This is a genomic window from Dielma fastidiosa, assembly GCF_003475485.1.
In the GTDB taxonomy this organism is placed as follows: domain Bacteria; phylum Bacillota_I; class Bacilli_A; order Erysipelotrichales; family Erysipelotrichaceae; genus Dielma; species Dielma fastidiosa.
On record NZ_QRQL01000014.1, the window covers coordinates 1 to 47657 of the forward strand.

Genomic DNA, 47657 nt, shown 5'->3' on the forward strand with positions numbered 1-47657 from the left:
TACCAAATCTTCTTCCCTTTTGTCAATCCTTTTTTTACCCTTTTTTTCGTTTTTTTTAATAAATTTTAAAACATCTTGATTTTATCGCTTTTTAAACGGTTTAAAGCTCTTAATTTAAGGGATTTGATATTAAATACATATAAACAATTCCCAAATTTTAAATTTCTATACATCTAATTAATAAATATTCATAATAATCAATTGACTCAGCATTCCTAATTATTGGCTCGCAGCACTCCAATTTATAAAAAAACGAAATTTCACAAATTAAAAGTCACCTTGCGGTGACAATTGCTCTATAAAAGCTTAATCATCTATTTTGCCAAAAAAGGTAAGTGCAATCAAGCCGCTGATACCAACCAGACAGTAAACGATACGTGTGAATAAGGTTCCTTTGCCAAACAGCATAGTGACTAAGTTAAAATCAAAGAGCCCGATCAGACCCCAGTTCAAGGCACCGACAATCACCAGTATCAACGCAATAATCTTTAATGTTTTCATTATGCTTTACCTCCTGATGATTAGTATGACCCATTTATTAAAAAATATTATACCCTAGCTTCAAAATATCGTACCATTATAGATTACCAAATTTTTGATAGAAAAAAACAGCCGTGCAATGCACAAAGCTGTTTCTATTTTTTAATGAATCGGTTTTGAATTAAAAAGCTTCAGCAATTCATTCCAAACTTCATCTACACCCTGTTTTGTCTCACTGGAAAAAGGAATCAGCACTTCTTCTTCACGAAGCAGCAATGTTTCTTTGATTACATTCAGATTCTTTTTAATTTCTGAACGTTTCAGCTTATCCATTTTGGTAGCGACAACAAAACATGGCAAATCATAGTATCTTGCGAAATCAATCATCAGCCGATCATCCTCAGTCGGTTTATGGCGGGCATCAACAATCAGCAGCAAACCGCGTTTCTGCGTGCGTTCAGCAAAATAATCCTCCATCATCTCGCCGAATTTCTTCAGCATCGTCTTAGAGGCATTCGCATAACCATATCCCGGCACATCCACCAGCATATATTGATCATTGAGATTAAAGAAATTCAAAAGCCGCGTTTTGCCGGGTGTATTGCCGACATAAGCCAATTTCTTGCGCTGGGTAATCGTATTGATTAAGCTGGACTTACCGACATTGCTTCGGCCTGCCAATACAACCTCAGGCAAATCAGATTCCGGCCATGAATGACGATCGGGAGCTGATATTACCAGCTCCGCTTTATGGATCGTAATCATCGTACTAATGCCAGATCAATGACCTGGGATACATTTTCAACCGGTATGATCTTCACACTGTCTTTTACAGTCTGCGGGAGATCATCAATGTCCTTCACGTTTCCTTTCGGAATAATAACCGTACTGATTCCACAGCGATGGGCAGCCATTGTTTTTTCCTTCAAACCGCCGATTGGCAGAACATTGCCGCGCAGCGTAACTTCACCAGTCATCGCCAAGTCTGCTTTAACCGGAACTTTCGCCAATGAAGAAACTAAGGCCGTCGTCAAAGTAACCCCAGCGCTTGGTCCATCCTTCGGCACCGCTCCCTCCGGTACATGAATATGAATATCTTCACTTTCAAATAATTTACTGTCGATCTTATACTTCTTCGCGTTAGCACGAACATAGTCATAAGCAATGCTGGCCGATTCTTTCATCACATCACCCAGCTGACCGGTAATCACAAATTTACCCTTGCCCTCAAAATGAGTCACCTCAATCTGTAAGACATCGCCGCCAAACGACGTATAAGCTAAACCAGTAACGGTTCCAACCTGATCACTTTTTTCACGTTTACCGTAATCAAAAATCTCATGACCAAGCCATTCGTTAATCAGCTTCTTAGTAATCTTAATCGATTTTTTGCCGTCCTTCAAAATTGCAAGCACAGCCTTTCTCGATAAAGTGCCGAGCAGACGTTCTAACTGACGAACACCGCTTTCTCTTGTATAGAATTTAATCAGATACAAAATCATCTCATCGTCAATTTTGAGCTGTGAAGGCTTTAAGCCATTCATCTTCAGCTGTTTAGGCAGCAGATGACGTCTGGCAATGGCCGCTTTTTCCAGTTCTGTATACGATGAAATATTAATAATTTCCAAACGGTCACGCAAAGCCGCCGGAATATCTTCAAGATAATTTGCCGTTGCGATAAACAGCACATTACTTAAATCATACGTTTCTTCTAAATAGTGATCTGAAAACAGACTATTCTGTTCTGGATCAAGCACCTCAAGCATAGCACTTGCCGGATCGCCCTTATAATCCGATGCCATCTTATCGATTTCATCAATTAAGAAAACTGGATTAATCGTACCGGCTTTTTTCATACCCTGAATGATACGGCCTGGCATAGAACCCAGATACGTACGGCGATGACCTCTGATTTCAGCTTCATCCTTAACACCGCCCACCGACATTTTCACAAATTGACGGTCCAATGCCCGTGCTACCGATTTAGACAGTGACGTTTTACCAACACCCGGCGGCCCAACCAGACATAAGATAGGCGCTTTTAAAGAATTGGTCATCTGCTTAACCGCTAAATACTCCAAAATTCTCTCTTTCACCTTTTCCAAGCCAAAATGATCCTCTTCCAGCCGTTGTTCTGCCAGCTTCAGATCCTGATTATCTTCAGACATCTGCCACCAAGGCAGTTTTATCAGCCAATCGATATAGCTCTTGATCACCCCTGCCTCACCGCTTGATGAAGGCATCATCTCATAGCGGGCAAGTTCTTCCATCACTTTATCCTTGATAGCCTGCGGATAAGGATTATTTTTGATTGTTTCACGGATAGAATCCGCATCCTCACTCTGTTCCGGCACATCGCCTAACTCTTCCTTAATCGCCCGCAGACGTTCACGCAGATAGTATTCTTTCTGACTTTCCTCAACGCGGGTGCGCACTTTCTGATTAATATCATTTTCGATCGCTGCATACTGCTTTTCTTCCTCAATGGATTTAATAATCGTCATCAAACGTGTATTTACCTCAAGGGTTTCAAGCAGATACTGACGCTTATCAACCGTAAATGGGAAAATCTGAGCAATATGATCAGCCAAACGCGGTGCTGATACGCCATTCGCAAATTCCGCAATCACTTCCGGACGAATCAGATTTGCAAGCGCATCAAAGGTTTCCAGTTCTTTGCTGACCTTCCGCACCAACACTGTTTCTTCTTCCTGATTACCCAGCACATCATTCAGCACTTCCACATCAGCCATGATTGTCTGAGCCAGTGTCGTCATGCTCTTGATGCGGGCTCTGGCAATCCCTTTAAATACAATACGGGAAAAACCATCCTTTTTATGATTAGATACAACCTTACAAATCGTACCTACCGTATACAGATCCTCTTCACTTGGATCATCAATCATCGCATTTTTCTGACTTACCAGAAAAATTTCATTATTGAAGCTTTCCGCACAACGACGTACAGCATTTAAACTAATTGGGCGTCCTACCTCAATAGATACTTCTTCGTATGGAAATACAACCACATCGCGAGTACAAACGACAGGAAATTGATAAATTTTATTTTCTTCCAAATCAACCGCTCCTCTCTATAATAGGTTAAAAAAGACGCTCAGCGTCTTTCTTACTTACTTGTTGAATCTTGAATAAGTTTAACAGCATTACGCAAACGCAAATCGTATGAAATGTTGTCATTGTCAATCAATTCTTTAACTTTAGCAATATCCATCTGATACATGTCAGCAATACGCTGGTATTCTGCTTCAATTTCCTCTTCAGTTGGATTTAATGCTTCTTTAACAGCAATTGCATCAAGCACTAAACGCACTTTAACCTTAGACTCAGCATCCACAGCCATCTGTTCACGGATTGCTTCATCACTTTGACCAGTCATCTGCTTGAACTGATCAAGACTGAATCCCTGCTGAGCTAGACGCTGAGCAAAATCATTTACCAAATTGTCAGTTTCTGATTCGATCATCACAGCCGGAACTTCAACCTGTGCATTTTCAACAACCTTTGTTAATAATTCATTGGTGAACTTTTCATCCGCTTGCTTTTCTTTATAATCAAGCATATCTTTCTTGATAAATTCTTTAAAGGCTTCAACTGTCTCTACACCTTCAATGTTAGCTAATTTAATTAATTCATCATTAACCTCAGGCAGTGCCTTTGTCTTAATTTCATGAACCGTAACCTTAAACACACAAGGCTGTCCTGCTAAGCTTTCTTCCTGATAGCTTTCAGGGAAAGTAACATTGATTTCCTTTGATTCTTCACTCTTCATACCAATCAGCTGTTCTTCAAAGCCAGGAATGAATGCATTGCTGCCGATTTCCAACGGATAGTTTTCACCTTTACCGCCGTCAAATGCAATGCCATCCTTAAAGCCTTCAAAATCAATAACAGCTGTATCACCGTTTTCAACTGTACCGTCTTCTTTGATTTCAAGTTCAGCATAACGATCCTGAAGTGCCTTGATCTGATCTTCAATATCCGCTTCAGTTACTTCACATTCATCTTTTTTAACATCTAAGCCTTTATAATCACCTAAAGTTACTTCAGGTTTAACTGTAATCGTAAAAGTCAGTGTTACTTCATCCTCAGTAATTGCTTCAACCCCTAATTCAGGACGCGCAATCATCCATAATGAATGCTCTTCAACACCCTGCTGTAAAGCCTCACCAGCAACTTCATCAATTGCTTCCATTAAAATATTCTGCTGAGAAATATGCTTCTTAGCCATTGCTGCCGGTACTTTTCCTTCTCTGAAGCCAGGCAGTGCTAATTTCTTAGCTAATTTATTGAATGCTTTTTCCTGCGCACCTTTCCAAGCATCGCCTGAAACGGTCGTCTTTAACTCACCTTGTGATTTTTCTTTTAATTCCCATGTTGAACTCATTGTTCATACCTCCTGATTCATCATATTGAGCATTTTTTTCAAATGTCATGCTTATTTAATAATAATTCATAACTATATGTTTGTGCAAGTTCTTTTTCAGCAATAAAGCATTTAAATTCATCTTCAGCGCCGTTTGCCTGATAAACATAATGTACAACAGCCAGACATAGATCCAAACTATCCTCTTCATCCACCGCCATCGGCAGCATCAGATAACATTCCTTTGCCAGAATATCCAAACACAGATTTAAAAATGAAGGATTATCATTTTCATACCATTCACGCAGCAATTCAACCGCTTTAATAACCCCTTCGCTTTCCAAAGGATATTCCAAAGCAGCCGGTACAAATTCAATGTCTAAGCCATCTCTTGTTAAGTGAAAGCTTTCATTGATCTGCTGTTCAATCATCATACTGATCAAAAGACTTTCCATCGTCAGATCATGATGTGTGTCGAAGACCTGCTGAATCAGCTCTGTATAATTGCGAAGATTCGCTTTTTGAAGCTGGTTAAGAGCGGCAACCTGACGCTGCGGGTTATTTCCCAGCAGCCATGCTTCCACCTGTTCATCGCTGAGCTGAACTTTTCCGGATTCCGGTATGCCGACTTCATCCAGCAGCTCATTAAGCTTCGCTTCTACATCCTGTGGAATATAAGGCATGTTTAATTCTTCAAGGATTCGGCTGCGGGCCTGCTTGTCTTCTCCGGAGGTAATCAATGACTGGATTTCATTAACAATATCTTGATAAATACCCTTCATTTTACGCCTCCCTGCTCAATCCATTGGATAATATAACATAATCTGTAACTAATTTCAATTATTCAGCTTGATTATCAGGGCGAACACATAACTTCACACATTTAATATTATTCAAATCCTTAATGCTCTTTTCTGGCCTTTGATTAAGGATTTGAATGCTTCAAACAGTAATATCACTAAGTATTATTGAATGTTGTGAAAGCGTTATCATTGTTCTTGATTTCCCATATCAAAAGCGCAATAATGATACTATAAGGAGGTGTTCATGAATGCCTAAGTATATGATTGGATCTGATGAACAGCAGGCTTATCTAAATGATTATAACTGGAACGTCAAGGGTTATAGCTTTTTCGAACCTGGGGTTGTCTCAACAGATCATAAATTTTATTCCGCTTTTAATGTCGCAAAATCATTTTATCAAATTTATCCGGAAGTTTTTAATCTTCCTTATATTGCAGCCGCTGTCGGTTTGAAGCAGGAGGATGTAAAGGCACGGCTGAAAAAGATGTATGATAATCGGCAGATTATGCTGGTAAAGAATTCATGTGTCGGCGTTTTAGGTTTTGGGCTTTATTATTGGATTGTGAAGCTGAAGGAAGGTCTCGGTGAAGAACAAAGACAGGAATTTGTAGATTGGATGCAAAACAATGATCAGATATGTACCGGCTATGCCATGGATGCCGGCGGTGATTTTGATTTCTTTAATGGCAATCATATGCGCAATCTTGATAATTTACTTGGCGGTGTGTTAGACAAATTCCGTTTCCGTGATGAAGTGGCTTATGTACACATCTGCCCGGTACGCCGATTAGTTCGTGAATCACATGTCAATCAGTTTGATGCCAAGGAAAATTTCAGAAAATATTTCTGGAGTGCTGAGCAAAAACAAAAGCTGCTTGCCTTACAGACGGCAATGGACAGTTATGATCTGGCGATAATTGAAGCAATCAACAATAGTGAAAGTGTTGCGGATATGTTTGACTATGATGTTTTAGCTAAGCTATCTGGTTTAGATGCCGATGAGATGAAAAAGGATTTTGTGTATCTTGTTGAACAAACAAAATCGGTAATTCCAATGGTTTACTTTAATTATCGCGCATTGGGACTGAAGATGCATTTTTATTTGGTTTCAATGTTCCAGAATACACCAACCTGGCGCAGTGAGCAAATTTGTGATGAATTAAGTCTGATGCCGGAATTTGCAAATATATTTGATTTCGCTGATGCTCATCATAATTTGATGTTATCATGCTATGAAGAAATCACGGATTTAGATAAGATTAAAGCCAAGCTGCAAAGTTATGGCGAAATCGGTGAAATTCTGGAAGCTTCTTCTTCACGCCAGCTGAGAAGATGGACATGCCGGCTTGATGATGAAAACGGCTTATGGGAAGAATGTGTGTTTACTGATGATGTTTTACAGGATCGAACAGTCAATACAGGTGTTATCTGCCCTGCTTGTAAGGAGGAAAAATAATATGCGTATCGATAAAGCACGTGATTATGTCGTTGATAATTTACAGTATGCTTTAAATCCTTCTTCAATTGCGGTAGTTGGCGCCAGCCGTTATCCAAGCAAGGTTGGCAATAAGGTTGTTGCAGAACTCCTTGAATGGGGTTATACCGGCAAAATTTATCCGGTTAATCCACGGGCCGACAAAGTGCTTGGATTAAAATCGTATCATACATTAAAAGATATTCATGATCGTGTTGATCTAGTGTTTGTGGCAGTCCCTGCCCACCTGGTCACTGCCATCGTTGAGGATGCGATTGAGATTAAGGCAAAAGTTTTAGTGATTGCGACCAGTGCCTTTAAAGAAATCGGCCGTGAAGATTTGCAGAATAAGATTACGCTGCGCCTGCGTGAAAATAAGATTCCTCTCATTGGCCCAAATTTGGTTGGCATGGGTTCACCTTATAATCATTTCAACTGTGGTTTCATTCCTTATCTGCCGGTTCCTGGACCAATCGCTATGATTTCACAGTCGGGAGCAAACTTGCTGGCGGCGCTTGGTACAAGTCAGGAAGATCATTTTGGCATGTCATTCTTTGTCGGCCTAGGCAATAAAGCCGATGTCGATTTCTCTGAATTTATTGAATACGCGCAAAAAGATGAGCATACGAAGTGTTTAGCTATTTATATTGAAGGTCTTGATTCTCCGGAGGCTTTTGTCGCTGCCTGTAAGAAAGTAACGAAACCGATTGTAGTGATTAAGGTCGGCGGCAGTAAGATCGGTGTAAAAGCTGCCTTTGCTCATACTGCCAGTGAAAATCCAGAGCCAGATCAGTATTATGATGATTTAATCAAAGAGGCAGGCGCAATACGTGCTGTCACTTGGCAGGAGTTTCTTGATATTTCGCTTGCCGTTGGTTATCAGCCGCCGCTTAAGGGCGAAAATATCGTAATGATTACCAATGGCGGCGGCGCTGGGCTTTTAGCCTGTGACCATTTTGAACGCTGTGGACTGCCGCTGCATGAACTGAGTGAAATTTCATCTCTATTGGCAACTAGGATGCGGGCCTATATGCCGATGTTTGGTTCACCGCTGAATCCTGTTGATATTGCCGGTACCGCAAGTGCTATCCAATATAAAGGAGCATTTAAACAGGCGCTGCGCGATCCGGCGGTTGATGGCATTCTAGGGGCTATCTGCCCTACTGCAGTCACCGATGTCAGCGCGATTTGTGATGCGGCGATCGAGGTCTACGAGGCAAATAAGGAGTTGAATAAACCATTCATCATGATTTGTCAGGGCGGCAAAGAATGCCATGATGCAATCTTGAAATTCAGGGATCACGGTATTCCTGCTTACGCGAGTGCTGAACAGGCGGTCAATGCAATGGCTGCTTTGCGAAAGACAGCCGTTAAGTAAACATAAAAGAAAGGACATTGGGTAAAAATGTCCTTTTCTATTGCTTCTTCAAATTCTAAACCAGCTGATTGATATTGCCGTCAGCCGCTGCCAGCTCATCCAAGGCTTGTTCTTTGCTGATGCCTTTAAGCGCCATAAGCAAGGCTGCCTTCACATTATAATCGCACTGAACCAGTAATTCATGAGCTGTCACTAACGTACAGTTCGTTGCCTGATCCAGAATATATTCAAGCCGAGTCCGCATTTTATTGCTGACCGGCGGTACATTAATCATCAGATTTTCATAAACATTACCTAATTGGGCCATAGTGATTGTCGTAATCATATTCAAAATCATCTTCTGACAAGTACCTGCCTTCAGCCGTGTAGAACCGGTAATAACCTCAGCGCCGGCTACCGCTTCCATTACCAGATCACAATGCTCAGCAACAATTGAATGCTTGTTATTAACCAATCCCGCACAGTGGATGCCCTTTTGCTGACACCAGCTTAAGGCGCCAATCACATAAGGGGTACGTCCTGATGAGCTGATACCGATCACAAAATCCTTAGCTGTGACATGACGGTTTTGCAGATCAAGGCCGCCGTTTTCTTCAACGTCCTCAGCACTGCCGTCTGTTTTCATCATATCCGTAAAATTGCCGGCGACAATGGCGGTGAACTCATCTGTTGTACCAAATGTCGCATTGGCCTCATAAGCATCCAGCATCCCTAAATAACCGGAATGTGCCGCACCGGTAAAAATAACCCGGCCGCCGCTGCGTATCGTGTCAACACAGATTTCAATTACCTGATTAATTACTGGCAGAATTGCCTGCACTGCCTTAGTACATGCTTCATCCTCATGATTCATCATCGCGGTTGCTGCCTCGATGCTCATATGAGGAAGGTTCATCGAATTGGGATTGCGTTCCTCAGTTGTCAGTTTAAGCAGATTATCTTTCATTAAAAGATACCTATGATCGCCCCAACTGCGCCGATGATAATCAGCAGCAGCATGACACGGGTCGCCTTTACCTTTTTATTCTTAAGCAGATACAATACACCCAGCGTCAGCATTAACGGCAGCAAGCCGCGGAACAGCTTATCTAAAATATCCGTTTGCACGCTCATTGATGAACCTTGAATATTAATCATCAGCGGTGTTGACACACTGACAAAGCTAGCTGTCAAGGCACCCATAACGATGGCACCTAAAGCACTTGCGCCAGTAATGACCTTCTTAATCAGATTGCTTTCTAAGATTTTCTGCAAGCCTTCTTTTCCAAGCCGATAACCGGTCATCCAAACATAATATGCAATACTCAGCATGATGCCCATCATCAAGACTGAATAAAGCAGCGGCCCTGACATACTGCCGGAAGCAGCCAATGAAATACCGATTGACAATAAAATGGGTGTTAATGTGCCCTGCCACAGCGTATCGCCGATACCGGCAAAAGGTCCCATTAAACCAGTCTTGATACCATTGATGGCTTCATCGGAAATCGGCGCGCCGTTGGCTCTTTCCTCTTCCATCGCAATTACCATGCCGTTAATTACACCACCGAAATGCGGTTCCGTATTATAGAAAACCATATGACGCTGTACCGCTGCCTGATATTCTGCCGGATTATCCTTATACAATTTTTCAATGATCGGCGCCATCGCATGACAGAAACCCGTGCCGCATAAACGTTCATAATTATAATTTGCATGTGAGAAAAAAGTCCAGCGCCAGAATGATTTCACAACATCCTTTTTAGTTAAAGTTTTTCTTGTTGAATTTTGTTCCATCTTCATACCTCCTACACATTTTCTTTCTGTGACTGTGTATAGAACCACGCAATAACAAAGCCCAATACAGAAATAACGATTGTGTCAAGTCCTAGATAAACACTTAAAATAAAGCCGAGAATATAGAATGCCATCGTATTTGGACGGCTGATTGAACGAAGATTCATCGCTACACCCAAAGCCGGCAGGATACCGCCGATAACCTGTAAGATATGCAGTACATTATTGCTTAACTTAGAAACCAGATCAGCCATGAAATCAGCGCCGTAATAAGCACCCAGCATAACCGGTATAACACTGATCAGAAAGACTAGGATCTGGGGCGGCACTACATGCAGGAAGCAGATTCTTTTTAAATCGCCCTTTTCCGCTGCCTGATCCGCCATATGAACAAAAGTTACGTCAATGGTCATATGCAGCACCCAAATCAAGGTTCCTAATAAACCAAATGGCAGCGCAATCGTGATCGCTGTTGCCGGATCAACATTACCGACAATCGCAAAGGCAGTTCCCAACACACCTGCCAATCCCGGATCTGATGGAATCGTACCGCCCGCTGATATAAAGGCAATATATGGCAGCTGAATGGCAGCCCCGATAATTACGCCTTCGGTTGGATGTCCGAGGATAATACCTACCAATGTACCGGCGACTAATGGCTTTTGAAAGAGACTTGCCGAGCCTAGAACGGTTGTCCACGGTGTACCGATAATTCCTAAATAATAGACAATACCTAGTAAAAATGCTTGAAATAATGAAATACTCATTTTCTTTTCACCCCTTTAGATGTATTTACTTACATCGATTGCCGGATCTTCAGCAACCATTTGTATTTCTACCGCAATCTTTTTGGCCAGCAAAGCTTTAAGCTGACTGACTTCCTCTTCACTTGCAGAAATATTTTTGTAAATCGTCTTTCTGCCCGGCTTAATTCCCATACCGCCAATATTGACTTTATCAAGGCAGATGCCGGCTTCCGCCATCATAACATACGGCGCGGGTGTTTTAGCCAACATGATGACCTTATCACGCTCATCAAGCGCCTGTACCATCGCAATACATGCATCCTCCCTGACCACTTCAGTTTTGATATTGGCCGGCACCAGCGTCTTGATAATCATTGTCAAAAAAGAATCATTGGCTGTCACATCATCAATAACCACAATCTTAGTAGCGCCTGTATAATTCAGCCATGATGTCATCACCTGACCATGGATTAAACGATCATCAACGCGTGCTAACACGATACTCATATCTATCTCATACTCCTTTCTACATAAGCTTCATAATTGATTTACCAACATCAAATACGCCTTCTCTGCCGCTTTGAATCGCTGCCTCGGCAAGTTCTTCCACTGAGACCTCGGTTGTATTCAGCAGCGTCATCTGCAGCATCATCGGTAAATTCACACCTACAATCACCTTCAGCTGATGTTCTCTCAACAAGCGGATCGTCTGATTGCAGGGCGTACCGCCATACAAATCAAGCACAACTGCGATTTCATCATAACCCTTCGTCTTCAAGCCATGAACTTTCGATAAAATCAATTCTTGAAAACTCTCTGGGTCCTGGCTGGGCACTAATCCCAAGCTGTCTAAAAACTCATGCTTACCGGCAATCATTTCGATTGTCTCCATAAAGGCCTGCGCCAGGTTATGATGCGTAACAATCAGTATTCCCGTCATATTTTTCTCCTTTCTGTCACGGTGATAATGAACACCAGCTACCCTGTAACTGTATTCTATCATCCATATGGCAAGTAATAATTTAATCATTTACACGGACACTTCGTGCAAGCTTTAAAACTTATCCAGCAAGCTGGCCCGCAGTACCGCCATTAAATTTTCATAGCTGGTATCCGCCAGGACTTGTCCGACTAATTCTTCACTGCAGACTAACGAAGACAGATAAGGCCAGATTTGAAACGCCTTAGGATTGTTCATCTCCGTTGAAACCAGCAGCACGATTTTTACCTGCCGTCCCTCATCCCATTCAATCCCTTCCTCAAGAATAGCAACCGCTATAAAGGTCTGCGGACTAAATGGATATAAAGGATGCGGCATCGCAACATGATTCGCAAAATAAGAACTGCTCAGCGCTTCTCTTTCCATAACCAATGCCTCAAACTTAGGCGGCAGATGATAATAGCCCGCTGCCATATCAATCAGCCGATGAACGATCTGTGAGCGGTCAGCAGCCTTACCCACATAAAATAATTCAGGTGAAAAACAATTTAATATCGCATCGATGCTGTCATACCCATTAATCGCTAAATTCATTTTCGCAAAATCCTTTTCGGTAGGAAATAAGTTAATATTCACAGCCGCGCCCTTAGTAAGCGTATCTCCCTTTTCCGTAGTAAATAATGCGTCATACTCACTGATGTTGATTCTTGATAAATCCGAAGGATTGATAAAATCAAGCTGGAGAATCTGTTTTTCAAACCATTGATATATTTTCTGACGCAGCAGTATCGTTTCACTTTGTTTTAGACTGCTGATAACCAGCAGCTTTTTACCTTCTGAATTCAGCACGATATTTTCCAAGCCATAATTGAAGTACAGCGTAAAATACGCCGCCTCATCCTCGCTGATGTGAATATGATATTTTTCATAAATCAATAAGCCAAAATATTGAGCGATATCAAAAGCAAAAGGAAATGATTGTTTAATTTCTGTCAGCAATAAATTCTTAAGCTGCATATCATGCTGCATCCTAGAAAGCAAGGGTACAAAATGAAGCGCTAAAACGACCTTCAGATCAATACTTCGAGTAAAGTCTACGCCAAATTCAGAATTAATCTGTTCCAAGGAAGCCGCTATAAAAGTGATAATTTCATCAGATACACTTTTATAATCAACATAATCTCTTTTTCCCCGCAGGTTGATTGCCAGATACGCTATTTCATATTTCAGATCGATATCCCGGCGATGAATAAACTTTTCAAATATATCCTGAGCAATCTGATATTCTTTGTCATCACATTTATCACGCTCATAGCTGTCTTCAATCAGATAGCCTTTTTCAATCCGCTGCAATGTCAGCAATAAATGCATGATTAAGCTTTCAAACAAAACCTCACTGATTTTATATTGATTCTTTAAAAAGATTTCAACGAGCATTTCTTTAATATGATTGATTTTCTTCATATCAGCGTTAAATGACGCGCTTGAATCAAGTGATAAAGCATAGACATCTTCATAAGCCAGACAGGCTCGCTTATCTTTTTCTTTACCTAGGATGCAGTAACCGGAACCAGATTTATAAAGCATTTCTAAATGATAGCGGCTGATGATTTGCTTGACTTCTTTCAAATCTAAATAAAGTGTGGAATCTGAAACATTTAGTGCTGATTGAATTTTTTTCTTTTTCACATAGTGGGTACTGTTCAGCAGCATCAAAATAATAAATTTAATGCGGATTGGCTGTTCATTCATTGAATGTTCGGAGTTAAGCTGCTGACGGCTTGCTTCAAGCATAGCCGCAAAACTCTTGATATCAGTAATTTCCAATCGATAGCCCTTTGACGGAATGGCAAGCAGCACCGCTTTTGAGCCTTCCTTTAAACTTTGTTTAATTGCCTCGATTTCACTTTTGACTGTTCTTACGCTGATGCCGCATTCATCGGCAATCTGAGCAGCGGCAGTATAATGATCAGCGGCTGCCTCAAGAATTGACAGAATGGTCAGCTGTCTTTGGGTCAGCATGATAGCTCTGGCTGACGCATCAGCTCAATCAGTTCCTGACTGTTTGCCGCCAAAACAATTTCACTGTCAAAGCAAAAAGGTCTCCCCTTTTCATCGCTGATTACAGCGCCTGCCTCCAAAGCGATGAGGATGCCGGGTAGAATATCCCACGCATGACTGGCAATCAAGAAAGTACCGGAAGTTCTGCCGCTGGCAAGATAGGCAAAATCAACACTTGCCGCGCCGAACATTTTCTCTTTCATAATCTGATAGCGCAGCCGTTTCATGGTCTGGCTTTGCAGCTTAGAGGCAGCCTGCCGCTCTTCATTAAAATCGCCGAAGCTAACAATGCTGTGATTTATTGAATCAGGTTTTACGGTCAGCTTTTTGCCATTGAGTGTACAGCCGCCATTTTGACTGGCTAGATAAAGTTCATTCAGACATGGCAGCATGATGCCGGCAGCTGCAATCGCTGACCCTACAGTCAATGCCAGCTGAATCCCAAACATTGGTATCGCATTGGCATAATTGCATGTACCATCGATTGGGTCCAGTACCCAGGTGCGCTCTTGCAGCAATGTATCCTGGTTCATTTCTTCACTAAGGATATGATCCGATGGAAATTGTGACTGAATCATTGTGATAATGTATTGTTCAATAGCATAATCACTGCTGGTAACTAAGTCTCTGGACGTTTTATCATGAATACTTTGTATTTTCATGTGATTCAGCCGCTGTGCGGCTTCCTTCAGCACGGATTCGATAAAGCTAATTTCTTTCTCATAATTATCGGTTACCATAATTCACCTCCTGATTTCATCTTATCACATTGTACTTTTCTAATGTGAAAATGAGCCGATTCCGTTTTTCAGCATTTGCATGATACTTCGTGCAAAGCAAAAAAAGCCTTTATGACAAAGACTTGCGGTGAGTGTGAGATCACTATCACTATAATTAAATTGTTTTATACATCAAATTACAAAAACATATAAAAAAAACGCCTGAATCAGACGTTTAATTTAAACATGGCGTCCACGGGGGGACTCGAACCCTCGACCGCACGCTTAGAAGGCGTGTGCTCTATCCAGCTGAGCTACGTAGACACTTTTCATGTGCTAAATTATAATAGCAAAATTAACCGCAAAGTGCAACCTTTTTTTGAATTAATTTCACACAGCTTCAACACATAAAAGAAAGGCCCTATACAGGCCTATAAGAAATTGAACTCAACATGAATACGTTCATCGGTTAAAGTCAGTATTGCATAAGATGGATTTCTACCATCTCTTGAATGCCACAAGCTGCCTGGATTCAGCAATGTTATACCGCTCACTTCATCTAATGACGCGACATGGGTATGACCATAACAAACAATATCACACGTATTTTCAAGTGCCTTCTTGGCAAGAAATTGCAGACGGTTGCCATAATATGACTGATTGCCATGAATTAACAGAATCCGATGCTGTTCAGCCTTAATAATCTTAGCTTCCGGATAATCATAATAATAATCATTATTGCCGCGTACAGTTATCAGCTGCGGATAAATATCCTCAGGCGTTTCGATATCACCGCAGTGCAGCATCAGATCAACATGATTTTGGTGCGCCTCAATCACCTTATCCATCACTTTATTTTTGCCATGTGAATCACTCATCACAAGTATTTTCATAAATATCACCGCTGATATCTTACCATTATTTTCAGCAATTTTAAAGCTTAATTCGATTAACTTCGATAGAACTTACCTGAATATGTTCTTCATTGCTGCCGGAAGCATTCACCGGAACGCCATCTACAAGAATTGAAATGTTGTCAAAGCCCAATACCTCATGAATAGAAAGAACCAGTGTATTTAAGGCTTCTTCCTTACCTGTAGCTTCCTCGTTCAATATCGAATTATCCAAATGAATAACTAAAGTATCTACATCAATCTCCACTGGCTCACTCATTGTCACACGTTCTAATGCTAATGGCTGTGCTAACGTCGATGTAACGCTGATATCAGAAAGAATTGTTTCAATGACATCATTAACATCCAGACTGCCGCCGTTGATCCGTCTGGATTTTGGCACATAATATTCAGTACCATTAATCTCCTTAACATAATAAATGTTCAGGTTATGTGAATCATGCAGAGTCGCTGTGGCACTTTCAAAATTATTGAACCCTAACCGACGGTCAAGATTTTCACTCAGCGGCGTTCCCTTTAAAGGCATCTGATTCAACGCATTGCCGTTGACACTGATGGATACCGTATCAATATCATCGAATTGAGTAGCCGCCCAAACCAGTGATTCTACAATCGCTAATTCATCCTTTGCGTCATAGGCCAGAAATCCCTCATTAAAATCAAGATTGACATGACGATCACTGATGACAGCTTCATTTAAAGCGGCGCTGGCGGGCAGTACCGATTCAAACACACTATTATCTACATCGCTGCTCATAAGTTCAATCATTTTCTGCATTTTATCAGGTTCACTCATCGAGCTGTTTAATTCAACATTTAACGGTATCAGAATCCCATCCTGATCTCTTTGAACAATCAGCAGCGAATCAACAGCTGCCGGTGCCATTACACTCTGTGTATCCGGATGCTGCGCAATCGGTATGGTTTTTACTGAAAGGTAGCTTAAGACAGCAAAAGCGCTGAATATATATGCGATTTGGAGCTTTCGGTTCATCATTTCACCTCAATCCATCCTATGCGGGAATAAAGTGAAATAGTATCTAATTTTATCTTAAAGCATGGTTTTCATATCACTCATTGATTATAAGTGCCGGTTTCAATTAATTTGCCGTCTTTATCATAAAGCCAATAAGTTTTATTACTTATCTGCTTCAGTATTTGTTTGCCTCTGAAAACAGCATTCTTATATTCATAGTATTCCATGCCAAAATTCAAGTATGAGGTATCTCTGGCTACCATCACGATCCCATTCTCAATCACAATTTTATCTGAATGATAAGCAAAGGCTCCCTGAATCATACCGCTGATCAAGTTCACCAAAGCTAAGAAGAAACAAAGCAATAAAACTACAGAGCGGGCAAATTTACTCCGTATATGCATACTCATCTGCTGATAGAAATAAAAGATTAAAATCAAGATAGATATAATTAAAAACACAAACAAAAACAAAGACGGAAGATCTCTTAACACTAAACCGGACATTTGTTCAATCATCATGAGTATTAATTTTATGATTAGAAATGCGGTGATTGGAATCAGCCCCCATAAGCGTTTCAGTTTATTCATCGGCAATCCTCTCTTTTCTCTGGCTTTGCATTAATTTTTATTTTATCATGATATCACGTTTAAAAGCTAATGGCAAAAAAAAAGACTTAGTCTTCAAAATCAATCTTTTGAACGGCTAAGTCTTCATTTATAATCGCTTTGATCTGACGCTTCATCAAGGCTGCATCTTTCGTTGTGCAAACCACAACCTGACCTTTTGCTTCCCCCTTAGGCAATGTCAGCATATTGACTGCCGCTTGGTTGGAATCGTAGAGCTTTACATTTAACAGCCGCTTTACTTCATCAGCGATCAAAGGAAAGTGGGTACAGCCTAAAATCACGGCGTCAACCTTTCCCTTATAAGGTGTCACATAATCAGCTGCTGCCGCATATAATGCCGCCTGATCATCGCCGTTTTCAATCAGCGGTACTAAGGCCGGACAGGCAAGCTCATACACCTGACATGTCTCATCAAGCTGATGGATAGCTTTCTCAAAAGCATGAGCCGCGATAGTTTTAGCGGTTGCCATAACTAAGACCGCATGCACATCTTCACCTGCTAATTGATCAACAGTCGGCTGCAGCACACCCTTTAACTGCATCTTAGGAAAGGCCTGACACAAATCATCAAACACATTGGCACATAGCGTATTGCAGGCGATAACCACTTCCTCGATTCCCCGCTTTTGAAATTCATGAATCATTTTAGCCCCATATTTAAACAATTCGGCTTTAGATAAGGCGCCATAAGGTGCATGCAGCTGATCGCCGATAAACATAAAATCAACCTTAGGATTGGCATCCATCAATGCCTTCATTACCTGAATGCCCCCTAATCCCGAATCACAGATACCAATTTTTTTATTCATTATCCTATATCCTCTAGTCTTAGACCCTTCTCTGTCATTTCCTTTGCCTTTTCAACTCCGACATACCGCAGAACAAGATGTCCTTTTTCATTCACATCCTCGGGATAACGGAACACAAAACCATATTCAGCAATATGTTTCTTCAGCCAGGCAATTTGTTCATTTTCCTGCTTTTTATTTTCTGCCTCAGCATCATCGGCGGTCGCCTCTTTCGCCTCCGCTTTCTCAACCTCAACCTTTGCCAGCTGCAGTTCAACGGTATAGCCAAGCTGATTTTCAAAATGTCCAGGCTTAAAGATATGCTGATCAACCTCATCATAGCCATAATGAAGCAGCGCCTGTTCATAGAGCTCAACCTGCTCCTCATACGATACAAAACCGCCGACCAGAATCATATTGCCGCAAGTTTTGCCGTTCAGCTCAGTCGCTGCCGCACACAATGAGGATAGCGCTGATGCAGGCTCCTTACGCACCTGAATGGGTTCATTTTCACTATATGCGTTGACACTTGGGACATTCACAATATCAACTAAATCATCCGGCTGATAACGATAAAGCGTTTTCCCTTCAATGATTTTAGCCGTCAGGGCGCTTGGATCAATCAACAAACCCTCATTCTCGGCATAACGATCCCCATGTTCAAAGAAATCACTCATCAGCTCATAAGAATAATTTCTCACCAAAGGTTCAAGATTATCATGATTAAACGTCACATCAAGATATTTATTGACAAAATCAACGATCGTCTGTGCATCAGCAGGTCTGGCTGCCTTGGCTATATTATAATAAACCGTATAGCGGATATTAAAATCCGAAATCCCAAAATACGGCATAAATTCCTCAGGCAGCAGCTGACGGTCAATCAGATAATTAATATCCTCACTGCTTAAATAACTAATAATCAAATCCCGATTATCATTATCTGCATATTTATATCTCGCAAGCGGATCAAAATGCTTGTTCATTATACTGTAACAGCATATGAAAAGAACAATTAAACTACCTATAAAGATAGCTCTTTTGGTTTTCATAAAATCACCTCCACAGTATTATAGCACAACTAAAAGAAACTAAACAGAAAATCAGTCAGCCTTTGCGTAAATAAGGGCCTTATTGAAAAGGCCCATGTTTAACCGTCGATTTTTAATTGATTTAACCGTATCAATTCAAGCATTGCCTGAGTACGTGAAGACACATTTAACTTTAAGATCACATTGGATATGTGATTTCTTACGGTCTTATCACTGATTCCCATCAACGCGGCAATTTCCTTGGTGCTGTAGTTTTGAATCAGATAATTAAAAACTTCAGCCTCACGTTTCGTACAGACCATTTGCGTAAGTAACCCTCCTAGTTCCGACACTCTATCCTATGCATCAGATTCATTTTGGTCAGTGTTACTTGCATGAAGAACCTCAAAAACATTTTTAGCAACCTGCTGCGGCACTACCTCAGCAAGCTCTTCCACAGTGGCAGCTTTTAAATTCTTTAATGATTTGAAACGCTTCCAGATTTCTTTTTTCCGCACCTCACCGATGCCCTCCACATCATCAAGCACCGATTTTGTCATTGCCTTGCTGCGCAGCTTGCGATGATAGCTGATAGCAAAACGATGGACCTCATCCTGCATCTGAGTCAGCAGAAAGAAAAGCGCACTGTCTTTTTTAATATCGATGATATTGCCGTCACTGTCCATCAAATTGCTTGTGCGGTGACGATCATCCTTAACTAAGCCAGCTAAAGTGATATCAATTTCAAATTCCGAAAGAATTTCCTTAGCCGCCTCAATCTGCTGCCAGCCGCCATCGACAATCAGCAGGTCACTGCACGGACTTTTCTCTTTGAGGATTCGGAAATAGCGGCGGTAAATGACCTCTTTCATTGAATCAAGATCGCTGACATACGGTCCCAAACGATAGAGGCGGTAATCTTTCTTCGAGGGCTCGCCATCCTTAAACACAATAAAGCCGGAAACATTAAAAGCACCAGAGATATGTGAGTTATCGACCATCTCAATAGAAGTGATCCGTTTATGAAAGATAGAAGACAACGCATACATTGCTTCTTCCTTCTTATTTTCTTCACGGCTTGCCAATTCAAATTTCTGATGATGCGAATCACGGGCATTCGCGATAACCATATCCACCAGCTTCAGCTTATCACCTTTAATCGGCTGAACGATTTTGGTATCCAACGCCTGTTCCAGCAAAGTCACATCAAGAGCGGAAGGCAGCAAAATCTCTGCCGGCAATGGATTTTTTCCATAATACTGCATAATAAAGGAAGTAAACATCGCCTGCGGATCATCGACAATTGGATGAATAGCCAGTGCTCTTTCAAGGATTTTCCCTGAACGCAGAAAAAAGCCCTGAATACTGATATAGCCTTTATCCACATAATAACCAAAAACATCACGGTCTTTCTTATCCTTAAACTGTACCTGCTGCTTCGCCGTTACATGTTCAATGGAACGAATCAGCTCCAGCTTTTCCTGTGCCTTCTCAAACTGCAGCGCTTCACTGGCCTCATTCATTTCTTTTTTCAGCTGGGTAAGCAAATCATTGACATCACCGCGCAGAAAACGTTTGATGCCGTTGACCATCTCCTGATAGACATGTTCATCAATCTCATTGATACAAGGACCTAAGCATTGATGAATATGATAATAAAGGCATTCTTTTTTAGGCATTTTCTTACATTTTCGCAAAGGATAAAGCTGATTCAGCAGATTAATCGTATGATATGCCGCGCCTGAATCAGGAAAAGGCCCAAAATATTCCGCTTTTTTATCAGCCGTATTGCGGACTACCTTTAATGTCGGCAGCTTTTCCTTCGATAATTTAATGTAAGGATAACTCTTATCATCCATAAACATGATATTAAAACGCGGCGCGTATTTCTTAATCAAGTTAAATTCAAGCAGCAGTGCTTCCTTTTCAGAACCCGTTACAATGTATTCAAAATCGACAATATTAGAGACCAGTTTCGTTGTCTTATAGTTATGAGCACCTACAAAATAGGATTTTACCCGGTTTTTCAGTTTAATCGCTTTACCTACATAGATGACTTCACCATTGATATCCTTCATTAAATAACAGCCTGGCTCAGCCGGCAGCAGCGCGAGTTTATTTTTAATCAATTCACTGGGCATGATTATTTCCCCTTGGTTTTCAGCGTTACCACGGTAGCGCCTAAACCGCCTTCACCCTGACCGCCCATGCGAAACTCCGCCACTCTTGGATTCTTTTTCAAATAGGCATGAATGGCATTCCGCAAAGCCCCGGTACCAACGCCATGAACAAGACGTACATTGGACACATTCGCTAACACCGCATTATCCAGATATTTATCAATGACTGCCAATGCCTCATCGACATACAGGCCAATCACATTGCATTCAAGTGAAATTGATGAACGCAGTGATTTCGCATAAGAAGACTTCGGCTTTTTCACCTTTTGTTTTTTAGCTGGCAATAATTCCTCCGGCTTCAGCTTCATTTTCAGTCCATTCGCCAATACATGAATGTATTTACCGCTGACCTCCTGAACTTCACCATAATAATTATATTTTTTGATCTGCACATAATCACCAACCGCATAGACATGATTTTCATCCTCTGCGATCGGCTCACTTTCAGGTACTACACTGTCAAGCTTTTTGCGGATCGCTAATAATTCATGAGGTTTAGCCGCTTTGCTGTCCTTCAGCTCCTGAATGATCGCTTCACTTTCCTCACGCGCTTCCTCCACAAGGAAGAAAGCTTTCTCTTTCGCATCTTCGATAATTTTCTCACGCTCAGCTTCAAACTTTTCTTTTGCCTTCTCAAAGGCTTCTTGTTCAGCACGCAGCGTTTTCAGCTCCTCTTCAAGATGACTCTGAATCGACATATTCTGCTGAATCGTATCCTCCAGCCGTTCCACACTGCGCTCCTGTTCAGTTTTGTTTGCTTCCTTGATTTGGGCGGCCTGGGTTAAAATTTTATTGTTTAAGCCAAAACGGCGGGCAATTTCAAAAGCATTTGATTTCCCGCTTAAACCCTCAATATAGCGATAGGTCGGCTGCATCTTTTCCATATCAAACTCAACACTGGATAAAAGCACTTCATCCCAGCGGGCGCCATAAGCCTTTAATTGTGAATAATGGGTCGTAGCAACCACCATGGCGTTTTTAGTCCGCAGATAATCAAGAATGGCGATTGCCAATGCTTCCCCTTCCTTTGGGTCTGTGCCGGAACCCAGCTCATCCAGCAGGATCAGCGAGCGATCCGTCGCATGGTCACAGATGGCAGCCAGCTTCGATAAATGCGCCGAAAAAGTGGATAAAGACTGTTCAATTGACTGTTCATCGCCAATATCCACAAAAATACCATCATATAACGGCATAACCGCTTCCTCACAGGGAATTGGAAAACCGCACATGCTCATCAGCACAAATAAGCCTAATGTCTTTAGGGTTACTGTTTTACCGCCGGTATTAGAACCGGTGATCAACAGGATTCGTTTGGGCAAGGCAATTTCATATGTATTCGCAATGACTTTTTTAGGATCAATCAATGGATGCCGTGCTTTTTTCAAATATAGACGCTGTGCTTTATCATCAATTTCAGCAACACAGGAACCATTCTCCTTCGCCCAGCGGGCTTTCGCAAAAATAGCATCTAATAAACCAAAGGTCTCACAATTGCTGATCAGTGCATCACTTTCCTTTTTCACAAGTGAAGAAAGCTGCTGCAGGATACGTTCAATCTCTTCCTGTTCAGCACTGCGTGCGCTCTGCAGCTTATTGTTTGCGTGAATCAGACTTTCCGGCTCAATATAAGCAGTCTGACCGGAAGCACTCTCACCGTGAATAAAACCCTTGACTGAATTCTTTTCGCTGATCTTCACTAAGACGCAGATACGGTCATTGCGCGTTGTAGTAATCGTATCCATCAATTTAGCACTATTGTTTTGAATAAAACTCTGTACCGCCGTATTGACATCCGCCTCACATGCTTTAATCGTTTTACGAATCGATTTCAGCTGGGCGCTCGCGCTGTCCATAACCTCATAGTTCACCGAAATACATTTTTCAATCGCCTCGGCCATTGATAATGGCAGATTTAAAGCATCACTCAGTTCCAGTAATGCCTCAACATCCTGATCAAAATTCTTCATATAATTTTGTGCCGCCTGCGCGCAGCGCACCTGATCCGCACACTGACGCAGCTGCTGAGCAGATAAGCTCAAGCCTTTTTTAGCGCCGTTCAGTGCCTCTCTTAGATCATGGACACCGCCCAATGGCATCGTACCATATTGAATCGTACAACGAATCGCTTCCCGGCTGCGTCTAAGCTCACGCTTGACATGCAGACTGTCAAAATACGGCTTCGCGTTCATGATTTCATGGACACCTAATGAAAACGCGCAATAACGGGAAATCTCCCGTTTAATATGTTCAAGCTCTAACGCTTCATAACTCTCTTTCATAATTCCTCCTAATTCACTGCTGATAAAATAAATTCAGCAAGATCACTGTCACTGATGCCTTTCGCCGCAAGCCAGACTTTAAATTCCTGGAGCGATTTAGTATCAGCATTCTCCCCCTTTTCAATCATTTGATAATCATTCAGCACATCGCCAGCCAATAAAACAACTTCATCATTGAATGGCTTCGCATAGCGAATCAAAGACGCGGAAATAAATTCCTTGCTGTTGCTGACTAAGGGAGTATTTAAAACAAAATAAACAATCAAAACGACCAGCATTCCCTGCACAAGTCCAAACGCCATGCCCAGCATCGCATTGATTGTTGAAATCACCGGCATCTTCTGAAACAGCTTGCTTAATGGCCGCAAAACCAAGAGCAAAAGCATAAAAGCGGCGGTCAATAAAACAAAAATCAGCGCCCGATTGGCATAGCCATAGAAAAATGCTGCCAGATTGGTTTTGGCAAACGGCGCTAATTCCTTTGGGAAAACCGCAAACACATCAGCGATCGCCGGGGTAATCCGCCAACAGATAAAAAGCACCAAAAAGAAAGAAAGACAGCTCAGTATCTTATAAAAAAAACCTTTTCGATATCCATCTATGATCAGTATTCCCAAAACTGCAATCAGTATCAAATCAAAAAATATTGCATATTGACTATTTATAATCATTCCTTCACCTGCTTACCCTATAATAATAATGCATCTGTCTTTTTAATGCAAACAATGTTAAAATGGAGAGCGAGGTGAATTTATGAATACCGTTTCTTTAACATTAAACCAAAAACAGATTGACACCCTGTTTGAAACATATCGAAGCAAGGCTGTAAAGACGCCGGCCTACGCCCAGTACCAGCTTAAACTCGACGGCTGTACGATTACCGCCTATGATTCAAAGAAGGTTGTATTTCAGGGCCGGGATGCGGAAGAAATGGCTGCCCTTTTTGAGCCTAAAACACTTTCTCAGCCACCTCTTCAACATGCCGCTGAGCTTAATGATTATCCGCAGGCCGGCAGTGATGAGGTCGGCACCGGTGATTATTTTGGCCCGGTCTGTGTCTGCGCCGCCTATGTTGATGCCAGCCACGCTTCGCTCATGCAGTCATTAGGCATTCAAGACAGCAAACAGCTAAGTGATGAACAGATTTTAAAAATCGCGCCCAAGCTGATGACCGAAATCCCCTATTCATTATTGATTCTTGATAATTACAAATACAATCAGGTACATCAGACGCAAAATTTAAACTGCATCAAAGCCAAACTGCATAATCAGGCTTATCTGCATCTGCGAAACAAGCTTGGCCAGCTCCCTGCTTTATCAGTGATTGACCAATTTACACCGGAAGCCAGCTATTACCGTTATTTAAAAAATGAACGTGAAATTGTACGCGGCATCACTTTTGAAACCAAGGCCGAAAATAAATATCCGGCAGTTGCCTGCGGCTCCATCATTGCCCGCTTCGCATTTTTAAAGGCGATGGATACCCTCAGTGAGCATTATTCCTTCAAGCTGCCAAAAGGCGCCGGGCCTGCCACTGAAGAGCCGATTCAGCAGTTTTATGAACTGCATGGCGAGCAAGGCTTGATGAATGCCGCCAAGCTTCACTTTAAGAATACCGATAAAATTAAACGTTAGAAAAGCAGGCCGCAACCTGCTTTTTTTAGTCATGATGAATGATTTCGACATTCAGCCGCACATCGTGATCGAGCTGTTTCAATTCGACACCCGCCGATAAAAACATCCGCTTACTGGCTTTAACCGCATCGGTATCCGCGTATTTATCACACTCGTACACGACCCGTTTGATGCCGCTTTGAATAATTGCTTTCGCACATTCATTGCATGGAAAGAGTGAGACATAGATTGTACAGCCGCGGCACAGCTGATTGCTGTTAAGAATCGCATTCAGCTCTGCGTGAACAACATAAGGATACTTTGTATCACCAAAATCACCCTCGCGCTCCCATGGATAAACATCATCATCACAGCCGCTTGGAAAGCCATTGTAGCCAATGCCAACGACCCGATGCTCTTCAGAAACAATCGCAGCACCTACCTGTGTGGAAGGGTCCTTTGACCGTTTAGCGGAGAGATGAGCCAATCCCATAAAATAGTCATCCCAAGATAAAACATCAGTTCTTTTCATGTTTAGCCTCCTGAAGCTGCTTCAGCGCAGCATTTAAGCTCGGTTCATAAGCTGATTCATTCTGACTTTCAGCCGTTTTGATGAAATTATGTTTCATCAACTCAGCATAACCATTAAGATTCAGTTTCTGGGCCGTAGTAATCAAAATCGCGTCCGTCATCGGATAGAACGGATCAATCCGCTGAACTCTCGGCACTAACAGACAGAGGCCAACTATCAGCAGGATAAAAGCATTTCGCGTATGCATACGCAAGGTTTTCCAGCGCTTAACATCAATCATGATAAAGGCCAGAATACCGCCGACGATAAAGCCGCCAAGATGTGCCATTAAGGAAATATTCGGCAGCAATGAAATAAATACATTCATCATGATCGTTGAGGTCAAATTCACCCGCACCATCCGATTCTTGATTGAACCATCGGCGCAAAGCGATACGATGTATGCACCCAAAAGACCAAACAAACCGCCGCTGATACCCAGCCCGGCAATATTGGCATCACCGATAAAGACAAACAGATTGCCGGCCACGATGGATGCAAGCAGAATCAACAGGAACTGTTTCTTGGTATAACGTTTTTCACAATAAAACCCAAGATTAAACAAAGCCATCATATTCATTAATAAATGGAAAATATCCGCATGGACAAAGCCGGCGCTCAGCAGCCGCCAATATTCAAAATTGGAGACAACAGACATCTTATAATAAGCACCAAGGAAAATCGCAGCACTAGTCAGTTCGCCATTCATCAAGGATAACAAATTTACTAAAATGAATACGGCGACACAGATAGCAATAAGTACCATTGTCAGCTTCGGCAAGTCCTTTACCGGAATCTTACGCCGCTGACGGGCTTCATTCATCGCTTTCTTCTCAAGCCTTTTCGTACATTTTAAGAATTCTTCCTGATTATTTTCTACCTTATGACATACCGATTCAATACCCGGAAAGGCCTTTATCAGTATTTCATCCATTATTTGATCAGGCAATACGACATATTGCTTGGCATATTCATTTTCAGCAGCCGCAGATAATTCGTTGGTATTTAAAATTAAAAGCGGCCCTTGCGCACCAACTGCACTTAAAATAACCTGATGAACACTTTTTAGATAGGTATCCTGAGAATACAGCTCCGTGCTCACATCACCGCATAGACGAATTACCGGATATTCCTTATTCAGCGGATTAGCAAGCCAGAAATCATTGGACTGATTTTGTCTGAGAGTGACAATTTGATAATTATAGTGAGTGACTAAAAAAGTCAGCAGTTGCATGCAAGTAACGTCACTGTCACGATATTGCATTACATCTCCTCCTTTCGAATCGTATCTAAAATATTCTGAAAATCCGGCGGCAGCGGCGCATGAACCGTCACGCTCTCACCGGTTGACGGGTGAACAAACATTAGCGTATGGGCATGAAGCAGCTGACCGCCGCAATCCATCGTCTTACGATATGAATACTTCTGATCACCCACCACCGGATGCTTGATATATTGCATATGAACACGAATCTGATGAGTGCGTCCCGTTTCCAAGCGGCATTCCACCAGCGTATAGTTTTTAAACCGTTCAACAACCTTAAAGTGCGTCACAGCATGTTTTGAATTGACCGCGGTAACCGCCATCTTCTGACGATCCTTAACATCACGGCCGATCGGCGCGTCAATCGTTCCGTAATCATGCTCCATTACGCCATGCACCAACGCATAATAAAGACGATTCACCGTTTTATCTTTCAGCTGATCAGCAAGTGAAAGATGGGCTTTATCATTTTTTGCGACAATTAAAAGGCCCGTTGTATCCTTATCGATGCGGTGCACAATTCCCGGCCGCAAAACACCGTTGATTCCAGAAAGATCGGTGCAATGATAAAGCAGGCCGTTGACCAAAGTGCCATGCTGATTGCCAGCCGATGGATGAACCACCATCCCCCGCGGCTTATTGATCACAATAACATCGCTGTCTTCATAAACAATATCCAGATTCAGATTTTCCGCCGGGGCGTCTAATTCCGCATCATCAATAAAATCCAGCTCAATAAAATCATCGAGCTTTACCTTATAGTTATTTTTAACCGGTTTGCCATTGACCAGCAAAGATCCCTCATCAATCAATGTCTGAAGACGGCTGCGCGTCAGTTCCGCCTCATATTTCGCGGCAACCTTATCAATACGCTCATTCACATCTTCCGCGATCACACGCCATTCGCTATGTTTCATTTTTTTAATCCTCTACTTTCCAGAAAAACATCAAACAAAATCAATAAAACACCGATACATAAAACCGAATCGGCAACATTAAACACTGGGAAATCATAACCAAAGATCACAAAATCCAAGAAATCAATTACATACTGATAAGCCAAGCGGTCTATAAAATTGCCGATTGTACCTGCCATCATCATTACTAACCCCAGCTTTGTCAGCTTCTCGGCATTGCTGGTTTTGAAATAAAAATAGCCAAGCACCAACAGCGCTGCAATCGAAATCAGATAAAAGAACATCATTTTGCCTTCCAGCATACTCCAGGCAGCACCCGTATTATGGACATAAGTTAATTCAAAAAACTTACCCAGCACCGGGATGCTTTGACCATATTCCATCGTATTTGCCACAATCAGCTTGGTAATCTGATCAAGCGCGATCAGAGCCAATGCTAAAATTCCGTGTTTCTTATTCATTCAAGTCACTCCATTTCAAAACTTCTAGTTCTTATTTTAAACCATGCCTATCATTATAACAAGAAAATTATTTCCTTCATCAATAAATTCAGGAAATCATGCCATCAAAGATGACACCTAGCTGCCTTTCTCGCGGCGCTGTTCCTTCCTGTATTTCAATGTCTCTCTCTTTCTACCTAACGGTATTGGAGTCGCACTCGAGCAAATCCATACAGGAGCTCTTTTGATCAGTTCAATGATTTCCATCAAGTAAACAGCCTTTTCATCTAGTTTGGGTCTATTTCCCTTGATTCATTGAATTTTATGTTATCTGAATAATGCTAATATGGCGGTTAGCTGACATTCTTTAATACTCGCTTTTCCTATCTTCTTACCAATCGCTGCCCATTGCTCTGCTCGTGTTTGCTTTTCTTTTACGAACACTCGATATTCTCGTAATATCTTCTCTTTATATCCGATCCCTTTTCTTGCGATTACATAACTCGCTGCCTGATGCACACTCATTCCTTTATCCCGTACATACTTCAATTTACCTATCAGTGACGTATACGCTGGATCGACTTTGATCACTTCAACACCTTCATAAGCTGCTTTTCGTTCGATGGCTTCTATGATTTGTGCATAAGCAAACTCACTCAGCATTCGATTCAGTCCTTTTGGCTGATAACGCTGTTTGTTCTTTTTATCACTAAAGTCCAAGGCTTCCATCACTAATGGTTTATGAGTATGTACACATTCATGAATGATCTTACTTGCTGTTTCCGCAATCTCATGCTTTCGCTGATTCCTTGTCTTTTCCTTTAGCTTCATCGGCAGGATCTGCTGTCTGCACAGATTGCCTTGCCGATCGATGTGGGCAACCGCGATATGATTCACATTGATATCGATACCGATACTGCCTTCTTCCTTTTTAGTCACGATCATATTGGGTTCCACCTCAATGATCGCTTTGATGATGAAATACTCACCATGGTCATAGAGTTCATAAGCTACGGCTTTACCAGTGGTATTATGAGGTAATCTGACTGCTCTTTCTAATTTCTCTGCATGATGATAAAACTGGATCGGTAAATGAACTTCTTTCTCTGTGCCTCGATAAACCATGATCCCGGATTCAAGATGATATTTAAAGAGGTTATTACTGTATTTTCCTTGTCGTCTTCCCGTTATCAGCATCCGCTTTCTTCTTTCATACCGATAGGCTTCAGGATTGTTATGCAGATTCTTCCTAGAACCAAAGCAAGCGGCTCTCACGCCTATGTTCAAATGATTCAGCTTATCCGTTTCCCGGTTTAATTTAAAGGTCAGCAACCCGATTCTATGCTTCAGCTGTTTGATATTCGGATTAACGATCTGTACCTCATACAAATAGTCTGCTTCACTAGTTTCATGTTCCTTGCTTTTTTGAATCAATTGTTCTTTATGCTTCTGCCAGTTCTGTAAAGACTTGTTTTCCTTACGGATCTTCTCATTGATTCTTTCGATCCGTTTTGTACATGCTTTCTTCAATCGCTGATTAGTTTCAATATTACTTTTAAGCAAGGCTCTGGCTTCATGTATTGCAGATAAAGGAAAATAATCGTTCGTACCATATCTTGTTTTTAACTGTTTTTGTAAAGAGACTGCATCCTTGACACCATGAAAACAAGTTAAATAGAGTTTCTTATAAGCTGTATGCAGCATAGAGTTATACAGGATCAAATCCTTCTTAATACAATTCGCATCTTCTTCCGATAACTCTTTATAATAGAAGCGATTTGAATACGATAAACACTTCATAGATGTCCCCCCCTTGAACAAAAAAGCATCCACTGAGATTCGATTGATACAAAGGAAACTAGGTGATGCTTAGGTTGAATTTAATGATTAAATATATGTTTTTTGTTACTCATAGTATATCATATTTACACGATGATTTCATCTGTTTTTATTATTTTTTAGATTAATCTTCATAATGAGATATTGACACTTTGATACTTGAAAATGCAATTTTCTATAATACAAAAAAAACGCCCGAATGGCGTATTTTTGATGATTTTACATAATTTCATGTTCATCAGGAAAGTTTTGCTACAAGGAGGTATGAACAAAGGCAATTGAAATTATGTAAAACTTAGTTAATTTCTTTAACTGGTTCTAGTATAACAGAGAAAGAAAATCTTTGCAACAACATTTTACATTTTATTTCAATTATTTTTATGTAAATTTTCATTGTGATGTAAACACAGCAGAAGCAAAAAAAAGACGCGTTTTGCGTCGATTAGTAATTGGTATCCTGACGATGGTGATTCTCTTGGTTTTTCAGCAAGTAATGCTCGCGGATGTCCTCAGCGGTATAGCCCAGGCGCTGAGCGATTCCCAGATAATAACCAAAGCATTGATGATAGTGCGCTAAATCAAAATGCTGATGAAAGTCTAAGCAAAGCTCATACATTTTTAGATAAGCATTTGTCAAATCCTCACTCGCTTCAATACTGGCAATATAATCCGAAGGATCTTTTAAATCAATGCCCAATGAGAGCAGGAAGTGAATCCCGTCAGCGTATTCCTCAAGAATTACGGGTGCCGGACTTGGCCCCTTAACGCTCCAAAATTTAAAGCAGCGGGTTTCATTCACACACTCGCCAAGCTCAACAAGCAAAGCTAAACGGCGGCGTATCGATGTCCCCTCACGAGTCAATGAAAATTTTTGATAGATTTCTTCGTCCAAGCCATTCTGCAGCTGATACAGATCATTAACCTTTAACTGCATGCTGCTGCTCCTTATATAATTTCAATGCGCAGGCAATTTGATCCGGACATGAAGTCTTTTTAAAACCGCACTGAATGCCTTCAAAGGCCTCGATTACTTCATCAATTGTCTTGTTGCGTATTATACTTGCAATCCCTTTAAGATTACCGTCACAGCCATTCATGACCTGTAAAGATTTTATAATGTCACCTTCAATTTCAAAGTCCATTCGGGTGGAACACACACCCTTTGTACGATATGAATATTTCTCCATAATTCCTCCTATTTTAATCGTTTCACAACCATCTGTGAAATAATACCCGTCACAATTCCGGTCGGCACACTCAGCAGCAGCAAAACCGGCAGATAGAATATCATCCGAATTTGGTTATACAAATAAACTGCCATTAAAATCTGACCGATGCAGTGAAAAGCACTGGCGCCGATACTGACGCCGATCGGACTGAGCTTGACCTTATTATGCAGCAGAATCGCCATCGCTGTCGACAGTACCACGCCGCTTAATGAAAGCCAGAATACATGGCCGAGAATCGTACCCGTCAGTAAGCTGGAAATCATGACACGCATAAAATTAACAGTAATCATCGTTTTGCTGTCAAACTTGAATAAGGCGATCAGGCCGACGATATTCGCAAGACCTAATTTAAAACCCGGTACGACAAATTCTGCCGGATTCCAAACCATGCCCTCAACGGTATGAAAAACAACGGATAAGGCAATCATCATTGCAACCATTGTCAATTTTTTAGTATTTCTCATGAACAACACTCCCGTTAATTAATTATACATGAGTTCAATTTAATTGCAATGAAAAAAGCAAGGCCGCTTCGCTTAAAGTGACCTTGCTTAACATTATTTCGCAGCTTTTACAGCTTGATTAGCAGCTTCTACGATATCCTTGATACCGATCGTGCAGCCAGATAATACATCTTCAGAAACAGCTTTACCATTTTCATCCATTTCAATTTCAGTTGTATTATTTTCAACCATATAATTTTCTAAGAATTCAGCTTGTTCAAACCATTCCTTACCAATTGATGAAGCTTGCTTCATGTTATAAGCTTCCTTCAATTCCTTTTTGCTGTCAGAACCTTTATTCGCTTGGTCAATTGAAACCGCAGTCAACTTATCGCCCTCTAAAGTAACAGTAACTGTTGTCTTATCAGAATCTGTTTCAACTTCGCCTGTACCAGTTTTAGAAACCGGAGCAGTATTGCTGCTGCATCCAACTAATGCCAGCACCATTAATAATACGCTTAACTTTTTCATAAATAATACCTCCCGTAGGCTTTCAATATAGCACTCGGTATTATTCTGTGTCAATTGTATCGTTGCTATACACCTGAGCGATTTTTATTCACAATAAGTAATTCTTTCAGGCTTAAAAGTATCCTTCATTCCCTTTTGTTCCGCGGCATACCCCACCGCCACAACCGCTACCGGCAGCCATGCCTCAGGCAGATCAAACGCAGAGCGGAACGCGCTCATGCGGCTCTCATCGGGAGCAATCGCGCACCAGCATGTACCAAGGTCAAGATCAACGGCACTCAGCAGTATATTCATGATGGCTGCCGAACAGTCACAATATATAAATGCATCTTTTTTAGTTATCGCTCTATCTCCGGATACGATGATTGCGCAGGGAGCTGTTTTCATCATATTCGTATAAGGATGATAAGTCGGTATCTGCGTTAATTTTTCTCGGTTTGTTACCACTGTAAAATGCCAGGGCATCAAATTCATCGCACTTGGTGCCAGCATTGCGGCCTGCAGCAGTTCGTTGATTTTTTCCGGCTCTACCCGTTTGTTTTGATAACTGCGGATACTTCTTCTTTTTTTAATCGCTTCAATCATCAGAATTTCATGGCTGCTTCAATGGCACGATGCCAGCCTTCAAGCAGTTTACTCCTTTCTTCCTCATTAATTGCCGGCGTAAACTGACTGCCGCTCTTAAAATTATCGATAATCTCTTGTTTATCCTTCCAGAAGCCTACCGCCAGACCTGCCAGACAAGCAGCTCCTAAGGCGGTTGTCTCACTGATTAATGAACGCTGGACATCACAATTGGAAATATCGCTTTGAAACTGCATCAAGAAATCATTCTTACTGGCACCGCCGTCAACCTTTAAAGCTGTCAGCTTCATGCCGGCATCCTTCTGCATCGCCTGCAGGACATCTTCAGTCTGATAGGCCAATGATTCCAAGGTAGCGCGGATGAGATGATCCTGACTTGTACCGCGGGTCAAGCCAAATATCGCACCCCGGCATGACGGCAGCCAATAAGGCGCCCCAAGGCCGGTAAAGGCAGGCACCACATATACACCATCGCTGCTTTTAACCGCCAGCGAACGGCGGTATGTCTCTGAAGAATCTTGAATGATTTTTAAGCCATCACGCAGCCACTGGATAGCTGCCCCGGCCACAAACACACTGCCCTCCAACACATAGTTTACCTCGCTGCCGATTTTCCAGCCCGCGCAGGAAAGCAGGCCGTGCTTTGAATGAATAATCTGACTGCCTGTATTCATCAGCAGAAAACAGCCGGTACCATAAGTATTTTTAACACTGCCCGGCGCATAGCATGTCTGACCAAACAACGCTGCCTGCTGATCGCCGACCGCCGCTGCAATAGGAATCTGCACGCCAAACAAAGAAGCGTCACTCAAGCCATAGACGCAGGAGGTATCCTTGATTTCAGGCAATAAACAGCGCGGAATATTCCATAGCTTAAGCAGTTCTTCATCATAATCAAGCGTATGCAGATTCATTAATAAGGTTCTTGACGCGTTGCTGACATCCGTTACATGCACCTTGCCGCCCGTCAGCTTCCAAATCAGAAATGAATCCACCGTCCCAAAGCACAGCTCACCGCGCTCGGCTCTCGCCTGCGCCCCTTCCACATGATCCAAAATATAACGGATCTTGCTGGCGCTGAAATACGGATCTAAAACCAAGCCGGTTTTTTCAAAAAATAATGGCTCGTATCCCTTTTGCTTCATTTCCTGACAGTAGCAATCACTTTGCCGGCTCTGCCAGACAATTGCCATATAAATCGGCTGACCCGTTAATTTATCCCAAATGATCGTCGTTTCACGCTGATTGGTGATACCGATGGCCGCAACATCCTCCATTTTTAAATTAGCCGCTGCCACAGCTTCGCTGATGACCCCTACCGTTGAAGACCAAATCGTATTCGCATTCTGTTCGACCCAAGACGGATGCGGATAAAAATTCTCACATTCCCGCTGGGCCGTTGCCTGCAGATTGCCATGCTTATCAAATAAAATCGCGCGGGTACTCGTTGTCCCCTGATCAATCGCTAAGATATATTTTTCCATGTTTACACCCTCTTGAATCAATTATAGCATAAAATCTTCTGTAACCGTTTACTGCATCCAAGAAAAAAATCCTGGGAATGATTACTCCCAGGATAATTTTTCTTCTTTTTTAACTTCCGGTTTAGCTTCTGCCTTCACTTCCGGCTCAGCGACAGCCTCTGTTTTTTCAGTTTCTTTTGGCGTCACTGCCGCTTTTACGGCCTCAACACTTTCCGGTGACAGCTTGATGCTGCGGTTTACCTTCGCATCATAGGTCTGTCCTTTTAATACATCAGTAATATCAAAACCAGTCATTTCCTTTACCGATTCAATCGTCTGTGTCAAAACCTTAGTCACATTACTGGCTATGCCGGTCGTACCTTCACCGCTGCCGCCGTCCATTACAATAACCTTATCGATATTCGCCAACGGTTCAGCAATCGCAGCTGCCATCTGCGGCAATTGTTCAACAACCTTGCTGAGCATCGCAGCATTGTTAAACTGCTGATAAGCTTCGGCTTGTTTCTGCAGACTTTCCGCCTCCGCAATACCTTTTAAACGAATGGCTTCCGCTTCCGCGGCACCTGTCTGGCGGATAACCTCTGCCTCGGCAGCACCTTCCTTGCGTCTAGCTTCCGCCAGTGCTTCAGCCTTGGCGATTTCTTCATACTTATTAGCATCAGCCTCAAGCTGGCGCTGTGTCTTAGCCGCTTCCGCCGGCTTCAACACTGTCTCCTGCAATTCAATTTCCTTACGCAGTGCCTTCTGTTTAGCTAATTCAGTCGCCCTTTGCTGTTCCAGAATTTCCGCGTCTTTTTCTTTATCGATAACCATTTTACGGGTTGTTTCCTGCTGGATCTTATATGCTAAATCAGCTTCAGCAGTCTTTGTATCCTGTTCCTGCTTAAAGCTTGCAACCTGTACCGCCTGATTTTTGCGGGCTTCTTCAATCTTAACCTGCGCCTCGATCTTTGCCTGCTCACCAAGCCGTCTTGATTCAGCGGTTTTGATATCCGCTTCCTTCGCAGCCTCGGCTTCCGCAATCGTCGCATCCTTCTTCACTTCCGCGATTTTTTTAGCACCTAATGCCTTTAAGAAGCCGTTCTTATCATCAATATCCTTAATCGTTAAAACAACGATCTGCAGACCCATACGGCCTAATACATCTTCAGCTACATCTTCAACCTTGCTAGAGAACATATCACGATTCTTATAAATTTCTTCTACTGACATGGTAGCGATGATTTCACGCAGGTTACCTTCGATAACATCGGTAACCGTTGTACGGATATTGTCAACCGTTTTACTGATTGAAGCTGAGTCGAATTGTTCAACAGCCTTATAAATATTTTCCGGATTGTTGATAATCTTTACGACAGCCGTACCAGTAGTTGTAATTGGAACACCTTCACAATCCATAACATCCTCAGTTGTAAATGTGATAGGAATGTTTTCCAATGATACAATATCAATTCTTTCAAAAAACGGAATGACTAATCCCGCTTTACCGGTAATGATTCTTTTTGTAAAGCCGGTGATGACCGCCGCTTTGTCCTGCGGTACTTTTCGCCAGCAAAGCGAAATCAGAATCAGCACAACAGCTATAACAAGAAGAATCGGCAATACTGACGCTAATGCTTCAAAAATTCTATTCATTCTCTTTACCCCTCTTTCTAAGTTGATATCATTATACAATATTCTTATTTTGAAAATACTTTCTAAATTGTAATAATGACAAAAAGGTAATGAAATGATGAAAAGCGTTTATTTATCCAGCTGTCGGTTAATCCATATCATGATAACTTCGACGATATATGCCTGCTCTGCCTGACTTAATTCCTTATGCTTCGGGATACCATGCCATTTTTCAAGACAGCCGCGGCAGCACACAGCACACGCATGCTGAGCAATAAATACCGGATGACCCCGCATCGGCGTCTGTTTGCCATCATTGAGAGGTTCAGCGGCAGCTAACCGCTTGGCGACAAAATCCTCGGCATGGCGGCGAATGGCCGGCAAACCTTTTGCTTCAATATAAGCCAATTCTTTTGCCTTTAACTGAAAGCGGCTGCGAAACGCTGATCTCGATAAACGCGCAAATAATTCATCCATAGAACTTGATGCTGACATAAACTCACTTCCTTTTTTAAAAGAAAAACGGCATTGTGCCGCTTTCATTATTATTTAGTCATCCAGCTTTCATCTTTTGGATCTTGTTTCCAAGCTTTCAGCTTTTCAAGATCCTCAGCCTTGATATAGTCAAGCTCTAATGCCGTTTCAATCAATGCGTCATAATTGCTTAATGTCACAAACGGGCAATCGATTGAACCAAAGTTATTAACAGCATCCTGCAGCTGATAAGAGAAGATGGCTGCAACACCTAAGACAACCGCGCCAGCTTCACGCAGCGCTTCTACCACACCGATGCAGCTGCCGCCGGTTGAAATCAAATCTTCCACAACAACAACTTTCTGACCTGGCAGAACCCGGCCTTCAATCTTGTTTTCCTTACCGTGTGTCTTATTAGAAGAACGGACATAACCCATTGGAATACCCATAACATCAGCTGTCAAAGCCGCCATCGGGATACCTGCGGTTGCCGTTCCCATGATAACCTCAACATCCGGATATGCCTTCTTGATTAAATCAACTAAACCATTTTTAACTAAATCTCTTTTTTCCGGAAAAGAGAGCACTAAACGATTGTCGCAATAAATTGGACTTTTGATGCCGCTTGCCCATGTGAATGGTTCATTCGGTCTTAAAAAGACAGCCTTAACATCCAATAAGCTTTTCGCAATTTCCTTTTCAATCATCTTATTTCCCCTCCATTACCGCTTCAATCTGATGATAAGTAGCCAGCGGATCAGCACTCTTTGTAATTGAACGGCCGACAACGATTAGGTCACAGCCTTCTTCTTTCGCAACTTCTGGGGTTGCGACACGCTTTTGATCATCTTTAGAATCAGTTGCTAAACGAATACCCGGAGTCACAGTCAGGAAATCCTCACCGCATGCTTCATGAATTGCCTTAGCTTCTAATACTGAACATACGACACCGTCAAGACCGCTTTCCTTAGCCAGCTTCGCATACGCGATAACAACTTCTTTTAAATCACGTTCAATCAGCAATTCCTTTTCCATCGCTTCCTGAGAAGTAGAGGTCAGCTGAGTAACCCCGATACAAAGCGGACGTTTGCCATTTACTGCTCCCTCATGCAGTCCTTCGATAGCGGCTTTCATCATCGTGCTGCCGCCGGCACAGTGCAGATTTACAATATCGACATCCAGCTTCGCAAGATTTTTCATTGCCTGTTTTACCGTATTAGGGATATCGTGAAGTTTCAGATCGAGGAAAATCTTATGTCCCATGGCTTTAATTTCACGAACAATTTCAAAACCAAATGAATAAGTCAGCTCCATGCCGATCTTGACATAAATTGGTTCATTGAATTTTAATAAAAATTCATAAACTTCCTTTCTTGTTGAATAGTCTAATGCTACGATTGTTTTACTCATTGTTGATGACTCCTTCCAGTTACTTCCTTTACGGAATTATATCCGTATTTTGCTAAAACACGAGGCAGATCCTCAATAATATTGACACATGTCATCGGATCTTTGAAATTGGCAGCGCCAACTTCTACCGCACTCGCCCCTGCCACTAAGAATTCTACCACATCTTCCGCAGTTTCGATACCTCCAACACCAATAATCGGTATATTTACTGCCTGATATGTCTGATAAATCATGCGCAAAGCGACAGGCTTGATGGCCGGACCGCTTAAACCGCCGGTAAGATTGGCTAAAATCGGCTTGCCGGTGCGTTTGTCAAAGCGCATGCCAAGCAATGTATTAATCATGACGATCCCATCAGCACCCGCTTCCTCAACCGCTTTGGCAATTGAGACGATATCGGTGACATTCGGTGACAGCTTCACATAGACAGGCTTCTTGCTGACTTCCTTCACTTTTCGGGTAAGCAGTGCCGCCGTATCCGGATCGGTGCCGAAAGCAGCCCCGCCGTGTTTGACATTCGGACAGGAAATGTTCAGTTCGATCACATTGACACAATCATGCTGTGAGATCCGTTTTGCCGTCTCTACATAATCTTCAACGCTGCTGCCCGCAACATTGGCCAATACCTCTACATCAAACTGCGCGAGCCATGGCAGCTCTTTCTCAATAATTACGTCAACCCCCGGATTTTGCAGACCGATGGCATTCAGCATACCGGCAGGTGTTTCGGCGATTCTTGGTGTCGGATTGCCAAACCGTCTTGCCAGCGTTGCTGATTTAATAGCAATACCACCCAAACGGCTCAGATCATAAAGCTCATTGAGTTCATGGCCGAAGCCGCAGCAGCCTGAAGCCGGTATGATTGGATTCTTAAGATTTAAACCAGGCAGATTTACGGACAGATCCATTACAGCCCCACCTTTCCTATTTCAAATACCGGACCTTCTTTGCAGATTCGGTAATAAATTGTTTCATCCTTTTTATCTTTGCAGACACAGCCCATGCAGGCGCCGATGCCGCATGCCATTCTCGCTTCAAAAGAAGTATAGCCTTTTGTATAACGGTTTTCAATGGCTTTCAGCATCGGCATCGGTCCGCATGAATATACAAAATCAAGATCGATTTTGGCCGCATCAACCGCATCTAAAACGGTTCCTTTAATGCCCTTGCTGCCATCCATGGTAGCCAGCAGCACCTCACAGCCCAATGCCTTAAATTCTTCCTCATAGAAACAAGCCGCTGATGAATTGAAGCCTAAGGCCACAACCACCCGTTTATTCAAACGCCGATACTGCTTAGCTACCTCATACAGCGGCGGCACACCAACGCCGCCCCCCATAATCAATACCGCAGGTAATTCTTCATGAATCGGATAGCTGCTGCCCAGCGGACCAAAAACATTCAGTTCCATACCGCTTTTCATCGCCGACAGCAATTCAGTTCCTTCGCCTACGACTTTATAAATAATCGTATAACTTGTTTCATCAATGCTGCAGATGGAAATCGGCCGGCGGAGGAAGTGCTCCGCCACCTTGATATTCACAAACTGTCCAGGCTTCATTTCCTGAGTCAGCGCTGATTCAATTACCATTTTATATGTATCTTCACTAATCAATTCATTGCTGATTATCTTCCCGCAATCTTCTCTCATTTTATCCCTCCAGATCATTCATGGATATTGTCGCGAAGCTGCGTGCTTCTATAATACTTGCAATCGCATTCGCTGTATCCAGTGATGTAAAGCATGGAATATTATTTTCCGCAGATACACGGCGGATCAGGAAGCCATCCTGCGCTACTGAGCGCTTGATGCTCATCGTATTAACTACATAGCTGACCTTCCCCTGACGGATTACATTCAGTACGTTATTCTCATCCTCATCGCTGATTTTCGCTACTGTATGCACATAAAGACCATGCTCGCGCAGATAATTTCCGGTACCTTCAGTCGCAAAGATACCAAAGCCAAATTCATTAAAGCGTCTAGCCAGCGCCAGTCCCTCTTCTTTATCTTCATCGGCTACCGTCATCAGCACATTGCCATTCAGTGATACCTTGATGCCAGAGGCAATCAGCGCTTTATAAAGTGCCTTTTCTAATGTGGCGTCACTGCCCAGTGCTTCACCGGTTGATTTCATTTCCGGACCTAAGGTTGTATCAACAGAACGCAGCTTCGCAAAAGAGAATACCGGTGCTTTGACATAAGTCCGTTTGCTTTCTTTGCAGATGCCTTCCGTAAAGCCTAAGTCTTTCAATTTACAGCCCATAACTGCCTGTGTAGCCAGATGCGCCATCGGAATATTAGTAATTTTGCTTAAGAAAGGCACAGAACGGCTTGAACGTGGATTTACTTCCAGCACATAGACTGTTTCATCCTGATCGACGATGAACTGGATATTAAATAAGCCGATAAAGTTAAAGCCATGACCGATGCGAATCGTATAATCAACGATCTGATCTTTAACCTTCTGACTCAGCGTTGGCGCCGGATAAACGGCAATCGAGTCACCGGAGTGAATGCCGGCCCGCTCAATATGCTCCATGATGCCTGGAATCACAACCGTTTCACCATCGCAGATGGCATCGATTTCACATTCCTTACCGATAATATACTTATCAACCAAAATCGGCGCGTCATGACTGATTTCTTTTACCGCCGTTGCCATGTATTCACGCAGATCACTCTCCACATGCACGATTTCCATCGCCCTGCCGCCTAACACATAAGAAGGCCGTACAAGCACCGGATAACCAATGCGCTGAGCAATCTCAACAGCAGCCTCTACTTCTGTGGCTGTTTCACCGCGCGGCTGACGAACTTTCAACTGCTGAAGCATCGCTTCAAATTCATGACGATCCTCAGCCCGGTCAATATCCTCTAAGGATGTACCAAGAATACGGATACCGCGTTCTACCAGTTTATCAGCCAGGTTAATTGCTGTCTGACCGCCAAACTGTACGATAACCCCCAGCGGCAGTTCTAAGTCAAGAACATTCATTACATCCTCAACCGTTAATGGTTCAAAATAAAGCTTGTCAGAAATTGAGAAATCCGTAGATACCGTCTCTGGATTATTATTGATAACAATTGCCTCATAGCCCATCTCTCGTAACGTCTGCACACAATGCACCGTCGCATAATCAAATTCAACACCCTGACCGATGCGGATCGGCCCGGAACCTAATACGACAACCTTTTCACGATCCGAGCGGAACGATTCATTCTCCTGCTCATAAGTCGCGTAGTAATAAGGCGTTGCGGAAACAAATTCTCCGGCGCATGTATCAACCATTTTAAATACCGGAATCAAACCATACTGTTTTCTGAACTCGGCTACCTTCAGCTCCTCGCAGTTCCAAAGCCGGGCAATCGTACTGTCAGCAAAACCGTTTCGCTTCGCAATTCTTAAAACCTCTTGATCCATGACATTTTCTTTTAACGCTGTCTCAATACTTAAGATATGAGCAATCTTATGCAGGAAGAAACGATCGATCTTAGTTAATGCAAACAAGGATTCAATATCTGCTCCCTTGCGCATCGCTTCAGCAATCGCCATCATCCGTTCATCATCATTAATCTTTATCTTTTCAATCAGCTCATCCATCGTACAATTCTTTAATTCCTTGTACTCTAAGTGATCCGTTTTCATTTCAAGTGAGCGCACTGCTTTTAATAAAGCTTCCTCGAAGTTGCGGCCAATTGACATAACCTCACCTGTTGCCTTCATCTGGGTACCTAAATGACGGTCAGCATGCGGGAATTTATCAAAAGGAAAGCGCGGGAATTTGCAGACGATATAGTCAATAGCCGGCTCCGTACATGCGTAGCTGCTCTTAGTAACCGGATTAATAATTTCATCTAATGTCAAGCCTACGGCAATTTTGGCAGCAATTTTGGCAATCGGATAACCAGTCGCTTTGCTGGCCAGCGCGCTTGAACGGGATACGCGTGGATTTACTTCAATAACATAGTAGTTAAAGCTTTCCGGATCTAACGCCAGCTGAACGTTACAGCCGCCGCAGATTTTTAAAGCTCGGATTATTTTTAATGATGCGTTGCGCAGCATTCCTACTTCACGGTCAGTTAATGTCTGGGTCGGTGCCACAACGATTGAATCACCGGTATGAATGCCCACTGGATCAACATTTTCCATGTTGCAGACAACAATTGCATTATCATTGCTGTCACGCATTACTTCATATTCAATTTCTTTATATCCGGCAATACTCTTTTCAATCAGACATTGATGAACCGGTGATAATTTTAAACCATTCGTCGCGATATCTCTAAGCTCAGTCTCATCATCCGCGAAACCGCCGCCGGTGCCGCCTAAGGTAAAGGCTGGCCGAACAACCACCGGATAACCAATCTGATTCGCATAATCAACCGCTTCCTCAACAGTATGTACAATGGTGCTGTCAGGAATCGGTTCACCGATTTCAAGCATCAGGTTACGGAACTTTTCCCGATCCTCGGCCTTTTCGATTGCATCTAATTCAGTGCCTAGGATTTCTACATTATATTGGTCAAGCACACCTGCTTCACTTAATTCCACAACAAGATTCAAACCTGTCTGACCACCTAAACTGCCAAGAATTGCATCCGGACGCTCTTTGCTGATGATACGGCTTGCAAATTCAAGCGTCAATGGTTCAATGTATACTTGATCGGCAATAACGGTATCCGTCATAATCGTAGCCGGGTTGCTGTTGATTAATACTACCTCATACCCTTCCTCACGAAGTGATGTACATGCCTGAGTACCGGCATAATCAAACTCAGCCGCCTGACCGATAACGATCGGCCCGGAACCAATAACCAGAATCTTCTTTATATCTGTACGCTTAGGCATTTTTAATCCCTCTTTCTTTCAATAAGTCTAAGAATTCATCAAATAAATAGCTGCATTCGCTGTTGCCCGGCGCTCCCTCAGGATTGAAGCATACACCAATCTGATGATTTCGCTTAAAGCCTTCAACACTGCCGTCATTCAATGCAGAATAAAGCAATTCACAGTCAGCCGGCATCGCTTTATCAATTTCATAGCCATGATTTTGTGATGTAAATTCAATGCGGTTATTACGATGATTGCGGACTGGAATACTGCTGCCATGATGACCGCTCTTCATCTTGCTGACCTTAATGCCTGCGGCCAATGCCATTACCTCAGCACCTAAACCGATACCCAGCATAGCCGTATTTTCACATGCCCTAATCATTTCAATCGCTTCTGTGCAGTCAGCCGGATCACCGGGACCGCTTGATAGTACAATGCCTTCTGGGCGGAATGCCATAATCTCATCGATGCTTGATGTACATGGCACTACTAACACATCACAGTCACGTTCAGAGAGTTCGCGGATCACCCCGTATTTGCAGCCAAAGTCAACCAATACCAGCTTATGACCGCGGTTAGGGATTGGGAAAGGACGCGGAGTTGTTACCCGTGCGCTCAAGCGTTTCTCCGGCGTACTTTGTTTCAGTTCTGCCTTCATCGCTTCAAGCTGCTTTTCATCATCGCAGAAAGCGGCTTTCATAACCCCCTCATCACGAATCTTTCTGACAATCGCGCGTGTATCCACGCCGGCAATGCCGGGAATCTTTTTCTGTTTCATAAACTCATTCAGGCTCTGATCACAGCGGAAATTACTGCCTTCATCACAGCATTCACTCACTACCAGTCCATAAAGCATCGGAATCATACTTTCAAAATCATCACGGTTGATCCCGACATTACCTATCATCGGAAATGTACAAACGATAATTTGACCGCAATAAGCACTGTCAGTCAGCATTTCCTGATAGCCGGACATCGCGTTAGTGAAAATAAGTTCACCTGTTTTAAATTCATCACTGCCAATTGCTGTTCCCTCAAAGACACAGCCATCTTCCAACACTAAGTAACGTTTCATGCTTTCTCTCCTTCAAACGCAGCTTCAAAAGCTCGTTTTAATACCGCTTTTCTAACTAACACACCATTCTCCATCTGTTTAAAAATCCTTGACTTTTCAGCTTCTACCAAGTCGCTGTCAATTTCAACGCCGCGATTAACAGGCGCCGGATGCATCAAGATCGCGTTTTTTTTCATGCGGCCGTAACGCTCTTTTGTCAGACCGTATTTAGCCAGATATTCTTCTTTGCTTAACTGCATATGTTCAGCGTGGCGCTCATGCTGAATCCGCAGCAGCATTACGACATCGGCCCATTCCACTGCCTCGTCAATCGTTATCGTTGGTTTATCTTCAGGCAGCCAAGCCTCATAGCCGCCAAAGCGCACCTCAGCGCCCAGTCTTGTTAAGGCGTCATAATTGCTGGCAGCTACCCGCGAATGATTGATATCACCGATAATTGCTACTTTTAGACCTTTAAAGGTGCCAAATTCTTCTAACATCGTATACAAATCAAGCAAACACTGAGTTGGATGATTCCCGCAGCCATCACCGGCATTAAGAATAGGGATATTAATGCCTTCCAATTCCTTAAAATATTCATCCTGTGTGTGCCGAATCACCACAGCATCATATCCGATTGCTTCAAAGGTTTTAACTGTATCATATAAGCTCTCACCCTTGGCAACTGACGATGTTGACGCGTTGAAGTCGATTGTTTTGCAGCCTAACTGCAGTTCAGCACTGGCAAATGAATAGTGGGTACGGGTACTTGGTTCAAAAAAAAGATTAGCAACTAACTTAGGTTTAGAAAATTGCCAATCTCGATATTCTTTTGAGAACTTCAAAGCATCCGCCAAAATGGCGATAATTTCTTCTTCAGATAAACTACTCATCGTCAGCAGACTGTTTTTATTCATCGTATTTCCTCCTTACTATAAAGAAAAGGCCCATTGCGTATGCAAAAGGACCTCATTAGGAGTATCTTGCTCTTACCCTTCATAACCTCTCTGGATTATCTTAAAGGACCTTTTCTTTCTAACATAATAACAAATTCATCGATAAAATTCAACAGGTAATCATTAATTTACGAAGTTATAATGATTAAGTGCTTATTGGTTTAATGATATAAGAAAACGTGGTTTATTCAGATTGTATCGCTCTGTCTGACACCACGTGTTCATTAAGTGTTATATGATTTTGATTTATCTGCTTATTGATCAGGTGTATTATTCTACCATTTCTGGCATTGTAACCGCCTGATCTCGCCAATCATTGAATTGGATGATATTTATTGTATAGGTATCGTTTTCAAAAATTGTTTTCTTTAGGATCATTACTTTTACATTCCAACCTGTATGATTCTCGCCATTAGCCCAATTAGGGTATGTGAGTGCACCTTGTATCACATCTTCCTCTTTATCATAGATTATTCTTGATAAATTAGCTCCTTTTGACACATGATCACTGCCATCACATGTACAATGATAATTTATTATAACTGTATCACCCTGTTCTAATGTGCTGAATGTCTCGGATTTTAAATTTAATTGTCCGTCTTCATCCAAGGCTGCTGTTAAATTACTATTAGAAAGTTTTATTTTCATAGAAATGCTCTTGTAACTTTCAGCCAACAATTGATCATTAGCATCTAAAGCTAATACTTTTAAAATTCTGATATTTTCAGATGGTCTGGGTTGGTCAATCAAATCCTCCAATTCAATCGTGACATTATTAGAAAAATCACATTCAGCGATTTGCGCATTGTTTTCATCTATCAACACAACTTTATACGATTCTGCCTCTTCTATTCTGTTAAAAGAAATCTCATAATTTCCATCATCATTAGGCTCAATAGAGATATCTCCTAAATATTTCACACCTTCATCATTAATAACCATTGGGGCTGTAAAACTTCCGCTTGTAAATTTATCGGTAATCATTTTAATATGTCCGTCTTTGTCTGCCTTAAGAACACTGCCATTTAGATTCCAAATAACCCCATTCGCATTGAAACCTTCCTGATTCACTATCTGAACAAGTCCAGCGATTGACTCTAAACCTTGAATATTTGTAGCTTTCAAATAGGTTAAATTTGCAAATCTCGCAGCAGATTCATTCCAAAATACGTTAAAGTCAGTGATTGATGTTGAAGAAATATCCAATGTTGTTAAATTGGATAAACCTGCTATTGCACTTAATGCTGTAATACCCTTGTTATTTGATAAGTTTAACTCATTTAATGATGTTAGATTGGCTAATGCGCCTAAACGATCATCATTTTTTTCTGTTGTTAATCTATTATTTGAAATATCAAGCTTTTCAAGATTTGTCAATCCTACTAATCCGCCTAATTCTGAAATTCCTGTTCCAGATAAATTCAGTTCCTTCAAACCGGTAAACATGGTTAAAGCACCAGTGCTGATGTCATACTGACTAGTATTTTCACCCGATAAATCTAGTTCTGTTATACTCTTATAGTAATTGTTCAACGTATTTAATGTTTCAGTCAAAGAATTATCTGTAACTGCAGCAGCGCTTAATTCACTCTGATAATAGGCAGCTGTAATTACAGTATCCCAATCCATATTTAAATCAGATTCCTGTATATTTTTCAATCTATCCTTTGCTTGTGTTGCTAAATCAACTAAACTGTTATACTTGATTGTAACTGTTTTTTCGATTCCGTTGGTTCCCTTTTTTACTTTGATTGAACGATTTGGTTCTTCAGCTTTCATCCAGAAAACAAATTTACCTTCACCAGCGCCTACTGTTGCTGCTTCCGCAACATCAGCTTCTGTAAATGCATACCAACCATTGCCAGTATCTACGCTGAGTCCAATAATCGATGATTCCCCGGTATCTAAAACAAAACCAATCCATTTACCTTCACCTTGTTCTGTATTTGATGAAGCATAGGATTCAAGCGTATTGTTTGAACGTACTTTATATACATTATCTTCAAATTTAACAGTGATCGCATTCTGATTCTTTACAGCTGCTTCAGGTGCTGATAATCCAGTGATTTTTTCAACAGTCAATTTATTTACAGTCGGTCTTGTCTCACTGCCGCCGCTTGAAGAACCACCAGTTGAGCCACCAGTTGAAGGTTTATTTACCTCTGGTGCTTTCTCAACATCTTTACCTGTTTCTACATCTTTAATCACCGTATCCTTGCCAGCTTCTACACCGTCAACATTCGCTTCTACCTTGTTAATTGTACCTTTACCGTCAATACTTACTGGTGCGTCAGCTGTCAATGTGCCTACCGTACTGCCTTTTGATACTTCAATGGCTGTATCTTTTGCACTTTCGGTTACCACAACATTCTTAACATCGGCATTTACCTTGATTTGTGTATCAGTCTTTACTTTAAGACTTTCTACCGGTGCCTGAATATCAACACTTGCATATGTCCGTGTACTTACTTCCTGTGCTGGTACTTCAATCACGATTTCACCTTTGGTTGTTGACTGTACTTCAATCTTCTCTACTTCACCTTTAAAGCTCTTGTCCGGTGTTACCGCTGCTGTTTCTTCCAATACGATTTTATTAACCTCTGTTTTACCGTTTAATACTACTTCTGTATTTCTTGTCTGTGTACTGATTGCTTCTATCTTTGAATCAGTGATTGTTAACTTACCGGCTGTCTTGTTGTCACCGATAACAACCAATTTACCTTTTACAGTTACACCTTTCAGCTCTAATGCTTTCGCTGTTGTCACATCAACATACAGGTTACCTTCAATGACTTCACCTTCTATTGCTTCTGGATCTGTTAATACTACCGATTT

Annotated in this window: 45 protein-coding genes and 1 tRNA gene; 3 read left to right on the plus strand and 43 right to left on the minus strand. The window is 42.0% G+C overall.

The window, feature by feature from the left end; genetic code table 11:
- Positions 1-306: 306 nt before the first annotated feature.
- The 5 genes from DWZ33_RS17385 to DWZ33_RS17405 form a co-directional block, all read right to left on the minus strand.
- Positions 307-501: a DUF378 domain-containing protein gene (locus tag DWZ33_RS17385; RefSeq protein ID WP_022939111.1), complete on the minus strand. Its 195-nt coding sequence runs from the start codon at positions 499-501 to the stop codon at positions 307-309.
- Between the two features lie 141 nt (positions 502-642).
- Positions 643-1245 (minus strand): ribosome biogenesis GTP-binding protein YihA/YsxC, encoded by a 603-nt coding sequence (gene yihA / locus DWZ33_RS17390; RefSeq protein ID WP_118456237.1) that lies wholly within the window; start codon positions 1243-1245, stop codon positions 643-645.
- Positions 1242-3557, minus strand: coding sequence for an endopeptidase La (gene lon / locus DWZ33_RS17395; RefSeq protein ID WP_118456239.1), 2316 nt, complete (start codon positions 3555-3557; stop codon positions 1242-1244). Before lon ends, yihA begins: the two co-directional genes overlap by 4 nt.
- Before the next feature lie 50 nt (positions 3558-3607).
- Entirely contained in the window at positions 3608-4885 is a 1278-nt protein-coding gene (gene tig / locus DWZ33_RS17400) for a trigger factor (protein ID WP_022939108.1), read from the minus strand.
- Positions 4886-4923: 38 nt separating this feature from the next.
- Positions 4924-5646 (minus strand): hypothetical protein, encoded by a 723-nt coding sequence (locus DWZ33_RS17405; protein ID WP_022939107.1) that lies wholly within the window; start codon positions 5644-5646, stop codon positions 4924-4926.
- Positions 5647-5915: 269 nt separating this feature from the next.
- Between DWZ33_RS17405 and DWZ33_RS17410 the strand changes: the two genes are divergently transcribed.
- Together DWZ33_RS17410 and DWZ33_RS17415 are read left to right on the plus strand one after the other, a co-directional pair.
- Positions 5916-7124: an AsnC family transcriptional regulator gene (locus DWZ33_RS17410; RefSeq protein WP_118456241.1), complete on the plus strand. Its 1209-nt coding sequence runs from the start codon at positions 5916-5918 to the stop codon at positions 7122-7124.
- A 1-nt stretch (position 7125) separates the two neighbouring features.
- Positions 7126-8520 carry an acetate--CoA ligase family protein gene (locus DWZ33_RS17415; RefSeq protein WP_118456243.1) on the plus strand — a complete coding sequence of 465 codons (1395 nt, stop codon included), beginning with the start codon at positions 7126-7128 and terminating at the stop codon, positions 8518-8520.
- 55 nt (positions 8521-8575) lie between these two features.
- Here DWZ33_RS17415 and DWZ33_RS17420 read toward each other — a convergent pair whose 3' ends face one another.
- From DWZ33_RS17420 to DWZ33_RS17500, 17 genes are all read right to left on the minus strand, one after another.
- Positions 8576-9466 carry an N-acetylmuramic acid 6-phosphate etherase gene (locus DWZ33_RS17420; protein WP_118456245.1) on the minus strand — a complete coding sequence of 297 codons (891 nt, stop codon included), beginning with the start codon at positions 9464-9466 and terminating at the stop codon, positions 8576-8578.
- Positions 9466-10296: a PTS system mannose/fructose/sorbose family transporter subunit IID gene (locus tag DWZ33_RS17425; protein WP_022939103.1), complete on the minus strand. Its 831-nt coding sequence runs from the start codon at positions 10294-10296 to the stop codon at positions 9466-9468. Before DWZ33_RS17425 ends, DWZ33_RS17420 begins: the two co-directional genes overlap by 1 nt.
- Positions 10297-10307: 11 nt before the next feature.
- Entirely contained in the window at positions 10308-11063 is a 756-nt protein-coding gene (locus DWZ33_RS17430; RefSeq protein WP_022939102.1) for a PTS mannose/fructose/sorbose/N-acetylgalactosamine transporter subunit IIC, read from the minus strand.
- A gap of 15 nt (positions 11064-11078) precedes the next feature.
- The gene (locus tag DWZ33_RS17435; protein ID WP_022939101.1) at positions 11079-11549 is read right to left on the minus strand and encodes a PTS sugar transporter subunit IIB; all 471 of its coding nucleotides are present in this window, start codon (positions 11547-11549) and stop codon (positions 11079-11081) included.
- A 19-nt stretch (positions 11550-11568) separates the two neighbouring features.
- On the minus strand, positions 11569-11982 hold the full coding sequence (locus tag DWZ33_RS17440) for a PTS sugar transporter subunit IIA (RefSeq protein WP_022939100.1): 414 nt from the start codon (positions 11980-11982) through the stop codon (positions 11569-11571).
- 114 nt (positions 11983-12096) lie between these two features.
- Positions 12097-14004: a BglG family transcription antiterminator gene (locus DWZ33_RS17445; RefSeq protein ID WP_118456247.1), complete on the minus strand. Its 1908-nt coding sequence runs from the start codon at positions 14002-14004 to the stop codon at positions 12097-12099.
- Positions 13998-14783 carry an inositol monophosphatase family protein gene (locus DWZ33_RS17450; RefSeq protein WP_118456249.1) on the minus strand — a complete coding sequence of 262 codons (786 nt, stop codon included), beginning with the start codon at positions 14781-14783 and terminating at the stop codon, positions 13998-14000. The genes DWZ33_RS17445 and DWZ33_RS17450 overlap by 7 nt, the downstream gene beginning before the upstream one ends.
- A 226-nt stretch (positions 14784-15009) precedes the next feature.
- Positions 15010-15086, minus strand: a tRNA-Arg gene (locus DWZ33_RS17455).
- 107 nt (positions 15087-15193) lie between these two features.
- Positions 15194-15655 carry a metallophosphoesterase family protein gene (locus DWZ33_RS17460; protein WP_118456251.1) on the minus strand — a complete coding sequence of 154 codons (462 nt, stop codon included), beginning with the start codon at positions 15653-15655 and terminating at the stop codon, positions 15194-15196.
- A 40-nt stretch (positions 15656-15695) separates the two neighbouring features.
- Positions 15696-16670: a GerMN domain-containing protein gene (locus tag DWZ33_RS17465; RefSeq protein ID WP_182425843.1), complete on the minus strand. Its 975-nt coding sequence runs from the start codon at positions 16668-16670 to the stop codon at positions 15696-15698.
- Between the two features lie 80 nt (positions 16671-16750).
- A complete protein-coding gene (locus DWZ33_RS17470) occupies positions 16751-17242 on the minus strand; it encodes a hypothetical protein (protein WP_118456254.1) in 492 nt (163 codons plus the stop codon).
- An 86-nt stretch (positions 17243-17328) separates the two neighbouring features.
- Positions 17329-18090, minus strand: a complete 762-nt coding sequence (gene murI / locus DWZ33_RS17475) for a glutamate racemase (protein ID WP_118456256.1) — start codon at positions 18088-18090, stop codon at positions 17329-17331.
- Positions 18090-19121: a D-alanyl-D-alanine carboxypeptidase family protein gene (locus tag DWZ33_RS17480; protein WP_022939093.1), complete on the minus strand. Its 1032-nt coding sequence runs from the start codon at positions 19119-19121 to the stop codon at positions 18090-18092. The genes murI and DWZ33_RS17480 overlap by 1 nt, the downstream gene beginning before the upstream one ends.
- Before the next feature lie 98 nt (positions 19122-19219).
- Entirely contained in the window at positions 19220-19423 is a 204-nt protein-coding gene (locus tag DWZ33_RS17485) for a helix-turn-helix domain-containing protein (RefSeq protein ID WP_022939092.1), read from the minus strand.
- Between the two features lie 36 nt (positions 19424-19459).
- A complete protein-coding gene (uvrC, locus tag DWZ33_RS17490; RefSeq protein ID WP_118456258.1) occupies positions 19460-21241 on the minus strand; it encodes an excinuclease ABC subunit UvrC in 1782 nt (593 codons plus the stop codon).
- A 2-nt stretch (positions 21242-21243) separates the two neighbouring features.
- Positions 21244-23559, minus strand: coding sequence for an endonuclease MutS2 (locus DWZ33_RS17495; RefSeq protein ID WP_118456260.1), 2316 nt, complete (start codon positions 23557-23559; stop codon positions 21244-21246).
- Positions 23560-23567: 8 nt separating this feature from the next.
- Positions 23568-24230 (minus strand): CvpA family protein, encoded by a 663-nt coding sequence (locus DWZ33_RS17500; protein ID WP_118456262.1) that lies wholly within the window; start codon positions 24228-24230, stop codon positions 23568-23570.
- 82 nt (positions 24231-24312) lie between these two features.
- Here DWZ33_RS17500 and rnhC point away from each other — a divergent pair, with 82 nt between their 5' ends.
- Positions 24313-25194, plus strand: a complete 882-nt coding sequence (gene rnhC / locus DWZ33_RS17505) for a ribonuclease HIII (RefSeq protein ID WP_118456264.1) — start codon at positions 24313-24315, stop codon at positions 25192-25194.
- A 25-nt stretch (positions 25195-25219) separates the two neighbouring features.
- Here rnhC and DWZ33_RS17510 read toward each other — a convergent pair whose 3' ends face one another.
- The 21 genes from DWZ33_RS17510 to DWZ33_RS17610 all read right to left on the minus strand — a co-directional run.
- Positions 25220-25705, minus strand: coding sequence for a deoxycytidylate deaminase (locus DWZ33_RS17510; protein ID WP_022939087.1), 486 nt, complete (start codon positions 25703-25705; stop codon positions 25220-25222).
- Positions 25692-27008 (minus strand): rhomboid family intramembrane serine protease, encoded by a 1317-nt coding sequence (locus tag DWZ33_RS17515; protein ID WP_118456265.1) that lies wholly within the window; start codon positions 27006-27008, stop codon positions 25692-25694. Before DWZ33_RS17515 ends, DWZ33_RS17510 begins: the two co-directional genes overlap by 14 nt.
- A complete protein-coding gene (locus DWZ33_RS17520) occupies positions 27008-27925 on the minus strand; it encodes an RluA family pseudouridine synthase (protein WP_118456267.1) in 918 nt (305 codons plus the stop codon). The genes DWZ33_RS17515 and DWZ33_RS17520 overlap by 1 nt, the downstream gene beginning before the upstream one ends.
- On the minus strand, positions 27922-28386 hold the full coding sequence (gene lspA, locus DWZ33_RS17525; protein WP_022939084.1) for a signal peptidase II: 465 nt from the start codon (positions 28384-28386) through the stop codon (positions 27922-27924). Before lspA ends, DWZ33_RS17520 begins: the two co-directional genes overlap by 4 nt.
- Before the next feature lie 306 nt (positions 28387-28692).
- Entirely contained in the window at positions 28693-30165 is a 1473-nt protein-coding gene (locus DWZ33_RS17530; protein WP_118456269.1) for an IS200/IS605 family accessory protein TnpB-related protein, read from the minus strand.
- A 481-nt stretch (positions 30166-30646) separates the two neighbouring features.
- Complete coding sequence (locus tag DWZ33_RS17535; protein WP_118456271.1) at positions 30647-31138, minus strand: dUTP diphosphatase; 492 nt, start codon at positions 31136-31138, stop codon at positions 30647-30649.
- Positions 31122-31391, minus strand: a complete 270-nt coding sequence (locus tag DWZ33_RS17540; protein WP_022939081.1) for a TIGR03905 family TSCPD domain-containing protein — start codon at positions 31389-31391, stop codon at positions 31122-31124. Before DWZ33_RS17540 ends, DWZ33_RS17535 begins: the two co-directional genes overlap by 17 nt.
- Positions 31392-31399: 8 nt before the next feature.
- A complete protein-coding gene (locus DWZ33_RS17545) occupies positions 31400-31897 on the minus strand; it encodes a Gx transporter family protein (RefSeq protein WP_118456273.1) in 498 nt (165 codons plus the stop codon).
- 93 nt (positions 31898-31990) lie between these two features.
- A complete protein-coding gene (locus tag DWZ33_RS17550) occupies positions 31991-32407 on the minus strand; it encodes a hypothetical protein (RefSeq protein ID WP_022939079.1) in 417 nt (138 codons plus the stop codon).
- An 84-nt stretch (positions 32408-32491) separates the two neighbouring features.
- Positions 32492-32992, minus strand: coding sequence for a nitroreductase family protein (locus DWZ33_RS17555; protein ID WP_118456275.1), 501 nt, complete (start codon positions 32990-32992; stop codon positions 32492-32494).
- Entirely contained in the window at positions 32992-34476 is a 1485-nt protein-coding gene (glpK, locus tag DWZ33_RS17560; protein ID WP_118456277.1) for a glycerol kinase GlpK, read from the minus strand. Before glpK ends, DWZ33_RS17555 begins: the two co-directional genes overlap by 1 nt.
- Positions 34477-34557: 81 nt before the next feature.
- On the minus strand, positions 34558-36111 hold the full coding sequence (locus DWZ33_RS17565; RefSeq protein WP_022939076.1) for a flotillin family protein: 1554 nt from the start codon (positions 36109-36111) through the stop codon (positions 34558-34560).
- A 108-nt stretch (positions 36112-36219) separates the two neighbouring features.
- Complete coding sequence (locus DWZ33_RS17570; protein WP_220452469.1) at positions 36220-36585, minus strand: DUF4186 domain-containing protein; 366 nt, start codon at positions 36583-36585, stop codon at positions 36220-36222.
- Positions 36586-36635: 50 nt separating this feature from the next.
- On the minus strand, positions 36636-37271 hold the full coding sequence (gene pyrE / locus DWZ33_RS17575; RefSeq protein ID WP_118456279.1) for an orotate phosphoribosyltransferase: 636 nt from the start codon (positions 37269-37271) through the stop codon (positions 36636-36638).
- A 1-nt stretch (position 37272) separates the two neighbouring features.
- Positions 37273-37974 (minus strand): orotidine-5'-phosphate decarboxylase, encoded by a 702-nt coding sequence (gene pyrF / locus DWZ33_RS17580; RefSeq protein WP_118456280.1) that lies wholly within the window; start codon positions 37972-37974, stop codon positions 37273-37275.
- Complete coding sequence (locus tag DWZ33_RS17585) at positions 37971-38882, minus strand: dihydroorotate dehydrogenase (RefSeq protein ID WP_118456282.1); 912 nt, start codon at positions 38880-38882, stop codon at positions 37971-37973. The genes pyrF and DWZ33_RS17585 overlap by 4 nt, the downstream gene beginning before the upstream one ends.
- Positions 38882-39625: a dihydroorotate dehydrogenase electron transfer subunit gene (locus DWZ33_RS17590; protein WP_118456284.1), complete on the minus strand. Its 744-nt coding sequence runs from the start codon at positions 39623-39625 to the stop codon at positions 38882-38884. The genes DWZ33_RS17585 and DWZ33_RS17590 overlap by 1 nt, the downstream gene beginning before the upstream one ends.
- 1 nt (position 39626) lies before the next feature.
- Positions 39627-42827 (minus strand): carbamoyl-phosphate synthase large subunit, encoded by a 3201-nt coding sequence (gene carB, locus DWZ33_RS17595; RefSeq protein WP_118456286.1) that lies wholly within the window; start codon positions 42825-42827, stop codon positions 39627-39629.
- On the minus strand, positions 42820-43887 hold the full coding sequence (locus tag DWZ33_RS17600) for a carbamoyl phosphate synthase small subunit (protein WP_118456288.1): 1068 nt from the start codon (positions 43885-43887) through the stop codon (positions 42820-42822). The genes carB and DWZ33_RS17600 overlap by 8 nt, the downstream gene beginning before the upstream one ends.
- Entirely contained in the window at positions 43884-44783 is a 900-nt protein-coding gene (locus tag DWZ33_RS17605; protein ID WP_118456290.1) for an aspartate carbamoyltransferase catalytic subunit, read from the minus strand. The genes DWZ33_RS17600 and DWZ33_RS17605 overlap by 4 nt, the downstream gene beginning before the upstream one ends.
- 309 nt (positions 44784-45092) lie before the next feature.
- The coding region (locus tag DWZ33_RS17610) for a leucine-rich repeat domain-containing protein (RefSeq protein WP_147352905.1) at positions 45093-47657 on the minus strand (2565 nt) is incomplete at its 5' end.

What these genes read in the sequence shown, in the direction of transcription:
- DWZ33_RS17385 (WP_022939111.1), bottom strand. Translation starts at nt 501, where the DNA reads ATGAAAACATTAAAGATTATTGCGTTGATACTGGTGATTGTCGGTGCC.
- yihA (WP_118456237.1), bottom strand. Translation starts at nt 1,245, where the DNA reads ATGATTACGATCCATAAAGCGGAGCTGGTAATATCAGCTCCCGATCGT.
- tig (WP_022939108.1), bottom strand. Translation starts at nt 4,885, where the DNA reads ATGAGTTCAACATGGGAATTAAAAGAAAAATCACAAGGTGAGTTAAAG.
- DWZ33_RS17405 (WP_022939107.1), bottom strand. Translation starts at nt 5,646, where the DNA reads ATGAAGGGTATTTATCAAGATATTGTTAATGAAATCCAGTCATTGATT.
- DWZ33_RS17410 (WP_118456241.1), top strand. Translation starts at nt 5,916, where the DNA reads ATGCCTAAGTATATGATTGGATCTGATGAACAGCAGGCTTATCTAAAT.
- DWZ33_RS17415 (WP_118456243.1), top strand. Translation starts at nt 7,126, where the DNA reads ATGCGTATCGATAAAGCACGTGATTATGTCGTTGATAATTTACAGTAT.
- DWZ33_RS17420 (WP_118456245.1), bottom strand. Translation starts at nt 9,466, where the DNA reads ATGAAAGATAATCTGCTTAAACTGACAACTGAGGAACGCAATCCCAAT.
- DWZ33_RS17425 (WP_022939103.1), bottom strand. Translation starts at nt 10,296, where the DNA reads ATGGAACAAAATTCAACAAGAAAAACTTTAACTAAAAAGGATGTTGTG.
- DWZ33_RS17430 (WP_022939102.1), bottom strand. Translation starts at nt 11,063, where the DNA reads ATGAGTATTTCATTATTTCAAGCATTTTTACTAGGTATTGTCTATTAT.
- DWZ33_RS17435 (WP_022939101.1), bottom strand. Translation starts at nt 11,549, where the DNA reads ATGAGTATCGTGTTAGCACGCGTTGATGATCGTTTAATCCATGGTCAG.
- DWZ33_RS17440 (WP_022939100.1), bottom strand. Translation starts at nt 11,982, where the DNA reads ATGACGGGAATACTGATTGTTACGCATCATAACCTGGCGCAGGCCTTT.
- DWZ33_RS17445 (WP_118456247.1), bottom strand. Translation starts at nt 14,004, where the DNA reads ATGCTGACCCAAAGACAGCTGACCATTCTGTCAATTCTTGAGGCAGCC.
- DWZ33_RS17450 (WP_118456249.1), bottom strand. Translation starts at nt 14,783, where the DNA reads ATGGTAACCGATAATTATGAGAAAGAAATTAGCTTTATCGAATCCGTG.
- DWZ33_RS17460 (WP_118456251.1), bottom strand. Translation starts at nt 15,655, where the DNA reads ATGAAAATACTTGTGATGAGTGATTCACATGGCAAAAATAAAGTGATG.
- DWZ33_RS17465 (WP_182425843.1), bottom strand. Translation starts at nt 16,670, where the DNA reads ATGAACCGAAAGCTCCAAATCGCATATATATTCAGCGCTTTTGCTGTC.
- DWZ33_RS17470 (WP_118456254.1), bottom strand. Translation starts at nt 17,242, where the DNA reads ATGAATAAACTGAAACGCTTATGGGGGCTGATTCCAATCACCGCATTT.
- murI (WP_118456256.1), bottom strand. Translation starts at nt 18,090, where the DNA reads ATGAATAAAAAAATTGGTATCTGTGATTCGGGATTAGGGGGCATTCAG.
- DWZ33_RS17480 (WP_022939093.1), bottom strand. Translation starts at nt 19,121, where the DNA reads ATGAAAACCAAAAGAGCTATCTTTATAGGTAGTTTAATTGTTCTTTTC.
- DWZ33_RS17485 (WP_022939092.1), bottom strand. Translation starts at nt 19,423, where the DNA reads ATGGTCTGTACGAAACGTGAGGCTGAAGTTTTTAATTATCTGATTCAA.
- uvrC (WP_118456258.1), bottom strand. Translation starts at nt 21,241, where the DNA reads ATGCCCAGTGAATTGATTAAAAATAAACTCGCGCTGCTGCCGGCTGAG.
- DWZ33_RS17495 (WP_118456260.1), bottom strand. Translation starts at nt 23,559, where the DNA reads ATGAAAGAGAGTTATGAAGCGTTAGAGCTTGAACATATTAAACGGGAG.
- DWZ33_RS17500 (WP_118456262.1), bottom strand. Translation starts at nt 24,230, where the DNA reads ATGATTATAAATAGTCAATATGCAATATTTTTTGATTTGATACTGATT.
- rnhC (WP_118456264.1), top strand. Translation starts at nt 24,313, where the DNA reads ATGAATACCGTTTCTTTAACATTAAACCAAAAACAGATTGACACCCTG.
- DWZ33_RS17510 (WP_022939087.1), bottom strand. Translation starts at nt 25,705, where the DNA reads ATGAAAAGAACTGATGTTTTATCTTGGGATGACTATTTTATGGGATTG.
- DWZ33_RS17515 (WP_118456265.1), bottom strand. Translation starts at nt 27,008, where the DNA reads ATGCAATATCGTGACAGTGACGTTACTTGCATGCAACTGCTGACTTTT.
- DWZ33_RS17520 (WP_118456267.1), bottom strand. Translation starts at nt 27,925, where the DNA reads ATGAAACATAGCGAATGGCGTGTGATCGCGGAAGATGTGAATGAGCGT.
- lspA (WP_022939084.1), bottom strand. Translation starts at nt 28,386, where the DNA reads ATGAATAAGAAACACGGAATTTTAGCATTGGCTCTGATCGCGCTTGAT.
- DWZ33_RS17530 (WP_118456269.1), bottom strand. Translation starts at nt 30,165, where the DNA reads ATGAAGTGTTTATCGTATTCAAATCGCTTCTATTATAAAGAGTTATCG.
- DWZ33_RS17535 (WP_118456271.1), bottom strand. Translation starts at nt 31,138, where the DNA reads ATGCAGTTAAAGGTTAATGATCTGTATCAGCTGCAGAATGGCTTGGAC.
- DWZ33_RS17540 (WP_022939081.1), bottom strand. Translation starts at nt 31,391, where the DNA reads ATGGAGAAATATTCATATCGTACAAAGGGTGTGTGTTCCACCCGAATG.
- DWZ33_RS17545 (WP_118456273.1), bottom strand. Translation starts at nt 31,897, where the DNA reads ATGAGAAATACTAAAAAATTGACAATGGTTGCAATGATGATTGCCTTA.
- DWZ33_RS17550 (WP_022939079.1), bottom strand. Translation starts at nt 32,407, where the DNA reads ATGAAAAAGTTAAGCGTATTATTAATGGTGCTGGCATTAGTTGGATGC.
- DWZ33_RS17555 (WP_118456275.1), bottom strand. Translation starts at nt 32,992, where the DNA reads ATGATTGAAGCGATTAAAAAAAGAAGAAGTATCCGCAGTTATCAAAAC.
- glpK (WP_118456277.1), bottom strand. Translation starts at nt 34,476, where the DNA reads ATGGAAAAATATATCTTAGCGATTGATCAGGGGACAACGAGTACCCGC.
- DWZ33_RS17565 (WP_022939076.1), bottom strand. Translation starts at nt 36,111, where the DNA reads ATGAATAGAATTTTTGAAGCATTAGCGTCAGTATTGCCGATTCTTCTT.
- DWZ33_RS17570 (WP_220452469.1), bottom strand. Translation starts at nt 36,585, where the DNA reads ATGTCAGCATCAAGTTCTATGGATGAATTATTTGCGCGTTTATCGAGA.
- pyrE (WP_118456279.1), bottom strand. Translation starts at nt 37,271, where the DNA reads ATGATTGAAAAGGAAATTGCGAAAAGCTTATTGGATGTTAAGGCTGTC.
- pyrF (WP_118456280.1), bottom strand. Translation starts at nt 37,974, where the DNA reads ATGAGTAAAACAATCGTAGCATTAGACTATTCAACAAGAAAGGAAGTT.
- DWZ33_RS17585 (WP_118456282.1), bottom strand. Translation starts at nt 38,882, where the DNA reads ATGGATCTGTCCGTAAATCTGCCTGGTTTAAATCTTAAGAATCCAATC.
- DWZ33_RS17590 (WP_118456284.1), bottom strand. Translation starts at nt 39,625, where the DNA reads ATGAGAGAAGATTGCGGGAAGATAATCAGCAATGAATTGATTAGTGAA.
- carB (WP_118456286.1), bottom strand. Translation starts at nt 42,827, where the DNA reads ATGCCTAAGCGTACAGATATAAAGAAGATTCTGGTTATTGGTTCCGGG.
- DWZ33_RS17600 (WP_118456288.1), bottom strand. Translation starts at nt 43,887, where the DNA reads ATGAAACGTTACTTAGTGTTGGAAGATGGCTGTGTCTTTGAGGGAACA.
- DWZ33_RS17605 (WP_118456290.1), bottom strand. Translation starts at nt 44,783, where the DNA reads ATGAATAAAAACAGTCTGCTGACGATGAGTAGTTTATCTGAAGAAGAA.